The organism is Ideonella sp. BN130291, from assembly GCF_036231905.1.
Lineage (GTDB): Bacteria > Pseudomonadota > Gammaproteobacteria > Burkholderiales > Burkholderiaceae_C > CAMLIZ01.
The window spans coordinates 1-56,623 of record NZ_JAZARE010000005.1; the positions used below are offsets into that span (position 1 = coordinate 1).

Genomic DNA, 56,623 nt, shown 5'->3' on the forward strand with positions numbered 1-56,623 from the left:
CTGCGCTGCGCTTCTCGGCGACCCAAGGCGCCCCGCCGGCCACCCGAGCCCAGCCTCCTCGACCACCGGGACGTTCGTCGAAATGGAACAGCCGGTGTTCAACCATCGAGCACCCCGGTGGTGTGTCGGACGTGGGCAGGCGCCCGGCGGGGCGACTTGCGGCGCCGAGAAGCGCAGCGCCGAAGGGGGCAGTCCGCGCAGCGGACCGAGCGAGAAGGCTCTATGGGCCGCGGCGTTCAGCCGCAGAGCCGGAGTCATCGCAGCCGCCCCTTCGGCGCGAGCATCGCAGGGCACCCTCTCGCAGCGAGGGCGCCGCAGATGGAGCCCCGACGGGCGCCTGCCCACGTCCGACCCGCGCACACCCGCGCACCAGCCGCCCCCAAACGCCGCACGCCTGAGCCAAGCCAATTGAGGCCCATACAAGCATGACCACCCCCATCGTCAAGCGCCTGCAGGTCGTTCCCGTCGCCGGGCGCGACGGCATGCTGCTCAACCTTTCCGGCGCGCACGCGCCCTTCTTCACCCGCAACATCGTCATCGCGACCGACAGCGCGGGCTACACCGGCGTGGGCGAGGTGCCCGGCGGCGAAAAGATCCGCCAGACGCTGGAAGACGCACGCGAGCTGGTGGAAGGCCGGCCGATCGGCGAGCTGCAGGCGATCCTGAATGCAATGCGCAGCCGCTTCGCCGATCGCGATGCCGGCGGCCGCGGCCTGCAGACCTTCGACCTGCGCACCACCATCCATGCGGTCACCGCGGTGGAGTCGGCCTTGTTGGACCTGCAGGGCCAGCACCTCCGGGTGCCGGTGGCCGCGCTGCTCGGTGAAGGCCAGCAGCGCAGCGCGGTGCAGACGCTGGGCTACCTGTTCTACGTCGGGGACCGGCGCAAGACCGACCTGCCCTATGCCAGCGAGCCCGACGCGCAAGACGATTGGCAACGCCTGCGCCACGAAGAGGCAATGACGCCCCAAGCCATCGTGCGCCTCGCCGAAGCCGCGCACGCACGTTATGGCTTCCAGGATTTCAAGCTCAAGGGCGGCGTGCTGCGCGGCGAGGACGAAGTGCAGGCGATCCGCGCGCTCCATGAACGCTTTCCGCAAGCGCGCATCACGCTGGACCCCAACGGCGGCTGGCTGCTGAAGGATGCCGTGCGCCTGCTGCGCGACCTGCATGGCGTGCTGGCTTATGCAGAGGACCCTTGCGGTGCGGAAGACGGCTTCTCCGGCCGCGAGGTGATGGCCGAGTTCCGCCGCGCCACCGGCCTGCCCACGGCCACCAACATGGTGGCCACGGACTGGCGCCAGCTCACGCATGCGCTGTCGCTGCAGTCGGTGGACATCCCGCTCGCGGACCCGCACTTCTGGACCATGGCAGGCTCGGTGCGCGTGGCGCAGACCTGCCGCGACTGGGGCCTCACCTGGGGCTCGCACTCCAACAACCACTTCGACATCTCGCTGGCGATGTTCACCCATGTGGCGGCCGCGGCGCCGGGCGAGGTGACCGCGATCGACACCCACTGGATCTGGCAGGACGGCCAGGGCCTGACGACCGACCCGCTCCAGATCCGCGATGGGCAGATCCAGGTGCGCACCGCGCCCGGGCTGGGCATCACCCTCGACATGCAAAAGCTCGAGCAGGCGCATGCGCTGTACAAGCAGCATGGCCTGGGATCGCGCGACGACGCCGTCGCCATGCAATACCTGCTGCCCGGCTGGCGCTTCGATCCGAAGCGGCCCTGCCTGGTGCGCTGAACCCACACTCACCAAGGACCTTGCGATGTTCAAGAACCTGATCGGCGGCGAATGGGTGGACGGCCCGCGCACCAGCCGCAACATCAACCCGTCGGACACGCGTGACGTGGTGGGCGACTACGCCCAGGCCGACGCCGCCCAGGCCCGCGAAGCGATCGCCGCCGCGCACAAGGCGTCCGCCGCCTGGGCGCTGTCCACGCCGCAGCAACGTTTCGACGTGCTCGACGCTGCCGGCAGCGAGATTCTGGCGCGCAAGGCCGAGCTGGGTGACCTGCTGGCGCGCGAGGAGGGCAAGACGCTGCCCGAGGCGATTGGGGAAGTGGCCCGCGCCGGCTACATCTTCAAGTTCTTTGCTGGCGAGGCCTTGCGCATCGCCGGCGATAGCCTGCCCTCGGTGCGCCCCGGCGTGGGGGTGGAGGTCACGCGCGAGCCGGTCGGTGTGGTGGGCCTGATCACGCCCTGGAACTTCCCGATCGCCATCCCCGCCTGGAAGACCGCGCCCGCGCTGGCCTACGGCAACACCGTGGTGCTCAAGCCCGCCGACCTGGTGCCCGGCTGCGCCTGGGCGCTGGCCGACATCCTGCATCGCAACGGCCTGCCGCCGGGCGTGTTCAACCTGGTGATGGGCCGCGGCTCCGAAGTGGGCCAGGTGCTGCTCGACGATGCCCGGGTCAACGCGATCAGCTTCACCGGCTCGGTGGCCACCGGCCAGCGCGTGGCCGCCGCCTGCGTGGCCCGCATGGCGAAGTTCCAGCTCGAGATGGGTGGCAAGAACCCGATGGTGGTGCTGGACGATGCCGATCTCGACGTGGCGGTGGGCGCCGCGGTGAACAGCGGCTTCTTCTCCACCGGCCAACGCTGCACCGCCTCCTCCCGCCTGATCGTCACCGAGGGCATCCATGACCGCTTCGTCGCGGCGGTGGCCCAGCGCATAGTCACGCTGAAGGTGGACGATGCGCGCAAGGCCGGCACCGACATCGGCCCGGTGGTGGACGAACGCCAGCTCGCGCAGGACCTGGAGTACATCGGCATCGGCAAGAGCGAAGGCGCCACCCTCAAGGCGGGCGGCCAGGCGCTGGAGCGCAATGCCGATGGCGCGCCCGGCTTCTACCTGCGGCCAGCGCTGTTCACCGACACCACGCCGCAGATGCGCATCAACCGCGAGGAGATCTTCGGTCCGGTGGTCAGCGTGCTGCGTGTGAAGAACTACGACGAGGCGCTCGCCATGGCTAACGACACGCCGTTCGGCCTGTCCGCCGGCATCGCCACCACCTCGCTCAAACACGCCACCCACTTCAAGCGCCATTCGCAGGCCGGCATGGTGATGGTGAACCTGCCCACCGCGGGCGTGGACTACCACGTGCCGTTCGGCGGCCGCAAGGGCTCGAGCTACGGGCCGCGCGAGCAAGGCCGCTACGCGGCGGAGTTCTACACCACCGTGAAGACGGCCTACACCCAGGCCTGACCCACTCGCCTTGACACGAGGCCCGGCCGCCGGGCACCACACCACCAGGAGAACTTGCATGAACCGCAGTACCGTTGCGGGCGCCTTCGCGCTCGCCCTGCTCGCCTGTACCGCCGTGCAGGCCGAAGACTGGCCGGCCAAGCCGATCCGCATCGTCGTGCCCTACACGCCGGGCGGTTCCTCGGACATCATCGCGCGGGCCATCGCCACACCGCTGCAGCAGGCGCTGAAGCAGCCAGTGGTGGTGGACAACAAGCCCGGCGCGAACGGCAACACCGGCACCGACGCGGTGGCCAAGTCGCCGGCCGACGGCTACACGCTGCTGCTGTGCGACGTGGGCGCGCTCTCCATCAGCCCCTCGGTCTACGGCAAGCTGCCCTTCGATCCGTCGAAGGACCTCAAGGGCGTGGCGATGCTGGCCTACTCGCCGCACCTGCTGGTGGTGAACCCGGAGGTGCCCGCCAGCAATCTGAAGGAGCTGGTCGCGTTGTCGCAGAAGGGCAAGGTGGACTTCGCCGTCACCGCCATCGGCAGCGCACCGCACCTGGCCGCCATCGCGGTGGAAAAAGCCACCGGCGCCAAGTGGGAGTACATCCCCTACAAGGGCGGCTCGCAGGCCATCACCGACACCATCGCCGGGCAGACCCATGCGGTGATGAACGGCATGCTGGCCACCCTGCCCTTCGTGCAGTCGGGCAAGCTCAAGGTGCTGGGCGTGTCCAAGTCCACGCGGGTGCCGCTGCTGCCCAATGTGCCCACGCTCGCCGAGCAGGGCATCAAGGGCTTCGAGTCGGGCACCTGGCAAGGGGTGCTGGTGCCGGCCTCCACGCCGCCGGCGGTGTTGGCCAAGCTGTCCGCCGAACTCATCCGCATCATCCACTCGCCCGAAGTGCGCGCGCGCCTGTCGGCCCAGGGCGCCGAGGTGTCCACCATGTCGCCCAGCCAGTTCAGCACCTTCTTCGAGCGCGAGCGCAAGAACTGGGCCGGCGTGGTGGCGCAAGGCGGCGTGAAGCTCGAGTGACCGGGCCTGCGCTGCCGCAGGCGGGCAGCTGCCTGGGCGCTAACACGGCGGGCGCCTGAAGGCCGCACCACCGCCGGTGTAGCGCGGCAAGGCCGTTGCGCGGCCTCGATAATCCGCAGCGCCGAAGCCGCTTGTGCCTCGGTGCCAACGGGCCTTCGACGCGCATGCGCATCCTGCTGATTGAAGACGACACCATGATCGGCAAGGCCGTGCGCCAGGGGCTGGCCGACGCCGGCTTCACGGTCGACTGGGTGCAGGACGGGCGCGCGGCCGAGCTGGCGCTGGCGCAAGGCGTGCACCACCTGGCCATCCTGGACCTCGGGCTGCCGCGCAAGGACGGCATGGTGGTGCTGCAGGAGCTGCGTGCGCGCGGCAGCCAACTGCCGGTGATGGTGATCACCGCCCGCGACGCGGTGGGCGACCGCATCGCCGGCTTGAACGCGGGCGCCGACGACTACGTGCTCAAGCCCTTCGACCTGGACGAGCTGGTGGCCCGCGTACGCGCCTTGCTGCGTCGCCATGCCGGCAGTGCGGCCCCGGTGCACACCGTGGGCCCGCTGCGGCTGGACCCGGTGCGGCGCGAGGTCAGCCTGCGCGGCGAGCCGGTGCACCTGTCGGCGCGCGAGTTCGCGCTGCTGGAGGCGCTGATGCGCCGGCCCGGCGCGGTGCTGTCGCGCGAGGCGCTGGAGGAATCCGTGTACGGCTGGCAGGACGAGCTGGCCAGCAACGCGGTGGAGGTGCACCTGCACCACCTGCGCAAGAAGCTGGGCGCGGGCGTGATCCGCAATGTGCGCGGCGTGGGCTACCGGCTGGCGGTGGACACGCCGCCCGAAGCGCCCTGATGCGTTCCATCCGGCGCCGCCTGCTCGTCTGGGTGCTGGGCGCCCTGAGCGTGGGCGCGGCCGTGCTGCTGGCGGTGAGCTACTGGGCACTGCTGGGCGAGCTGGACGAGGTGTTCGACGAAAGCCTGAAGCAGGTGGCGCTCGCGGTGGCGGAACACCACCCGCCGGGCGCTGCCACGGCCTTGCCGCGCAGCGCGCTGCCACCCTTGCCGCATGTGTACGAGGAAGACGCCGACTTCGATTACGTCACCTTCACCTGGTCGCTCGACGGGCGCCTGCTGTATGCGTCCGATGCGTCAGTGAAGCTGCCCTTCCGGCACACCAACGGCAGCGACGAAGTGCGTGCCGATGGCGGCGAGCGCTGGCATGTGTACACCGTGGTGCGCAGCGACGGCGTGGTGCAGGCAGCACAGCGCGCCTCCCTGCGCCGTCTGCTCGCGGCCGGCACCGCCGCCTACCTGCTGGTGCCGCTGCTGCTGCTGATCGCCTTGATCGGCGTGCTGCTGGTGATCGCGCTGCGGCGCGGCCTGCAGCCGCTGGACCGGGCCGCGCAGAGCGTGGCCGAACGCAGCGCGGTGTCGCTCGCCCCGATCGGCGAGGCAGGCATGCCGCGCGAGATCCATCCGCTGGTGCGCGCCATCGACGGCCTGATGGCGCGGCTGGCCGAAGCCTTCCGCGTGCAGCGCCAGTTCGTGGCCGATGCGGCCCATGAGCTGCGCTCGCCGATCACCGCGCTGCGCCTGCAGCTGCAGCTGCTGGAGCGCACCCATGACGATGCGGCCCGGCAGGCCGCCACGCAGGAGCTGAAGGCGGGCATCGAGCGGGCCCAGCACCTGATCGAGCAGTTGCTGGCGCTGTCGCGCGTGGAACCGGAGGGCCCGCCGTCGGCCGAGGACACGGTGGACCTGGGCGAGCTGGCGCGCGGCGTGGTGGCCGCGCTGAGCATCCAGGCCGAGCACCTGGGCGTGGACCTGGGCGCCGACACGCCCGCCAGCGGCCCCACCACCCGGGGCGACCGGCAGCAGCTGCAGATCCTGCTCACCAACCTGGTGGAAAACGCGCTGCGCCATGCACCCTCCGGCACAGGCGTCGTGGATGTGCGGGCCGGCGTGCTGGCGCAGCGGCCGGCGCTGCAGGTGCTGGACAACGGCCCCGGCATCGCGGCGGCCGAGCGTGAGCGGGTGTTCGACCGCTTCTACCGCGGTGATGGGCAGCCGGCGGCCCAGCAGGGCAGCGGGCTGGGGCTGGCGATCGTCAAGGCCATCGCGCAGCGCCACCGGGCCGACGTCTCGCTGCACGACGCGCCGGCCGGCGGGCTGGACGTGCGCGTGCTGTTCTGAGCGCCCGCCCCGGCAACGGCACGGGCAGCAGCCCCAGCAACGAAGCGGGCGCCAGCGCGGGCGCGGCGCCGGCCGGACGGCGGCGCCAGGCCTGGAGCACGCCGACGCCCAGGTCCGCCAGCCACACCACGGCCCAGCACACCGCCACGCCGATCAGCACATGCGACAGGAAGTGCGCGCCGCGCACCACCTGGGCCAGCGAGGTGATGGCGGCAAACGCGAACCAGGCACCGCGCCATCCGCGCAGCGGCGCCCAGGGGGCCCGCCCCGGCCAGCGCGCGGCCGCGTAGAGCGCGCCGGTCCACATGAAGCCGGTGGACGCATGGCCGCTGGGCAGGCACTGGCCCGGGCCCGGGTCGGCCGGCACCGTGCCGAACAAGGGAAAGAACTCGTGCATGCCGCCAAAAGGCTGCAGGTCCCAGGGGCAGCTGTGCAGCGACCGGTGCTTCAGCGTGGCCACGGCCCAGGCGGCGGCCACGGCACTCACCAGCACAAAGCCCACCGGCGCGCGCAGTGGCTGCAGGCGGCCACGCCAGGCCGGCAGCCAGCTGGCCAGCCACAGCAACAGCAGCGCGGCACCTGCGGCCAGCGACAGGTGGCGTGCCCCCTCGTGCAGCAGCCCCGCGGTGAACCAGTGCTCGCGCCACGCAAAACCGGCCGGCCCGCCGAAGGCGCGCGACAGCCACAGGTCCACGCCAAGCCGGTTGCCCAAGAAGGCCAGCAGCAGCAACGCGGCCACACCGGCGGGCGCAAACCACGGCGCCCGCGCCCAAGGTCCCAACGATCTCATGTGTTGTGCTTCCCCCCAGGCAAGGCCCGGGCGGCGGATCATGAGCCGCGCACTCTTAAGCCGTACTTAAGGGCAGTACGGGGTCTGCAGAGAAGGCGCTGACCAGGGCAGTTCACGACATTGGCAACAGCGCCGACGTGCAGCGCATCGCACAGGCCGCCATCGAGCGCGTCGTCGCATCGACACCTGGATCAACAACGCCGGCGTGTCCATCTCCGGCCGCGTGCACGGCGGCGACAGCGCCAGCCGGCACTGAACCTGCAGGGCCGGCGGCTGCGGCGTCCCGGCCGGCCCTGCACTGCCGGTGAGACATGTGTCACGGACCGCGGGATTCGCCGCCTTGTGCCGGCGGCAGGCTCCGCGATCATCCCGACTCGTTTGCCACTCGAGGAAGGGAAGCGCCATGTCCATCGACCACCCCCGCCATCGTGCCGCCCACGGCGCGGCCGGCATCGCGGCCCTGGCGGCCCTTGCGGCCGCGCTCGCACTGGGCGGCTGCGCCTCCCCTGGCAGCGGCATGCCGGCCTGCGCAGACACCGGGCCGGGCGTGGCATGCACCGCCCAGGGTGCCGTGCGGGGCACGCCGGAGAACGGCACGCTGGCGTTCAAGGGCATCCCGTATGCGGCGCCGCCCGTGGGCCCGCTGCGCTGGCAGCCACCGGCCGCCCCGGCGCGCTGGGAGGGCGTGCGCGACGGCAGCCGCTTCGGCGCCATCTGCCCCCAGCTGGTGGGCAAGGACGTGGTGGGCGAGGAGGATTGCCTGACGCTCAACGTCTGGACACCCGCCACGCCGCCTTCGCAGCCGCTGCCGGTGATGGTGTTCCTCACCGGCGGGGGCAACCACTCCTTCTCCGGCCAGGGTTCGCCGGGTTTTGGCGGCGTCAACTACAACGGCCAGCTGCTCGTGCCGCAGGGCATGGTGTACGTCAGCTTCAACTACCGGCTGGGGGCGCTGGGCTTCCTGGCGCATGAGGCGCTGAGCGCCGAACGCAGCGACAAGGTCTCCGGCAACTACGGCAGCCAGGACCAGATCGCGATGCTGCGTTGGCTGCAGCGCAACATCGCCAACTTTGGCGGCGACCCGCAACGCATCACCCTGTTCGGCACCTCGGCGGGCGGCGGCAACATCTGCGGCCTGATGACGACGCCGGCTGCACGGGGGCTGTTCCAGCGCGCGGCCATGCAGTCCAGCGTGCCCACCGGCTGCGAGCTGCCCACCCTGGCCGACGCCCAGCAGGGCACCGGCCGCCGCGTGGCCCAGGCGCTGGGCTGCGACCAGGGCGACACCGCCGCCTGCCTGCGTGGCAAGGCCACCGCGGACATCGTGCGGGCGGTGCCCGGCACCTTTGGCGTGCTGCCGCGGCTGTACGGCCCCAACGTGGACGGCCAGGTCTTCCCCGAGCAGCCGCTGGCCGCCATCGCCCGCGGCGCCCACACCCACATGCCGGTGATCGTGGGCAACACCACGCAGGAGACCATGCAGTTCGTGGGCGCGGTGGGCCCGGTCACCGATGCGGCCAGCTACGAGGCGGCGATCGGCAAGGTGTTCGGCCCCGCCGCGGTGCCCCGCGTGCTGGCCACCTACCCGGCCACCGCCTATGCCACGCCGCGCGACGCGCTGGTGCAGCTGACCACCGACGCCCTTTTCACCTGCCAGAGCCGCCGGGTGGTGCGCACGCTCGCCCGCAACCAGGCCGAGCCGGTGTACCGCTACCTGTTTGCCCACACGCTGGACAACGACCCCGAGCAGAAGGCGCTGGGCGCGGTGCATACCATCGAGCATGCCTTCCTGTTCCCCTGGCAGGGCAAGTACCGCCCCACCGAAGCCGACCTGGCGGTGCAGCGCCTGATGGCCGAGCACTGGACCCGCTTCGCACGGGCCGGCAACCCGGGCGCGGCATGGCCGGTGGCCGAGCCGGGCGACAGGTTCCTGCGCATCGCGCCAGCTGCGGTGGCCCAGGCCGGCGATGCCGGCGCCCACTGCGACCTGTGGGATACCGTGCGCCTGCCGTGGCCGCACCTGTAGCGTTTGTCGGCCCGCCGGGGAAGGCGCTACAGTGGTTCTCGACACCAAAAACGCACTCGCTGTCATGCCCCATTCCACCGGTCCTTCACGCGCGCTGAGCCGGCGCGCCTTCCACGGTTCGCTGCTGGGCCTGGCCGCCCTGCCGTGGGCCGCACATGCGGCCAGCGGCAAGCCGGTGCTGCTGGGCATCGACGCTGAGTTCGGCCTGCAGAACAGCACCTCGGCCCAGGCGATCGAACTCGGTGTGCGCATCGCGGTGGACCAGATCAATTCGGCTGGCGGCGTGCTGGGCGGCCGCCCGCTGGAGATCGTCACCAAGGACCACCGCTCCATCGCCGCGCGCGGCATCCGCAACATCGAGGAATTTGCTGCCATGCCGGACCTGGTGGCCGTGATGGGTGGCCGCTTCAGCCCGGTGGTGATCGAGCAGCTGCCCATCCTCAAGCAGTCCAACATCCCGTTCCTGGCGGTGTGGTCCGCCGCCGACGTGATCGTGGACAACGGCAGCAAGCCCAACTACGCCTTCCGGCTGTCGCTGCGCGACAGCCTGGCCATGCCCTTCATGATGGAACAGGCGAGCAAGCGCGGCATCCAGCGCGTGGGGCTGCTGCTCACCAACACCGCCTGGGGCCGCAGCAACCGCGCCGCGGTGGACAAGTACAGCGCCGCGCACAAGCTGCCCAAGGTGGTGGGCACCACCTGGTACAACTGGCAGGAACGCAGCCTGATCGACAAGTACAACAAGCTGCTGGAAGCCGACGCGCAGGCCGTGCTGCTGGTGGCCAACGACGACGAGGCGGCCACGCTCGTCAAGGAAATGGCCGCGCTGCCGAAGGACAAGCGCCTGCCCGTGCTGAGCCACTGGGGCGTGACCGGCGGGCGCTTGTTCAAGGAAGCCGGTGCGGCGCTGAAGGAGGTGGACTTCAGCGTTGTCCAGACCTTCAGCTTCTTCCGCGCCCGCCCTGCCGTGCTGGAGCCCTTCATGGCCACCGCGCGCAAGCTCGGCGTGCAGCGCATCGAGGACATCGAAAGCCCGGTGGGCGTGGCGCATGCCTACGACATGACGCACATCCTCGCCAAGGCGATCCAGCTCGCCGGCACGACGGACCGTGCGGCGATCCGCGACGCGCTGGAGAAGGTGAAGCTGCACGACGGCCTGGTCAAGCGCTATGCGCCGCCCTTCACGCCAACGCGCCACGAGGCGCTGGGGCATGACGAACTGCTGATGGCCCGCTACCGCGAGGACGGGGTGATCATGCCCGTCCAAACATGACATGACGCCCACGCGCTCACGTCGTTCGCTGCCCCCATGGGCCTCGAAGAGGGCCGCCTTCGTGTCCCTGGGGGCGCGTCAGCGCCTTCGGGCGGCCGGGCGCCGCTGACATGAACGGCAGTCGCTGGCTGCCCGCCAGCCTGGCACGGCGTTTTGCGCTGGCGTCAGCCGGCCTGGCCGCGGTGGCGCTGCTGCTCACCTCCCTGGCCTCCTGGTGGCTGATCAACCAGCAGCATGACCGGGCGCTGCAGGAGCTGGCCTCGCGCGAGCAGCAGTTCCGGGCGGCCGCGGTGGGCAGCGACCTGAAGGCGCTGGCCGCGCGCATGGCGGAGATCGCCGGCAGCACCATCCTGGCCACCGGGCTGGTGGACAGCGCCGGCCGGGAAACCTACCTCGGGCCCTTCCTCAGCGGCATCCGCCAGATCAACGGCATCCCGGTGCAGGTGATGTTCACCGATTTCCAGGGCAAGGAGATCGCCAGCAACGGCGGCGCACGTTTCAGCCCCGCGCAGCGGGCCTGGCTGCGGCAGAAGCTGGACCAGGGCCGCCCCACTGCGGAGATCTTCCCCACGCCGCTGGGCGGCGAGCTGGTGGCGCTGGAGCCGATGACCTACGCGCGCACCAGCTCGCCCGAGGGTGCGGTGCTCTACAAGGTGGCCCTGCGCGACCTGAACGTGGGGCCGTCGATGCGGCTGGAATGGGGCGTGGCCAAAACCGGCACCGATGCCGACGCTGCCGAGGTGCCGGGCCCTGCCGCCTTCGAGCACCTGCACTTCCGGGTGACCGGCAACGACTGGCGCGGCGTGGGCGCGGTGAAGCTGGAGCTGCCCTACCTGCACATCATGCTGATCACGCTGTCGCTGTTCAGCCTGGTGGTGCTGGCCGGCACGCGGCTGGCGCGGCTGCTCACCGGCGACCTGCAGCGGCTGGAGGGTTTTGCCCGCCGGGTGCTGGGCAGCGGCCTGGGCAGCGAGCGCGCGTCCGAAGGCGGCAGTGCCGAGGTGGCCGGCCTGGCGCGCTCGATCAACGACATGCTGGACCGGCTGAACGAACAGCATTCCACCCTGCTGCGCGAGCGCGAGAAGCTCACCCGCCTGACCGAGGCGCTGCAGGCCGCCGACCGCAAGAAGGATGATTTCCTCGCGATGCTGGGCCATGAGCTGCGCAACCCGCTGGCACCCATCAGCGCCGGGGCGCAGCTGCTGTGCAAGATCCCCGGCACCGATCCGCGCGTGCTGCGCACCAGCGAGGTCATCGCACGCCAGGTGGCGCAGATGACCAAGATCGTGAGCGACCTGCTGGACGTGTCGCGTGTCACCCGGGGCCTGATCGCGCTGGACAAGGCCGATGTGGACGTCGGCATGATCCTCACGGCCGCGGTGGAGCAGGTGCGCCCGCTGATCGAGGCGCGGCGCCACACGCTCACCGTGTCCATGCCGCCGGACGCGGTGCATGTGCAGGCCGACGCCGCCCGCCTGGTGCAGGTGATGAGCAACCTGCTCACCAACGCCGCCAAGTACACCGAAGACGGCGGCCGCATCCAGGTGACGCTGGAGGCCAGCGCCAACGAGGTGACGGTGCGCGTGAAGGACAACGGCGTGGGCATCTCGCCGCAGCTGATGCCCGACGTGTTCGAACTCTTCACCCAGGGCTCCCGCTCGGCCGACCGCAGCCAGGGCGGCCTGGGCCTCGGGCTGGCGCTGGTGAAGCACCTGGTGGAGCTGCACGGCGGCCGGGTGGAAGCCGCCAGCGACGGCCCGGGCTGCGGCTCCACCTTCACCGTGCACCTGCCACGATCGGCCACACCGCAACCCCGCGAGCTGCTGCCCGAGCTTGAAGCCAACGCGGCCCGCGGCGGGCTGCAGATGCTGGTGGTGGACGACAACGTGGACGCGGCCGAAACCCTGGCGCAGTGGCTGTCGCTCGAGGGGCATGCCGTGCTGCTGGCGCACGACGGCCCTTCGGCGCTGGCGCTGGTGCAGCGCCATGGCGTGATGCTGGATGCCGCCATCCTGGACATCGGGCTGCCCGGCATGGACGGCTGGGAGCTCGCGCGCCGCCTGCGCCAGACCGAGCAGGCGGCTCATGCCATGCTGGTGGCGCTCACCGGCTACGGCCAGAGCGCGGACCGCGAACGCTCGGCCGCCGCCGGCATCGACCACCACCTGGTGAAGCCGGCCGATCCCGAACTGCTGCGCACGGTGCTCAAGCAGGCCGCGCGCGCGCCGGAGCAGGTGTAGGCCGAGAGCTCAGGGCCAGGACGTTTCGCGCATCGGCAGCACCATCACTTCCGGGATCACCGTTTCTTCCGGCTGCTGCAGCACGAACTTCACGGCGCGGGCCACGTTCTTCGGGTCCTGCAGCACGTTGGGGTCGATGTCGGGGAAGCGGTCGAGCAGGAAGGGCGTGCGCATGCCGCCGGCCACGATGGCCGACACCTTGATGCCCTGCGGCCGCAGCTCCGCATGCAGCGCATGCGACAGGCCGAGCAGGCCCCACTTGGTGGCGTGGTAGGCCGCCGCGTTGGGCCAGGCGCGCTTGGACGCCGTGGAGGCGATGTTCACGATGTGGCCCCCGCCGCCCTGCGCGTTCTTCGGGCCCATGGCCGCGACCGCGTGCTTGGCCATCAGGAAGGGGCCGGTGAGGTTGGTGCGCACCACGCGCTCCCACGCGTCGCCGGAAAGTTCGCTGATCGGCACGGTGATGTCGATGGCGGCGTTGTTCACCAGCACGTCGAGCCGGCCGAAACGCTCACGCACCTGGGCGATGGCGCGCTGCACCTGGGCTTCGTCGCCCACGTCCAGCGCCAGCGGCATGGCCTCCACGCCGCGCTCCACCAACGTGGAGGCGCACTGCTCGGCGCGGTCGCCCGCCAGGTCGGCGATCACCAGGCGCGCGCCCTCCTCGCCCAGGCTTTCGGCAATGGCGGCGCCCAGCCCGCGCGAGCCGCCGGTGATGATGATGGTCTTGCCCTTCAGCGCGTATTGGCCGTCGGCGGTGCTTTGCATGTGATGTCCCTCGAAGACAAGGTGGATGAAAGGTGTGAATGGCCTTCTCAGGCCGCAGCGGACTGCTGCAGCCTGGCGAAGTGTTCGGAGCGGCCGGTCCTGTACAGCGCGTACCAGGCCTCCAGCGCCTCGTCGCTGTAGATGCCCAGCGCACGGAAGATCTCGCGCGCGAACTCCAGCGGCGCCATGCCGCCGGCGGTGATCAGCCCGCCATCGTTGAAGGCGGGCTCATCCTCGTAGCGGTCGCTGCCGCCGTAGTGCGTGCCTTTCAGGTACGCCAGCGCATTGCTGGTGTGGCGGCGCTCGTCCAGCACCCCCAGGCGTGCCAGGCCGGCAGTGGCGCCGCAGATGGCGGCCACCGGCACACCCGCCTGCAGGAACTGTTCGCCCTTGCGGGCGGCGGCCAGGTGCTCGCCCTGGTCCCAGCCCGGCCCGCCGGGCAGGATGAGCATGGCGCTGTGTGCGGGCTGCAGATCTGCCAGCGCCAGGTGCGGCTGCACTTGCAGGCCGCCCATGGACTGCACCGCCGCGGTGGTGTCGCCCACGGTCCGCACGCGCCAGCGCCCGGGCTCGCGCTGGAACGCCGGGCTGTGGATGCCCGCCACCGCGAACGCAGGCTCCCAGTCGGCAAAACCGTCGAAGACGTACAGGTGCACCGTGCGCACGGGCGGCGCGGCGTGGGAGGCACGGGAGGCAGAAGAGGCGGACACGGTGGGCAAGGCGGAAGTGCTGCTTGGGCGTTGGCAGCCACCATGCCCAGGCTTCATGCCTTGTGGCGCATGTCTACAACTTATTCCTTATCAAGGATTTATTGCATACATTCCTTTCGAGGCATATATTGCAGCCATGGACTACGCCATCCAATCGCCTGCCCAGCTGTCCAGCCATCTGCGTTCGCTGCGCAAGGCCAAGGGCCTGAGCCAGCAGCAGCTCGGCGCCCTGCTGGGCGTGGGCCAGAGCCGCATCGCCCGCATCGAGAACCAGCCGGGCTCGGTGAGCGTGGACCAGTTCCTCGCCGTGCTGGGCGCCCTGCGCGTGCAGATGGTGCTGCGCGCGATGAGCGCCGCCGAGCTGCCCAACGACGACGCCTGGTGAGGCCGTGGCCGAGCTGCACGTCTGGATGAATGGCGCACGCGTGGGCGTGTGGTTCGCGCTGCGCACCGGCACACCCGCCTTCCGCTACGACGCCGACTGGGTGCGCGCACCGCAGGCGCGTGCGCTGTCGCTGTCGCTGCCGATCACCGCCCACCTGGAACACCGGGGCGCCGCGGTGGCCCACTACTTCGACAACCTGCTGCCCGACAGCCGGGACATCCGGCGCCGCCTGGGCGCGCGCTTCCGTGCCCGCTCCACCGATGCCTTCGACCTGCTGAGCGCGATCGGGCGGGATTGCGTGGGCGCGGTGCAACTGCTGCCGCCCGGGGCGCAGCCGCAGGGCTGGAACCGCGTCCACAGCGAGCCGCTCACCGCCGAGCAGGTGGCGCGCACGCTGGCCAACGTGACCAGCGACACGCCGCTCGGCCGCGACACCGACGACGATGCAGGGTTCCGCATCTCGATCGCCGGCGCACAGGAAAAGACCGCGCTGCTGAAGATCGGCAACAGCTGGCACCGGCCGCTGGGCGCCACGCCCACCACCCACATCCTCAAGCTGCCGCTCGGCCTGGTGGGCAACCTGCGCGCGGACATGAGCGACTCGGTGGAAAACGAATGGCTGTGCGCGCAGCTCATGGCCGAGTTCGGCATCCCGATGGCCGGCACGGAGATGGCGCAGTTTGGCGCGCAGAAGGTGCTGGTGGTGCAGCGCTTCGACCGCCGCTGGCAGGGCGCGGAGCCCCAAGCGGCCAGCAAGGCGCGCTTCAAGCCGCCCGCCGATGCCTGGATCGCGCGCCTGCCGCAGGAAGACTTCTGCCAGGCGCTCGGCGTGGCACCGCAGCACAAGTACGAGTCCGATGGCGGCCCCTCGATGCACGAGTGCCTGCGCGTGCTGGGCGCCAGCGCACGCGGCGAGGCGGATGGCGCCACCTTCGCGCTGGCCCAGTTCGCGTTCTGGCTGCTGGCCGCCACCGACGGCCACGCCAAGAACTTCTCGATCCGGCACCGGCGCGGCGGCGCTTTCGAGCTCACACCCTTGTACGACGTGCTCTCGGCCTGGCCCATCATCGGCAGCGGCGCCAACCAGCTGCCCTATGAAAAAGCCCGGCTGGCGATGGCACTGCGCGCCACCAACGCGCACTACCGCCTGCGCGACATGCAGGCGCGACACTGGCAGCGCCTGGCTGCCAGCTGCGGGCCGGCCACCTGGGGCCGCATGCTCGAGATGGCGCAGTCGGTGGAGGCGGTGTTCGCGCGCGTGGAAAGCCGGGTGCCGCCCGGTTTTCCGGCCCGCACCTGGGACGCCGTGCAGGCGGGCGCCGTCCGGCATGCGCAATCGTTCCTGCGCATGGCCGAAGGTTCGCAATAGCGGCGCCCCCTCGGCCCTTCTCCGGCGATCGTGCCGGGCCGGCGCTTCCTAGACTTCAGGGCCCCTCCTCCTTGAAGTCCAACCGCAGTGCCGGCGCCATGTTGTCCACCGAACTTTTTGTGCATGCCACCGGCCTGGCCGCGCTTGCCGTCAACGTGCTGAGCCTGCTGTGCCGATGTGACATGACGCTGCGCCGCCGCAGCATGTTCGCCGGCTGCCTGTGGACCCTGAACCATGTGCTGCTGGGCGCCCACTCGGCGGCCGCCCTCACCGTGGTGAGCATCAGCCGCACCGCCACCTCGGCCACCACGCTGGACGGCAGCCGTGTCGCCCGGCGCAACATCTTCCTCGTCTTCATCGGCATCACGCTCGCGGTATCAGCCGCCACCTGGGGCGGCTGGGCGAGCGCGGTGACGCTGCTGGCCGCGATCATGTCCACCTACGCGATGTTCTACATGCGCGGCGCACGGCTGCGGCTGTCCATGCTGGCCGGCTCGCTGCTGTGGATGGTGAACGCCTGGCAGTACGGCTCCTGGGAACAGATGGCGGCCAATCTGCTGACCGCCTGCGCGGCCGTGTATGGGGCGTGGACGCTGCGCGGCGTGGACGCTTCCAACGATGCGGGCAAGGCACGCGGCGGCCCGGCAGCGACCGCCCTGCAGCGCCAGGCGCCCCTGGCCGCTACTTCGCCTTCGGCCGGCCGTAGGTGGCGGTGAAGCTCGCCTTGCCGAGCGTGTTGGCGTTGATCATGTAGCCCGCCAGTGCCGCGGTGGCGTCGGCGGGAACCTCCAGCTTGTCCACCTTCAGGGCATGCACCGTGAAGACGTAGCGGTGCGGCTTGTCACCCTGCGGCGGGCACATGCCGCCCCAGGCGGCGGCTCCGTAGTCGATGCGCACCTGGCTGGCGCCCTGGGGCAGGTTGGCCCCTCCCGCGGCGCCCGCGTCCGGCTTGAGTGCGGTGACATCGGCAGGCAGGTTGATCACCGACCAGTGCCACCAGCCGGAGCCGGTGGGGGCATCGGGGTCGTACACGGTGACGGCGAAGCTCCTGGTGCCCGCAGGTGCCCCACTCCATTGCAGTGCCGGTGACTTGTTTTCGCCCGAGCAGCCGAAGCCGTTGAACTCGAACCGCTTGTCGATCCTGCCACCGGCCTGGATGTCCGGGCTGGTGAGCTGGAATCCGGCGGCATGGATGACGGTGGACAGGCTGATCAGCGCGGTGGCCAACAGGGTGTGTTTCACAAAAGCGTCCAAAGCATGTTGAGGAGCTTTCATGATGGCGCGACGGGCACTGGCCCGTTAGCCGCGGCGCATCAATGGCTGTGCGCGGCAGCGCACCGGTGCCGAGCGGCACGCCCGGGCTTCACGGCCGCAGGTGCGACGGCGCATAACCGAAGCGCTTGCGAAACGCCGCGGTGAACCGGCTGTGCGAGTCATAGCCGCACCGGGCGGCGATCTCGGACACCTGCAGGTTCGTGCCCTGCAGCAGTGCCATGGCGGATTCCAGGCGAACGTCCCGCACGCATCGGCTGGCCGACGTGCCTTCTTCGCTGAGGCGGCGTTGCAGGCTGCTGGCGCTCAGATGAAAGGCCTGCGCCAGGGTCTCCACCGTCCACGCCGCATGCGGCCGCTGGCTCACGAGGCGATGCACGCGGTCGGCCCAACCCAGCTCCTGCATCGGCGCAAACACCACGCCGCGCTCGGCCAGCAGCAACAGCACTTCGAGCGCGCGGTGTTCGCGCACTGCATCGGACACCTCCGGCTCCAGCAGCGCCGCGCTCGCGTGGCTGAAGGTGGAGACAAAGGCATCGTCGGCGTCGGCGCTGGCGCAGCCCTGGAGCGCGGGCGTGGCGGCAAACTGGCCGAAGCGGTCGTGAAACCTCTGCACCGTCTGTGGCGCAAAGGCGATCAGCCGGGCCTCGTAGTGGCCTCCGGGGACGGGCTCATTGAGCAGGTCCCACTGGGTGGCGCGCGGCAGGATGAAGGCCTGGCCGGCGGCAAACGTGATGTCCCCGCGGGGCGTGGCCAGGCGCTTGCGCCCGCACACCACCCAGCCGACCAGGTCGTCGCGCACCATGGCCGTGCGAACGAGATGCCGCACCGGCGTGCGAACGAGCTGGAAGGACGCGGCAGCGGACTGGGTCATGGTCAAGGGCGCAACCGATGCGGCGGCGCCATTGTCCCCCAGGGCCGGGGGCTGCCTTCAGCCGCGGTCGGTGGACAGCGCCTGCGCGCAGCGGTGCGGCAGCACGATGCCCTTGGCCGTGTCCTCCCGGGCCACCGCATGGATCAGCGGCGCCTGCGACGTCACGGCGCCAAAGATGGTGGCAAACGCCACGTCGGCGGCGTCGCGCCCGGTGCCGAAGCGCACAAAGCCCATGGGCACCGCGGTGCCCGAGGGATCGAAGATGTACCAGCGGTCGCCCAGGTACACCTCCACGTAGGCATGGAAGTCCGGCGGCCCGAGCGCCGGGTCGGCACCGTAGTCGGTGCCGGTCGCGAACCGGGCGGGGATGTTGACCGCGCGGCACAGGGCGATCATCAGGTGCGCGAAGTCGCGGCACACGCCCACCTGCTCGATCAGGGTGTCCACCGCCGAGGTGTTGCCGTTGGAGCTGTTGGAGGTGAAGGTGACCCGCTTCTGCACCCAGTCCTGGATGGCCTGCACGCGGCTGTGGCCCTGCCACAGGCTGCCGAATTCGTTGATCGCGAACTTGACCAGCCGGTCGGACTGGCAGTAGCGGCTGGGGTAGATGTAGCCCATCACCTCCGGCGGCAGGTCGCGCACCGGCACTTCGGCCAGGGTGGCGGGGTCGGCCATGTGATGGCGCATGTCCACCACCGCCGAATACTGCACCGTCAGCGGCCCGGGCTCGGCCCGCAGCCGCATGGTGCGGTTGCCGGTGGCCGGATCGGTATGGACACGCGGTTCGATCGGCTGGCTGATCACCAGGCGCTCGTGGGTGACCGTCTGGCAAGGGGTTTGCGCGGCGTGCAGGTTCAGCACGAAGTCGGCGCCATGTTCGCCCACCTCGTAGCTCAGGCCGACCTGCATCTCGATTCGGACCATGTTGTTCCTTAGTTCAACTTCAGGCCACCGAATGCGGAGACCTCCGCTTCGTTGGCATGGCGCGGCAGGCGGATCCGGAAGGCCGTGCCACCCTCGGCGGAGGAGTCCACCGCCACCGAGCCGCCATGGGCCGTGGCGATCTCCTTCACGATGTACAGGCCCAGGCCGAGGTTCACGCCGAAGTGGTCACCACCAGCGCCACGCACCAGCGGCTCGAACAGGCTGTCGCGCGTTTCTGCGGAGATGACCGCGCCCTTGTTCGCCACCGAGATCACAAGTTCCACCTCGTCGACGCCAACCACCGTCACTTCCACCGGCTTGTCGGGGCGGCCGTACTTGACCGCATTGCCCACCAGGTTGGACAGCGCCTGCGCAATGCGCTGCTCGTCGCAGGTGCAGGCCATGTCGCCACTGCGGGCCAGCGTGATCGCGCGCTCCGGGTACACGCTCTGCAGCTCGCCCACCACGCGCTCGCACACCTTGCCCAGGTCCAGCGGCACGGGAGCCACCCGCATGCCTTCGCCCAGGCCGCTGCGCACGAAATCCAGCAGGTCGTCGAGCAGGCTCTCGATGCGCTTGCCGGCCCGCAGAACGCGGTCCGCCGCCTCGGGCACGGGGCGCTGCAGCCGCTGGGCCAGCACCAGCGACTGGCCCGACGCCATGATGGTGGCCAGCGGCGTGCGCAGTTCATGGCTCAGCACACCGAGGAACAAGGTGCGCATGTGGGCCGCTTCGGCCGCGAAATAAAGAATGGACTCCGCCAGTGCCTGGTCCATCGCCTCGTTGAAGCGCACCAGCTCGAACACCTCGTCGCGCCCGAGCTGCGGCTTGCTCTCGAACCACAGGCGGATCACCGAGGCGCGCAGGGACCGGAATTCGGCCGTGGTCTGATTCACGTCGAAGCCGGCTGCGGCACGCAGCTCGCCGTGCAGCGCCGCGGCCGTGGGGTTGTCGCTGCTCGGGGCCGGCCCGCGCCCGTGCGACTTGGCGCGCTGGGCACGCCCCGTCTGTGGCTGCTTCATGTCCAGCGCAATCGCGGCCAGCACCTGGGCGGCGTGGTCGCGCAGCGCGGCCTTGTCCATGGAGGCCGCAGCCGGCAGCAGCGTCTGCGCAAACGCCTCGCACTCGGAGAGGATGGCCTCCTGGTGCTGCGTGATGAACTCGGAAAGTGCCACTGCGAATTCTCCGAACTCACGCCTACAGGGGCGCTGCCCATTGTAGGCGTCGATGCACGGCCGCTTCAGGGTGCGTCGGTGTCCGGCGCCTCCACCAGGCCGTTGAGCAGGCGCACCAGCTGCTCGGTGCTGGCCGGCTTGAGCAGCGCTTGTGCGAACCGCTTGTCGTGTGCCGCCTCGTCCTGAAGGTCGGCATTGCCGGTCACCGCCACCAACGGGGGCACGCGCCCACCCAAGGCATGCTGCATGCGGTCGGCAATGTCGAAGCCGCTCTGGTCGTCCACTTCCAGGTCCATCAGCACCGCATCGGGCGGGTGCTCGATCGCCTGCGACAGGCCCTCACTGCCGTCGTACGCCACGTCCACATCCCAATCGCAGGCCAGGCGCAGGAGGTCGCCGATCGAATCCGCATAGTCGCGGTTGTTGTCCAGTACAAGCACACGGTGCGGCGGGTGGACGTGCTCGGCGGGTTTCATGCGGTTTCCCTGGCAATCGCGGCTCCCGGCATGCGGCGATGCGGCATGTCAGCCGGGTTTGTCCACCGCCTGCTCCACATACAGGCGCTGCACCAGCACCACCGCCACCACCATCAGCGGCGTGCCGAACACCACCCCCAGTGGCCCGAACAAGGTGCCGAACACCACCACGCCGGCCAGCGTGAGCACCGGCGGCAGCGCCACCGCCCAGCGCTGCACCAGCGGCACCAGGATGTGGTTCTCCACCTGCTGCAGCACCACGAAGAAGGCCGCCACGTACAGCGCCTGCGTGGGGCCCTGGCCGAACGCGACCAGCACGGCCAGCAGCCCGGCCGCGATCGGCCCGATGAAGGGCACGAACTCCAGCAGGCCGGCGATCACGCCCAGCGCCAGCGCCAGCGGCATGCCGAGCAGCCCCAGGCCCACCGCCACCGCCACGCCCACGGCCACCATGGTGACGCCCTGCCCCACCAGCCAGCGCGTGAGCGCTTCGCCGGCCGCGTCCAGCGTGTCGCCCAGCAGCACGCGCCGCTGCGCCGGCAGCAGGCGCAGCAGGCCGTCGCGGTACAGGCGCACGTCCAGCGCCAGGTAGATGCCCATCAGCAGCATCAGCAGCGCCGCACCGGCCCCGCGGAAGGCGCCGGTCGCCAGGCCCGCGATACCGGCCCAGGGCAAGGGCGCTTCGCTGAGCCCGCCAATCGACTCCAGCACCCGCTGGCCGAGCGCAGAGCCCTGCAGCCAGGCCTTCAGTGCCTGCCAGGCCTTGGGGAGCGTGCCTTGCAGGGAGTGCAGTTGCTCGGCCAGCGGATCGCCCAGCCACCACAACCCGCCAGCCACCAGCAGCACCATCAGCAGCGTGACCGCCAGCACGGCCGGGCGGCGGCCCAGGCCGGTGCGCCGCGTCAGCGGGCTGGCCAGCGCGCACAAGGTGGCGGCCACCAGCACCGCGCCAAAGAACAGCAGCAGGGGTTCGCGCAGCTCCCACAGCAGCGCGATCAGCAGGACGCCGGCAATCAGCCGCCACCAGGGGCGGGTGGTGGCCGCCGGGGAGGACATGGGCATGAGCGAAAGCAGGAAGCCGTGTTGCCGGCCCTCCTGCAAGCGCAATACCCGCCTCCCGCTGGCGGCCAGGCTTCAGGCGTTCACGCTCGCCATGCTGGCGGCCGGATAGCGGGTGCCCGCCACCTCGCGCTGGGCCAGCACGCGGTCGATCCGCTCGAGTTCCTGCGGGCCCAGGGCGAGCGTGGCGGCCGCCGCGTTTTCGTCCAGCCGCGCGATGCGCCGGGTGCCCGGGATGGGCACCAGCGACGGGTTGCGGTGCAGCAGCCAGGCCAGCGCCAGCTGGGCCGGCGTGCAGCCACGCTCTGCCGCGATGCGCTGGACCTCGGCCACCAGGGCCAGGTTGGTGGGCAGGCTCTCGGCCTGGAAGCGCGGGTTGCTGCGGCGCCAGTCATCGGGCGCCAGGTCCTCCGCACTCTGGATGGCGCCGGTGAGAAAGCCGCGCCCCAGCGGGCTGTAGGCCACGAAGCCGATGCCCAGCGCCTCGCAGGTCGGCAGCACCTCGGCCTCCACGTCGCGGGTCCAGAGGGAATACTCGCTCTGCAGCGCGCTGATCGGATGCACCGCATGGGCGCGCCGGATGGTGGCGGCGGAGGCTTCCGACAAACCCAGGAAGCGCACCTTGCCGGCCTTGACCAGCTCCGCCATCGCGCCCACCGTGTCCTCGATCGGCACGCTGCGGTCCACCCGGTGCTGGTAGTACAGGTCGATGTGGTCCACGCCCAGGCGCTGCAGGCTGGCGTCGCAGGCGCTGCGCACATACTCCGGCCGGCCGTTGATGCCGAGGAAGGCCCCATCAGGCCCGCGCACATTGCCGAACTTGGTGGCGAGCACCACCTCACGCCGGCGTGTGCGCAGCAGCTGCGACAGCAGGCGCTCGTTGGCTCCGTTGATGCCGTACATGTCGGCCGTGTCCAGGAAATTCACGCCGATGTCCAGCGCGTGGTTCAGCACCGCCAGCGACACCGCGTCGTCGGCCGGGCCGTAGAAATCGGACATGCCCATGCAGCCCAGGCCGATGGCAGACACGTTCAGGCCCTGGCGGCCGAGTTCGCGGCGGGGAATCGGGTTGTTCATGAAAAGCCCCTTGAGGTGAGGAATGACACGAGCTGCAGCGTAGGGCGCGGGGCCGGCGCGGCGTTAGCCGATTGCTGGCCCATCCTTGCCCGATCCTCCGAAGCACCCGCCCTCGCGCGCGCACGAGGCGCACGCCCGCCGCACAATCGGCGCACCATGTCCGACCTTGATTTCCCAACGCCTGCTCGCGAGGCGCAAACCGATCCGCGCCAGGCCGAGCTGATCGACCTGGTTGCCCGATTCACGCCCGGCGACGGCTTGCACAGCACGCCGATCGCGCCCTTGCAGCTCATCCGCGCCAGTGCCCCGGCCTATCGGCTGCCCGCCGTGTATGACCCCGGCCTGTGCGTGGTGGTGCAGGGCCGCAAGCAGGCCCTCATGGGCAGCCAGGTGTTCACCTACGACCCGCTGCACTGCCTGGTGATCTCGGTCACCGTGCCCACGGTGGGCCAGATCCTGGAGGCCACGCCGGACAGGCCCTACCTGTGCGTGCGTCTGAACATCGACGCCCGGGAAGTGGGCGCGCTGATGCTGGAGGCGCCCGCCGCCGGCGAACCGCCCCCGCCCACGGTGGCCCAGCCGGGGCTGCAGGTGTGGCGGGTGACCGCGCCGCTGCTGGACGCGGTGCTGCGGCTGCTGCGCCTGCTGCTCACGCCGCAGGACGCGCCGGTGCTGGCGCCACTGGCGGTGCGCGAGATCTACTACCGGGTGCTCACCGGCGGCCTGGGCCAGCGCCTGCGCGACCTGGCGGTGGCCGACAGCCACAGCCAGCGCATCGCCCGCGCGATCGACCTGCTCAAGCGCCGCTACGCCGAGCCGGTGCGCGTGGAAGAGGTGGCGCAGGCGGTGCACATGAGCCCGTCCACACTGCACCACCACTTCAAGCAGGTGACCGCGATGTCGCCGCTGCAGTTCCAGAAGCACCTGCGCCTGCACCAGGCACGCCGGCTGATGCTCACCGAAGGGCTGGACGCGGCCGCCGCCGGCCACCAGGTGGGCTACGAGAGCCCATCGCAGTTCAGCCGCGAGTACCGGCGCCTGTTCGGCGCGCCGCCCCGGGCCGAGATCCAGGCGGTGCGGCAGGCCGGCGCCTGAACCGGCCGCAGCGCACGTTCCCTGCGTTCGGGCGGCTTACCGGCACGGCCGGCGCCGCACACAATCGGGCATGACCTCCACGCCCTCCCCGCTCGGCAGCGCCAACGACGACGCCGACACGCCGCCGCCCACGCTGCACAACCATGTCGACCTGCGCAGCACCTCGCTGGCGCTGATCGCGGTGCTGGCCACGCTGGTGGTGCTGCGCTGGGCCAGCGACGTGTTCATCCCGGTGCTGATCGGCGTGATGCTCAGTTATGCGCTGTCGCCCATCGTGGACCAGCTGGCGCGCTGGCGCGTGCCGCGGGCGCTGAGCGCCACGCTGCTGATCGCCGCCCTGGTGGGCAGCATCGGGTTCACCGCCTATTCGCTGGCCGACGACGCCAATGCGCTGATCGAGTCGCTGCCCACGGCGGCGCAGAAGCTGCGGCAATCCATGCGCTCGCATGCGCGCAACGCCAACCCGATCGACAAGATGCAGAAGGCGGCCACCCAGATCGAGCAGGCCGCCGAGGAAACCGGCGGCGCGGCGCCCAGCACCCGCGGCGTGACCAAGGTGGTGATCGAGAAGCCGCGCTTCAACATCCGGGACTACCTGTGGACCGGCACGCTCGGCCTGGTGGCCCTGCTGGGCCAGGCCACGGTGGTGCTGTTCCTCACGCTCTTCATCCTGGCCTCGGGCGACACCTTCCGCCGCAAGCTGGTCAAGCTGGCCGGGCCCACGTTCGCCCAGAAGAAGATCACCGTGCAGGCGCTGGACGAGATCACCCTGCAGATCGAGCGCTACCTGCTGGTGCAGGTGGCCACCAGCGTGCTCGTGGGCCTGGCCACCTGGCTGGCGTTCGTGGCCCTGGGGGTGAACCATGCCGCGGTGTGGGGCGTGGTGGCCGGCGTGCTGAACCTCGTGCCCTACATCGGCGCGGTGGCGGTCACCGGCGGGGCGGCGCTGGTGGGCTTCCTGCAGTTCGGCACGGCGGAAATGGCGTTCGCCATCGCCGGCGTGTCGCTGGTGATCCAGAGCCTGGAGGGCTACCTGCTCACGCCCTGGCTCACCAGCCGCGCCAGCCGCATGAGCCCGGTGGTGGTGTTCGTCGGGGTGCTGGGCTGGGGCTGGCTGTGGGGCGCCTGGGGGCTGATCCTCGGCGTGCCGATCCTGATGGCGGTGAAGTCGGTGTGCGACCGGGTCGACGACCTGAAGCCGATCGGCGAGCTGCTCGGCGATTGAACCGCCCCTTGTTCACACCGCGGCCGCGCTGAGCATCGGCCGCTCCAGCTCGCGCCAGCCGTCCTCGGCGCCGATGATCGCGTCGGCCACCTCGAAGTAGCGCGCCAGGAAGTCGGTGTCGCGCAGGGCGGCCACCAGCTCGTAGTAGGCGGGCAGCTCGCTCGTCTCCCAGGCCGCCACGCCGGCGCAGCGGCCGTGGAAGGCCTCGCTGTCGTAGTAGCGCAGCCGCACGTCCGGGAACCCCTCGAACACGAACATCAGGGTCTCGTCCAGCACGGCGTGGCGCTCCGGCGCACTCAATGCCTGCCACTGCGGCGTGGCCTTGAGCAGCATGAACACGGTGTAGCGGCGTTGCATGGCGATGTCCCCGAAACGATGGCTGGTTGACGGCGTGGCCTGGTGTACCGACACTATGCGAGCTTTTGCTCACATTGGCTACTCGCATTCCGTTCACCCCGATGAAGACCGCACTTTCCCCCCGAAAACTGCCGCGCCAGTCGCGTTCCCAGGCCACGGTGGACGCCATCCTGGACGCCACCGCTCAGGTTCTGGTCGAACGTGGGTATGCCGACACCAGCACCAACGCCGTCGCCCAGCGCGCCGGCGTGAGCGTGGGCTCGCTGTACCAGTACTTTCCCAACAAGGACGCGCTCATCGCCGCCCTTCACGATCGCCACGCCCGGCAGATGCAGGCGGTGATCGAGCGGGCGCTCGCGCGCCATGCCGACGGCAGCCTGCTCGAGGCCCTGACCGGGGTGATCGAGTCGGCGATGGAAGCCCACCGGGTGGACGCCGACCTGCACCAGGTGCTGGAGCGGCAGTTCCTCGGCCGCGCCGCGGAACTGCATGACCACGACGAGGTGGAGGCGCAGCTGGAGGAGCAGCTGCGCCGGCTGCTGCAGCAGCACCGCGAGGAGCTGGCCGTGGCGGACCTGAAGCTGGCCACCTTCACCGTGATGCATGCGGTGCACGCGGTGGTGCACGCGGCCGTGCGCCAGCGCCCTGGCGGCGTCTCGCTGAAGGCGCTGACACGGGAAACGGTGGCGCTGGCGCACGCCTACCTCACCGCGCCGCGCCGCGAACCAGCGCCGGCCTGAATCAGCGCGAGTCGCGGAAGGCCGACATCCCGGCCAGGCGGCGTATCTCGTTGACCAGCTGCAGCGGCCGCAAGGGCTTGGCGCAATGGGCGTCGAAGCCGGCCGCGAGCGCCTGCGCCTGGTCCTGGTCGCGCGCAAAGGACGTGAGCGCGATCGCGGGCAGGCGGCGGGCGCCCGCGAGCTCCAGGCGCCGTACTTCGCGGATGAGGTCGTAGCCGTCCTGCCCCGGCATGCCGATGTCGCTGATCAGCACATCGGGCTCGGCATGGTCCAGCGCGGCCAACGCGGCATCCACGTCATGCACCGCCTTGACGCTGGCACCGCGGTCGCCCAGCACCATCGCCAGCATGGCGGCGGCTTCGGCATCATCGTCCACCACCAGCAGGCTCAGGCCATCGAGCGCGCCGTCCGGCTCCCGGGCCTTGGACGGTTCGGCCTCGGGCGCCTCGGCGGCATCGGCCTTGGCCTCGGTCGGCAGCAGCACCTCGAACACCGCGCCGCGCCCCGGCCCTGCGCTGGACGCCGAGACCGAGCCGCCATGCGCTTCCACCAGGTGCTTGACGATGGACAGGCCCAGCCCCAGGCCGCCGCGGTACTTGTTGCCGGCCGCGTCGCTCTGGCTGAACCGGTCGAAGACCAACGCAACGAACTCCGGCGCGATGCCCTGTCCCTGGTCGGCCACCGTCAAGCGCACGCCGCCGGCCTCTTCCTTCAGCGCCACCCGGATCTGCCCGCCTTCGGGAGAGAACTTGATCGCATTGCTCACCAGGTTCCAGATCACCTGCTGCAGGCGGGCGCTGTCCACCTTGATCGGGCGGTAGGCCGGGGCCAGCTCCAGCACGAGCTGGTTGTGGCGCTCATCCATCGCCGGGCGCAGCGCGTTCACCGCCGAGGCGACGACCTCCGCCGGGTCCACCAACGCCAGCGACAGCGGCATCTTGCCCAGATTCAGGCGCGACATGTCGAGGATGTCGGAGATCATGCGCGCCTGCATCTGGCCGTTGCGCTCGATCGCGTCCAGCCCGCGCATCACCTCCTCCCCGGCACCGCGCTTCTGCAGCACATGGGTCCAGCCCATGATGGCGTTCAGCGGCGTGCGCAGCTCATGCGACAGCACGGCGATGAGGTCGTCCTTCATGCGGTTCATGCGTTCGGCGGCGCTGCGGGCCACGCGTTCGCGGTCCAGCAGCTGCTGGCGCTGCTGCTCCAGCAGTGTCCGGGCCGACACGTCGTTGGCCATGCCCATGCTGAGGCCGGGTTCGATCTGGGGCGAGACGGTCCACTCCACGTGCACCGTGCGGCCCTCGCCGTTCAGCATCGGGAACTCCTCGGTGCAGGTGCCCGGGCCCACATGGCGGGCACAACGGTCCACGCGCTCGGCCCATTCCGGCGCGGCAAAGCCGCTCAGCGGCCGGCCCACGACCTGCTCTGCCGTGCGGCCCAGCAGCTTCAGCATCGCCGGGTTGGCATCGACCAGCCGGCCCTCGGGGTCGAGCAGGCACAGGCCGCTGGGCGCTTGTGCATAGATGGCACGGAACTTCGCCTCGCTGCGGCGCATCGCGTCTTCGGCGACGCGTGTGCGCACCAGCGCTTGCACCGTGGCCACCAGCACCGACGGCTCGACCGGGTGGGTGAGGTAGGCGTCCGCACCTGAATCCAGGCCACGCACCTTGTCGCTGTCGGTGACGTAGGCCGCCGTGAGGTGCAGCACCGGCAGGCGGGCCGTCTGCGGGCGCGAGCGCAGCAGGCGGCAGAGTTCGAAGCCGTCGATGTCCGGCAGGTGGATGTCCAGCACCATCGCGGAGACCCCCTCGCCGGCCGCCTCCAGGCCCTCGATGCCGGTGCCCGCCTCGCGCGTGCGAAAGCCGGCGCTGCGCAGCAGGCGCGAGGTGGCATAGCGGCTCGCGGGATCGTCGTCGACGATCAGCAGTTCGTGCTGCGACCGGTCGATCGGCCGGAAGTCAGTGTCCGTCGGATCCATGTGTTTCACCTCGTGCTGCGGGCGCCGTGCTCAGCTCATGAACCGGCAGCGTGACCGAAAACGTGGAACCCTTGCCCAGCTCGCTCTGCAGCCCCACCGTGCCGCCCAGGAGCGCGGCCAGCCGCTTGCTCAGCGACAGGCCCAGGCCCGTGCCGCGCAGACGTTTCTGGATGGGAGAGTCCAGCTGGGCGAAGTCCTGGAAGATCGCGTGGTGGAACTCCGGCGCAATGCCGATGCCGGTGTCCGACACCGCGAAGGTCATGGTGCCGTTGCCGTTGTCCCTGGCGGACACCCGCACCTCGCCCTTGGCGGTGAACTTCAGCGCGTTGGAGATGAAGTTGCGCAGGATCTGCGATAGCTTCTTGTCGTCGGTGTACAGCGGCAGCTCGCCCTGCGGCTCCTCGAACAGCAACACCACGTCCGGGTTGTTCAGCACCGGCCGGAACATGCCGCGCAGCGCGGAGAACAAGTCCACCAGCTCGAACCAGGCGGGGGAGATCTCCACGCGCCCTGCCTCCACCTTGGCCAGGTCGAGCAGGTCGTCCACCATCTCCGCAAATTCGGCGGTGGTGGACTGGATGAACTTCACCTGCTTTTCCTGCTCCTCGCTCAAGGGCCCGTCCACACGGTCCAGCAGCAGGCGCGCCAGGCTACGGATGGCCGCGATCGGCGTGCGGAACTCATGGCTCATGTAGGCCAGGAACCGGCTCTTGAGCTCGGTGGCGTGCTGCAGCTGCTGGGCCTGGGTGTCCAGCTCCGCATACAGCGCCAGCACGCCGCGGTTGGTTTCCTCCAGCTCCTGCTGCAGCGCGGTGAGCTCTGCGGCCTTGCGCGCCAGCTCGGCCTGCAGTTCCTCGACGGACACGGACGGCATGCTCATCGCCTGCGCACCACGACCACCGTGGCGTCGTCGCGCCCCCGCACATGGTGGCGCACCAGCCAGCCCGCGATGGCCAGCGGGTGGCATTGCAGCAGGCCTGGCGCGCTGCTCACGTCCCAGCGCGTCACCAGGCCGTCGCTGTGCAGCACCAGCGCCGCCGCAGCGGGCCAGGCGTAGTGCATGTCCTGCAGGCGCCGGATCTGCAAGCCCACGGTGCCGTGCTGCGACATGAGGGAGCGATCACCCACGCCGGAGATGATGCGCCCCGCAATGTTGCCGGCGCCGCTGAAGACCAGCGTGCCGGCACTCGCGTCCAGGCGGGCCATCGCCATGGCCGCACCGCGGGTGCTGCGCATGGCGCCGTGGGCCAGCGTGAGGGTGTCGGACGGCGACCGGCCGTTGGCACCGCGGAACACGGCCAGCGCGGCATCGGACGCCTCCGCCGCCTGCGGGCCGTGGCCCAGCCCGTCGACCACCACCACGCCCGCGCGGTCGCCGTCGGTGGCCAGGGCCCAGCCGTCGCCGCTCACCGTTTCACCCGGCGCGGGCAGGCACACCGCGCCCACTTCGAACGCCGGCGGCGCGCCGCCGGGCGCGCCGGCGGGCGTGCGCCGCATCACACGGGCCACGATGACACTGCCCTGCCCCGGCTGGGAAAAGACCGAGAACTCGTCGGCCAGCCGCTGCACCGCGCCCAGGCCGGTGCCCGGCGTGCCGCCGGTGGTGTAGCCGTCGCGCAGGCACTGGCCCACGTCCGCCATGCCCGGGCCCTCATCCAGGGACAGCACGTCGACACCCTGCTGCCCGCCCAGCGAGTGGCAACCGAGCAGGATGCGGCCCTGACTGGCATGGCGGGCAAGGTTGGTACCGAGCTCCGTGACCACCAGCGCAAGCCGTCCCGCGTCGACCTCGTTCAGCGCCACCTCTGCGGCCAGGCGGGCCGCGGCACGGCGGGCCTCGCCCACCTGGCTGGGCTCGCGAACCGGAATGTCCAGGTGCGGTTGCACGTCGATGCCGTCACTTCCAGCGGGTGATGGTGACGCAGGTGCCCTCGCCCACCACCGAGCGGATGTCGAAGTCGTTCACCAGGCGCTTGCTGCCCGACAGGCCCATGCCCATGCCGGATCCGGAGGTCCAGCCGTCCGTCAGCGCCAGCTCCAGGTCGGGGATGCCCGGCCCGCGGTCCTCGAAGGCCAGGCGCAGGCCGGTGCGCAGCCCCTGGGTGACGATGTCCCAGTGCATCGCCCCGCCGCCGCCATACACCACCGTGTTGCGCGAGAGCTCGCTGGCCGCGGTGACCATCTTGGTCTGGTCCACCAGGGAGAGCTTGATCTGCTGGCAGAGCTTTCTGACCAGCTGCCGGCACATCACGATGTCCGGCTCGCCGATGAGCAGCATCGAGCCCTTAGGCGCCTCCGTCAAAACCCTGCTCCTCGGCGGCCGCGCGCAACAGCTGCATGCCTCTTTCGACGTTCAGTGCCGTGCGCACGCCTTCGAGCGAGAGGCCCAGTTCGACGAGGGTGATCGCCACCGCCGGCTGCATGCCGACCACCACGGTGGTTGCGTCCAGCACCCGCGAGATGCCCGAAATGCTCGCCAGCATGCGCCCGATGAAGGAGTCCACGATCTCCAGCGCCGAGATGTCGATCAGCACGCCGTGGGCGCCGGTGGCCTCGATGCGCGAGGCCAGGTCGTCCTGCAGTGCCAGCGCGGTCTGGTCCTGCAGGTCCACCTGGATGGTGACCAGCAGGCACTTGCCCATCTGGAGGATTGGAATGCGTTGCATGGACGGGCTCAGCCCTTGGTCTTCGTGACGGTGTAGCCCACCCGCTTCATCGCCAGTGCCAGCGCGTCCGCCAGGGACGCCTTGGTCGAGATGCCCTGCAGGTCGATGCCCAGGTGCACGATGGTCTGCGCGATCTGCGGCCGCACGCCGCTGATGATGCAGTCGGCTCCCATGAGGCGGATGGCCGTCACGGTCTTCAGCAGGTGCTGTGCCACCAGGGTGTCCACCGTGGGCACGCCGGTGATGTCGATGATGGCGAGCTCGGAGCCGGTGTCCACGATGCGCTGCAGCAGCGACTCCATCACCAGCTGGGTGCGGCTGCTGTCCAGGGTGCCGATCATCGGCACCGCCAGCACGCCGTCCCACAGCTTGACCACGGGGGTGGACAGCTCCAGCAGCTCCTCCTGCTGGCGCCTGATCACCTCCTCGCGCGAGCGCTGGTAGGTGTCCATGGTGAACTGCGCCATCCGGTCGACCAGGGTCGACACTCGCCACACCGCAGCAAGCACATGCTGGGGCTCGGTGTGCGGGCTTTGTTGCAGGCCCGAAAACAGCGGCTTCTTCAGCGCCAGCACGAAGTGGCTGGTCTCGCCGGCCAGCGAGCCGCGGGCCGCACGTGCGCGCGACAGCGTCTCCAGCGTGTTGCGCACCGGTTCCCAACCAATGTCGTCGAACCGCTTCGCGTCGGCGCCGGCGCGCAGGCCGGCCACAAACGCATCCAGCAGGGCGGCCGCATCGGCCGCGGCTGAAGCACCCACCGCCGCGCCCGCGGAGGGGCTGGATGCCGCCACTTCCGCCAGCCACTCACGCAGCACCTCGTCGCGGTGGAGCACCAGCAGCTGTTCGATGGGGTCGTTGTCTTGTTTCATGGGCTGGACCTGACTTGAAGGGTTCACCGCGTAGACCGCTTCGAAAAGACCCCGGCCCGTCTTGGAGAGCGGGATAGTAACCCCCGCCTTTGGACCAGCGACTCCGGGATGACACCCGGCTCACCCCCCACGTTGAGAAGACGCAATCGCGCCAGAGAAGACGTAAAGCAGACAGCTTTTTCGCCGCCGCGCCGCGCAAACACCCGGGCCCCCTGCTTGCCTTGCTAGCTGTGTCGTCAACGCAGAGAAGCGCCATGGAACTCCCCGCTGGCCGGACCGGGGTACAGACCATCCCGGTGATCGAAGAAGAGCTGCAGGTCACCCGTGAGCGGGTGGACACCGGCGCGGTGCGGGTGCGCATCGAAAGCCACGATGCAGTCGAGCCCTTGCGCACCGAGACCTGGACCGAGTCGGTCGAGGTCGAACGGGTCGCCATCGGGCGCACGGTGGACGCGCGCCTCGCGCCCTGGCAGGAGGGCGACGTGATGGTGGTGCCGGTCTACGAGGAGCGCTGGGTGGTCCAGCGGGTGCTGGTGCTGGCCGAACAGGTGCGCATCCGCAAGCGCGGCGAGCGCTCGGTCGAAGAACAGCAAATCCACCTGCGCAAGGAGCGCGCCGTGGTGGAGCGCCGCACCGGCGATGGCGCCTGGGCTGCAGACGACGACAGCATGCAGCGGCAAGCCGCCGCTGCCCCTTTCCCCCGACCCAAGGAGTCGTGACATGAAGCAGACAGTGGTAGGCGTTTTCGACCGGTATGCGGCGGCCCAGCATGCGGCCCATCTTCTGGAAGACCGGGGCATAGACCCCGATTGCATCCACGTGACCGGTGCGGACGACGACGATGACATCGCCAGCACCCGCGCCTCGAGCGCCGAGCGCCAGGGTGAAGGCACCGGCGTGCTCAGCAGCGTGAAGCACTTCTTCGCCGAGCTGTTCGGCGACGACGACAACGAGGCGGTCAGCACCTATTCGGAAGCCGTGCGCCGCGGTGGCGCGGTGGTCAAGGTGGACGTGGAGGAAGAACCCAAGCTCGAGGTGGCACGCGAGACGCTGGAAGGCGCTGGCGCGGTCAACATCGACGAGCGCGCCGCCGAGTGGCGCCAGTCGGGCTGGTCCGCCCTGGCCGACAGCGACAGCCGCAGCACCGAGAGCATGCAAAGCCTCTCGCGCCCCACCGGCACGACGCAGATGCGCGACGAAGGCGAGCAGGTCATTCCGGTATTGAAGGAAGAGCTGCAGGTCGGCAAGCGCACGGTGCAGGCCGGCGGGGTGCGGGTGTTTGCCCGCACGGTGGAAGAGCCGGTGCAGGAATCGCTGGAACTGCGTGAGGAGCGCGCCCACGTCGAGCGCCGTCCGGCGGACCGGCCTGCGAGCGCCGCCGACCTGGACGCGCTGCAGGACCGCAGCATCGAGGTGCGCGAATCCGTGGAGCGCCCGGTGGTGCAGAAGACCGCCCGCGTGGTGGAGGAAGTGGTCGTCGGCAAGGACGTGCGGCAGACCACGGCGTCCATCGACGAGACGGTGCGCCGTACCGAGGTGGAAGTGCAGCCGCTGGGGGGCGACGAGCTGCGTTCGGCGGGCGCCATGCAGGGCGAGGACTACCGCAGCGACTTCGAATCCCGCTACGCGGGCCAGGGCGCCTACGAGCAGTTCGAGCCGGCCTACCGATACGGCGCCACCCTGCGCAGCGACCAGCGTTATGCCGGCCGGTCCTGGGACGAGGTCGAGCGGCACGCCGAGCGCGACTGGGCCACGGCCCACCCGGACAGCCCCTGGGAGCGTATCAAGGGCGCCGTGCGGCACGCCTGGGAACGCGTGAAGGACTGAACGCCAGCCCGAAGGCGGTCTCCCTCCCGGGAGGCCGCCTATCCGGGCGTCCCTCGCAGGCAACTCACATGGCCGCAGACAAGAACAACGACCCTGAAGCCGACGACGAGCGCCACGACGCGCCGGCGCAAAGCCTGGCCTGGCGCTGCAGCGACTGCGGCTTCTTCCGGGTCAAGCGCGACGACGAAGACACCCCGCCCCTGTGCCTGGCCTGTGCCGGCAGCGACATCGAGGAAGTGCGGCCGCTCACCGGCCATGGCCGACCCGCGGCACTCACCGCGGCCGGCCGCGTGGTGCTGGGCGAACGCCGGCGCTTTCCACGCTTCTGAGCCTCAGCAGTCGGTGGTTCGCGTGGCCGCGGCACAACGGCCACGGGGCGGAAAGCGGCCTATTGCGCGGTGTCATGGGGGCCAATCTGAAAAAACCCCCGGTCCGGGGGTGCCGGTGGGTGGGCGCGTAGCGCATGCTCCGCCGCTGCGGGCTCCCGCCCAAATCCATAGATCGCCGGCGCAGAAACTGGCGAAACCACCCTAGAGAGGTTCCGATGAAATTGCTTTCCCTGAGTGTTCTGGCTTCCGCCCTGGTCGCCGCCCTGCCGGCCCACGCCGCCCTCACCGCCACCGGCGTCGCCTGCGACGGCCACGGCACCAGCATGACCAGCCTGGCCGGTTATGTGGACTGCTCCGGCTCCTGGCGCGGCAACAACGTGAACCAGGCTGACGACGTGGCGGCCCAAGTCATGAGCGACTGGGGCGCTGGCAGCCTCACCATGGTGGACGTGACCGGCGGCAACCACGGCAGCACCGGCACCCTGAACTTCGCCGCCCAGACCGGCATGTTCGTGCTGGCGCTGAAGGCCGGCACTGCCTTCAGCCTGTACGAGTTCGACGGCTCCCAAGTGGCCGGTGGCATCTCCTCGATCAGCTACGACACGCTGGGCGTGGGCTTCTTCAGCGGCCGGGACAACAAGAACATCCACTTCGGCCAGCGGCTGTCCCATGCGGACATCTACTACGCCACCCCGGTGCCGGAACCCGAGACCTATGCGCTGATGCTTGCCGGCCTGGGCGTGGTCGGTTTCCTGTCCCGCCGCCGCAAAGCCGCCTGATACGCTGCGCTGGCTCAAGAGGCTCCTTCGGGAGCCTTTTTTCGTTTACAGGCGCTGACACATTCGGGCCGGCGCGCGCAGGGGTTGGGATAAATTTCCCAATGTGAACTCCAGCGCTGCCGCCCGTCGGGCCCTCGACCTCGCCATAGCGCAGCTGCTGCGCCCGCTCTTCCGGCTGTTGCTGCGCCATGCGGTGTCCTTCCGCGCCTTTGAAGACCTCGCAAAGCGCACCTATGTGGAAGTGGCCTGGAAGGAGTTCGGCATTCCGGGCAAGAAGCCCTCCACCTCACGCGTGGCGGTGCTCAGCGGGTTGACCCGCAAGGAAGTGCAGCGCCTGCTCGACGGCGACACCCTGGCGGCCGACGACGACCTGGCCGACCGCTACAACCGCGCCGCCCGCGTGCTCACCGGCTGGGTGCGCGACACCGACTTCCACGATGCGACCGGCGCGCCGCGCGTGCTGGCGCCCGACGGCGACGCGAGCTTTGCCACGCTGGTCAGGCGCTACAGCGGCGACATGCCGGCGCGCGCGGTGCTGGACGAGCTGCTGCGTGTGGGCGCGGTGTGCACCACCGGCGACGGCCGGCTCCAGCTGCTCACGCACGCCTACGTGCCGGCGCACAGCCCGGCCGACAAGCTGGCCATCCTGGGCAGCGATGTTGCCGACCTGGTCACCACCATCGAACACAACCTGCAGCACGGCAGCGCGGCCCCGCGCTTCCAGCGCAAGGTGATGTACGACGCGATTCCCATTTCGGCCGTGGCCGACTTCCAGAAGCTCAGCGCCGCGCAGTCGCAGGCCCTGCTCGAGCAGCTGGACAGCTGGCTGGCGCAACACGATCTCGATGCCCATCCACAAGCCGGCAGTCCGCAGCGCGTGCGTGTGGGCGTGGGCGTTTATTACTTCGAGGAAGACCTCGGTCCGTACGTCGTTGAAGGAGAGAAACCATGAAGACCCACCCACGCGCCGTGACGGCGCTCGCGCTCGCCGCAGCCCTGCTGGCGGGCTGCGGCGGCGGCGGCATCGGCGGCACCGGCAGCCCGGCTTCCGGCACCATGCGCGTGTCTGTCACCGATGCGCCCGCCTGCGGCTATGACGCGGTGAACATCTCGGTGCAGAAGGTGCGTGTGCACACCAGCACCGCGGCCGCCGATACCGACAGCGGCTGGTCGGAAGTGGCCTTGAGCACACCGGCACGCATCGACCTGCTCACCCTGACCAACGGCGCGTTGCGCGAACTCGGCCAGACCGAGCTGCCCGCGGGCCGCTACACCCAGGTGCGGCTGGTGCTCGCGGAAAACAGCGCCGGCACGCCGCTGGCCAACTCGGTGGTGCCTACCGGCGGCACGGAAGTGCCACTCACCACGCCTAGCGGCTCGCAGTCGGGCATCAAGGTCAACATGGACCTGGAAGTGCCCGAAGGCAAGGTGGCCGACCTGGTGCTGGACTTCGACGCCTGCAAGTCGGTGGTCAAGCGCGGCAACTCCGGCCAGTACAACCTCAAGCCCGTGGTGACGGCGGTGCCGGTGGTCAGCGACGCCGGCCTGCGGGTGGTCGGCTATGTGAATCCCGCGGTCGCCACGCCGAGCAGCACCCATGTGTCGGTGCAGGTCAACGGTGTGCCGGTCAAGTCCACCGTGCCCGACCCGACCGGCAAGTTCACGCTGTACCCGGTGCCGGCCGGCACCTATGACCTGGTGGTGGCCGCGAGCGGGCGCGTCACCGCGGTGATGACCGGCGTGCCGGTGAGCGCGGCCGCGCCAACGAACGTGAACAGTGCCACCTTGGCCATCGCGCCCCCGGCGGCCACCTTGCGCACGGTCACCGGCAGCGTGACGCCCGCGACCGCGAACCTGGCCGCGCGCCAGGTGCTGACGGGCGGCACCCCCGTGCAATCGGCCTGGGCCGGGGTGGATGCGAGCTCCGGCGCCTTCAGCTTCACGCTGCCGATCGAGCCGCCGGTGAAAGCTGCCTATGTGGCCAACCCGGTGAGCCTGGCGTTCACCGCCGACACGCCGGTGGGGGGCAAGTACACCCTGGTGGCCGAGTCGGCCGGTGTCACCAAGACCCAGGCGATCGACGTGTCGGGCGCAGTCGCACCGGTGAGCTTCAGCTTCCCCTGAAGCACGCGGCCCCGGCGCGGCGCATCGCGCCGCCCGGGCCGGCTCAGCGCCCGGGCGCCGAACCGCCAGCAAACAGCTGGCGCGCGTCCACCGCCTGTTGCCACCGGTGCTTGGCCACCGCCCGCAGGCAACCGGCGATGGCGGTGGCAAAGGCTTCGTCGTAGTACGCATGGGCGCCGCTCACGCCGACCACGATGCCGTCCAGGCACACCGCACCCCACAGCATGGAGTCGCCCTCGCGCAACTTGTAGGGCTGAAGGGCCTGCAGCCGGTGGCCGTCCATGCCCTGCTCCCAGCTCGCCTTGGCCTTGGCGCGGGCGAAGGCGGCGTAGTCGGCGTCCCACTTGGCGCGGTCGCCCACCGCATGCTCCAGCAGGATGGCCTCCTCGAACGGCACATCACCCGGCCGCAGCGCCGGGTCCATCACCACGATGTAGAGGAAACCGCTGCCCACCACCTCGGGCTGGGTCATCTGCGGCTCGATCATCGGCAGGGCCATCTGCAGAGCGGTGCGCGCAGCATCGGCATTGGCGAAATGGCTGCTGGGTGAAACACGGGTCATGGAAGTCCTCGAGGGTTGAAAAAAAATGGGGTCAGGCGGCCTCCGCCGACGGCGTACTGCCGCCCGGCCGGCCGGACAGGGTGATCAAGGTGGACACCAGCTCCTGCGGGTCCACCGGCTTGGCCAGATGCACCTGGAAACCCGCCATCAGGGCGCGCATGCGGTCGCCCGGGAGGGCCAGGCCGGTGAGCGCGATCGCCGGCACCCGGTCGTCCAGTGCCACGCCGCGCTGCTGCTCGATCTGGCGGATGCGGCGCACCACCTGGTGGCCGTCCTCGTCGCCCAGCGCGATGTCGCAGATGATCACTTCGGGCCACTGGTCGCTGGGGTGCTGCTCCAGCCAGGCGATGGCCTGCGTGCCGGTCGGAAAGGCCTTGACCTCGGCGCCTTCGGCATCCAGCAGGCCTTCCAGCGCCTCGCGGGCGTCGGCGCGGTCGTCGATGCTCATCACGCGCAGGCCCGCCAGCGGCTGGTCGCCCAGGGCCGCGATGTCCAGGTCCACCTCGGGGCTCGGCGTGGGCGTGGGGCGGTTGTCCACGCCCACCGCACGCAGCGGCATCTCGATCACATAGCGCATGCCGTGCAGGGAGCCCGGCGGCTCGATGTGGAATTCGCCGCCCTGGCGTTCGATGGTGGAGCGCAGCTCCAGCGGATCCAGCGGCGTGTCGGTGCCGTGCGGCTGGGTGGCCGGCGGCTCGGGCGCGGGCACCGCGGGCACCAGCTTGAGCCGGCGCTGCGATGCCTTGCGCGACGGCGGCGCCGCAGTGGGTGTCACCGGCGAGGGCAGGTCGTGGCGGCCGTCGGTGATGCACAGCCGCGCATTGGCCTCGCGCCGTTCGAGCTTGAGCTCGATGCGGCCATGGATCGGCGTGGCCTGCACCGCCTGCATGATCAGCTCACGCAGCGCCTGCGCCAGCGTGCTGGGGTCGCCGGTGACCCGGGCGTTGTCCAGGTCCACGTCGGTGTAGAGCTTGACGCCGCGCGCTTCGATCGCCTCGCGCAGCCCGTCGATCGCATTGGCCATCAGCACCGCCAGGTTCACCGGCTGGCGGGCCAGGCGGCGCTCCAGCCGTTCCACCTGCGCCTGCTGGCGCTGCAGGTTCCACAGCTGCGCATACAGGCCGTCGCGCTCCAGCAGCTCCTCATGGCGGCCGCGTTCCACGATGCGGCCCTTGTCCATCACGATGATCTGGTCGGCATTGACGATGGTGGACAGCCGGTGCGCAATGATCAGCGTGGTGCGGCCCTGCGCGATGCGGTCCAGCTCGCTCTGGATGGCACGTTCGGCGCGTGTGTCCAGCGCCGAGGTGGCTTCGTCGAAGATCATGATCGGCGGGTTCTTCAGGAAGGCACGCGCGATCGCGATGCGCTGCTTCTCGCCACCCGAGAGCTTGAGGCCGCGCTCGCCCACCACCGTGTCGTAACCCTGCGGCAGCGACAGGATGAACTCATGCACCTGGGCCGCCTTGGCCGCCTCGATCACGTCGGACATGCCAGCGGCCGTGCGGCCGTAACCGATGTTGTAGGCGATGGTGTCGTTGAACAGCACCGTGTCCTGCGGCACCACGCCGATGGCTTCGCGCAGGGTGGCCAGCTTCACCGAGCGCAGGTCCTGCCCGTCGATCAGCACCCGGCCGGCGCCCACGTCGTACAGGCGCAGCAGCAGCCGCGCGAGCGTGCTCTTGCCCGAGCCGCTGCCGCCCACCACCGCCACCGTCTTGCCGGCCGGGATCTCGAAGCCCACCTGCTGCAGGATCTGGCGGCCGGCCTCGTAGGAAAAGTCCACCTGCTCGAACACCACCTCGCCCTTCTTCACCTGCAGCGGCGTGCTGTCCGGCTGGTCCTGGATGTCGGCCTTCTGCTCCAGCAGGGCGAACAGCTTCTCGGTGTTGACCATCGCGTCGCGCGCCTCGCGGAACACGAAGCCCAGCGCATTGAGCGGAAGGCAGATCTGGATGATGTAGCTGTTGACCAGCACCAGGTCGCCCACCGTCATGGTGCCCTGCATGGTCTGCTGCGCGGCCAGCAGCATGACCACCGCCACGCCCACCGCGATGATGGCGCTCTGCCCGATGTGCAGCACCGACAGCGCCTTCTGGTTCTGCACGCTGCCCTCCATCCACTGCGTGAGCACGCCGCCGTAACGCTGGCGCTCGAAGTCCTCGCGGGCGTAGACCTTCACCGTCTCGTAGTTGAGCAGGCTGTCCACCATGCGGCCATTGGCGGTGGAGTCCAGCTCGTTCACCTTGCGCTGGCGCAGCTCGCGCTTGTTGGTGAGGAAGAAGGTGAAGGCACCGTAGACGAAGAAGGTCGTCATGATGACCAGCGTGAACCACAGGCTGTAGCCGCTGATCATCACCACCAGCACCGCGCCGAACTCCACCAGCGTGGGCACGATGGTGAACAGCCCCGCGCCCAGCAGGAAGCCGATGCCGCCGGTGCCACGCTCCACGTCGCGGATCAGCGTGCCGGTGTTGCGCTGCACGTGGAACCGGGGGCTGAGCGACATCAGGTGGGCAAAGGTGCGCTCGGCAAAGCCGATCACGGTGCGCCGCGTCACCCGCGCAAACACCATGTCGCGCAGCTCGTTGAACAAGGTGCCCGAAAACCGCAGCAGCGCGTAGCCCAGCAAGAGGAACACCGGCAGCACCAGCACCGTGGGCGTGCCTTCGGGCATGGGGCCGGCGCTGCCGCCCAGGGCACCGGTGAGCTCGTTGGGTCGGCTGAACTGGTCGACGATGGCCTTGAGCACCAGCGGCACGAACACCGCGGACACCTTGGCCAGGACCATCAGCCCCAGGGCGACCAGCGTGCGCTGGCGGTAGCGCCACACCGCCTCCCACAACCCGCTGAAGACCCGGCGCCGGGCGCTGATGTTGTTGTCGATTGCCATCCACGCGTCGGCCGCAAGCCGCGTGCCCGTCAACATGCCCAGGCCAACCCCGGGGCGCCCCGGGTGCCGGAAAGAAGTGCCGGAAGAAGTGCCGCGCGCGCTGCCATCGTGACCCGCCGATGCGCTGCCGCACGCCATGTGGGCACGCGAACTGCTCCTGCGTTCTCGGCCCATCTGCCCCTCCTCCATCCGCCATGACCCTGTCGCCGGACAAGCTGTGCTCCCGTGAAGCAGCCGCCGAATGCGCGCAGCTGCTGCCGCGCCCGCTGGTCTTCGTGCACGGCCTGTTCGACCTGGTGGACCGCAGCGTGGTCACCTACCTGTCTGCGGCGCGCCAGCTGGGTGCCACCTTGGTGGTGGGCCTGCGCAGCGATGCATCGGCCGCAGGCTTGGCCGATGCCGAGGCGCCGCGGCATGCGGCACTGGACCGGGCCTGGGTGCTGGACGCCCTGGAGCCGGTGACCATGATCGTGCTGTTCGACGAGGCCAGCCCTGCGGCGCTGATGCGGGAGTTGCGGCCCGACGTGCATGTGCTGCCGGACGACGAAGTGCCCTCGCTGGAGGAGGCGCAGCTGGTGCAGAGCTGGGGCGGCCGTGTGGCGGCCCTGCCGTGCGCGCCCGCACTGCCCGCCGCCCTGCGCCAGCCGCCGCGCGGGCGGGGCCAGGGCCCGGGATATCCGCGCATCGCCTGATTGGCGCGTCCGCGGCCCCGGGGTCTGCCCGGGTCTTTGGCGCGTGGGGCCTTCAAGGCCTTTGAATCGTTACACGCGCCGGCGCCTTCTTTTGCTTGTGCTGCTGCGGTCGGCCTCCTTTGCGCACCCCTGTTTGCGCAGTTTGAACGCGCTTGAAGCGCAGCAGGCTCGCGGCACATCTTTTGCCCAAACGGGGAACCACTTCCCCCGAGGACAGAAGCCATGAGAATCGCGCTCATCAGCGAACACGCATCGCCGCTTGCCGCACTGGGCGGCGTCGATGCCGGCGGCCAGAACATCTATGTCGCGCACGTGGCCCAGTGCCTGGTGGAGGAAGGGCACACCGTCGATGTCTTCACGCGGCGCGACGATGAAAAGCAGGCGCCGGTGGTCTATGTGAAGCCGGGGCTGCGCGTGCTGCACATCCCCGCCGGGCCGGCGAGCTTCGTGCCCAAGGAGCAGCTGCTGCAGTACATGCCCGAGTTTGCGGAGGCCTGCATCCGGCTGTGCAACGCGGGCCTGCACTATGACGTGGTGCATGCCAACTTCTTCATGTCGGGGTGGGTGGCGCTGGAGCTGAAGCGGCGGCTGGGCACGCCGTTCGTGATGACCTTCCACGCGCTCGGCCTGGTGCGGCGCGAGCACCAGCGCGAGGCCGATGCATTCCCGCCCGAGCGTGTGCAGATCGAGAAGCAGCTGGTGCAGGAGGCCGACGCCATCATCGCCGAGTGCCCGCAGGACCAGCAGGACCTGATGCGGCTGTACGGCGCCGACGCACGCAAGATGATCATGGTGCCCTGCGGCTTCGACCCGGGTGAGTTCGCGCCCATGAGCCGCTACGAGGCGCGCCAGCAGCTCGGCCTGGACCCTGACGAGTTCATCGTGCTGCAGCTGGGCCGCATGGTGCCGCGCAAGGGCGTGGAGAACGTGGTGCGTGCGATGGCCCTGCTGCCGCGCGAGATCTATCCGCGCCTGCTGGTGGTGGGCGGGGAGTCGGACAAGCCCGACCGCCGTGCCACGCCGGAGATCGGCCGCCTGCAGGACATCGCGCGCAGGCTGGAGGTGGACGACATCGTCACCTTCACCGGCCGCAAGCAGCGCCATGAACTGCGCGCCTACTACTGCGCGGCCAACGTGTTCGTCACCACGCCGTGGTACGAGCCGTTTGGCATCACGCCGCTGGAGGCCATGGCCTGCGGCACGCCGGTGATCGGCAGCGCGGTGGGCGGCATCCAGTATTCCGTGGTGGACGGGCTCACCGGCTACCTGGTGCCGCCCAACGATCCCCAGGCGTTGGCCAAGCACCTCACCTACCTGCAGGCACATCCGGCCCTGTCGCGTGCGCTGGGGCTCGCCGGTGTGCGGCGTGCACAGTCCATGTTCACCTGGGACCAGGTGGCCACCCAGTTGTCCGCCACCTATCGCCGGCTGCTGCCCACGATGGCCGACACCGCCGTGCCGGCGCGCGGCGCGCGCCGCAGCCGCCTGCAGCTGGTGCGCCCGCGTGCCGACGATGCGGCCGCCAACGCCGCAGCCGCGGCACCGTTGATGGTTGCCAAATGAAGGAAGCCGGCTCGCGGCGTGCCGTCTTTCTCGACAAGGACGGCACCCTCGTCGAAGACCTGCCCTACAACGTCGACCCCGCCCGCCTGCGCTTCACGCCCCATGCGGTGGAGGCCTTGCGCCTGCTGCAGTCGCACGGCTACCTGCTCATCGTGGCGACGAACCAGCCCGGCATCGCGCTCGGCCACTTCGACCGTGCGGCACTGGCCCGGCTTCAGGCCGGGCTGACCCGCATGCTGGCCGACGAAGGCATCACGCTGCACGGCTTCCACGCCTGCCCGCATGCGGCATCGCCCGACCCCAAGCGGCCCCACTGCCTGTGCCGCAAGCCGGCGCCCGGCCTGCTGCGCCAGGGCGCCCTGGCCCATGGCGCGGACCTGGCCCGCTCCTGGATGGTGGGCGACATCCTCAATGACGTGGAGGCCGGGCGCCGCGCCGGATGCCGCACCGTGCTGCTGGACGTGGGCAATGAAACCGAGTGGCTGATGTCGCCGCTGCGCGAGCCGCACCACCGCTGCCGCGACCTGCTGGAGGCCGCCCACACCATCGTGCAGGCCGACCAGCACCAGCCCACGCCCAACGACAGCGACCATGCCGCCACCACCGCAGCCTGATCCCGCATGGGCCCGTGCGCGCCGCGTGCTTGCGGTGCGGCTGGACAACCTGGGCGACGTGCTGATGACCACGCCCGCGCTGGCCGCCATCCGCCACAGCCTGCCGCAGGCCCACATCACGCTGCTCGCTTCGCCTTCGGGCGCGATGCTGCAGCCGCACCTGCCGCTGGTGGATGAGGTGATCACACACCGGGCCTCGTGGATGAAACACGAGCGCCCTGCCACCGCGCTGGAGGAAATGAGCCTGGTGCACCGCCTCGCCGAGAGCGGCTTCGATGCCGCGGTGATCTTCACCGTGTGCACACAAAGCCCGCTGCCCGCCGCCATGCTGTGCCGGCTGGCCGGCATTCCGCTGCGGGCCGCCTATTGCCGCGAGAACCCGTATTCGGTGCTCACCCACTGGCTGCCCGAGCCGGACCTCGATGTGGCCACTGCCCGCCATGAGGTCCAGCGCCAGCTCGATCTGTGCGCCTCGCTCGGCTGGCAGACACCGGACCCTCGACTGCGCTTTGCGCTGAACGAGGGCGACCACGCTAGCCTGGCCGCCAAGCTCAGGCTCGCCGGCCTCGCGCCGGGCGGGCGCTGGATCGTGGTGCACCCGGGTGCCACTGCGGCGTCGCGCCGCTATCCGGCCGAGCGCTTTGGCGAGGCCGCCGAGGCGATCGCGCAGGACAGCGGTTGCGGGGTCGTGTACACCGGCGGCGTCGCCGAGCAGGCGGTCATCGCGCAGGCGCAGGCCGCGATGCGCCGGCCTTCGATATCCCTCGCGGGCGCGTTGAGCCTGGGCGAGCTGGGCGCACTGGTCGCCGGAGCCCAGGCGCTGGTGTCCAACAACAGCGGCCCTGTGCACCTGGCCGCCGCATTGGGCACGCCGGTGGTGGACTTGTACGCACTGACGAATCCGCAGCACACGCCCTGGGCGGTGCCCTCGCGTGTGCTCAACCACGATGTGCCCTGCCGCAACTGCCTCAAGAGCGTGTGCCCGCAAGGCCACCACGACTGCCTGGCCCAAGTGCCGGCGCAAGCCGTCGCCGAAGCCGCGCTGCAATTGATGAGCGCGCCGCGCGCAACGGTTTCACCTTTGGAGAGCTAACGATGATCACCCTCGGCATCAACGCCGCGTTCCATGACAGCGCCGCCGCCATCGTGGTGGACGGCAAGCTGGTAGCCGCGGCGGAAGAAGAGCGCTTCACCCACATCAAGCATGGCAAGCGGCCGGTGCCCTTCACCGCCTGGGAGCTGCCCTTCCACGCGATCGAATACTGCCTGCGCGAAGCCGGCGTCAACCTGGTCGATGTGGATCACGTGGCCTACAGCTACGACCCCTCGCGTTTCATCCGTGAGCGCATCAAGGGTGACCGCTTCAGCCTGCCTCTGCAACCCTCGGCGCATGACAAGGGCGAGTGGGAGAACGTGTGGGATCCGCTGTTCGCCAGCTACATCGTCAACGCGCCGCGCCAGCTCGCCAGCGGCGCGCCACACCACCTGAAACACCGCTTCGCCGGCGCGCGCCACGACGGCCCGTACAAATTCCACTTCATCGACCACCATGTGGCGCACCAGGCCAGCGCCTACCTGGCCGCGCCCTTCGAGCACTGCGCGGTGATGACGCTGGACGGCCGCGGCGAGGAAGCCACCACCACCTACGGCCGCTATGTGGGTGGACGCTACCAGCCGATCGGCGAGGTGCTGATGCCGCATTCGCTGGGCATGCTGTACGAGCGCATCACCAGCCACCTCGGCTTCCTGCATTCGAGCGACGAATACAAGGTGATGGCGCTGGCAGCGATGGGCAAGCCGGTGCACCTGGAGACCTTCCGCAGGCTGGTGACCGTGGGCAGCGAGGGCAGCTACCGCGTGGAAACCTTCGACCCGGTGGCGCTGTTCGGGCCCGCACGCGAACGCGGTGGCCCGCTGGAGCAGCAGCACTTCGACCTCACCGCCTCGCTGCAGGCCATCCTGGAAGAAACCGTGCTCAAGCTGGCGCAGTGGCTGCGCCAGGCCAGCGGCGAAACGCAGCTGGCCATGGCCGGCGGCGTGGCGCTGAACTGCGTGATGAACGCCACCCTGCGCGACTCGAAGATCTTCGACGAGGTGTGGGTGCAGCCGGCTGCAGGCGACGCCGGCACCGCGCTGGGCGCGGCGCTGTACGTGGACGATGAGCAGCGTGGCCACCCGCCGCGCAGCTGGGCGATGTCGCATGCCTACTGGGGCCCCGGCTTCAGCGACGACGAGATCGAGCAGCTGCTGAAGTGGGCCAAGCTGCCCTACCGGCGCCTGAACGACGTGGCGCAGGACACGGCCGAGCTGCTGCTGCAGGACAAGATCATCGGCTGGTTCCAGGGCCGCATGGAGTTCGGCCCGCGTGCGCTGGGCGCCCGCTCCATCCTGGCCTCGCCGTTGAGCCCGGCCATGCAGCAGCGACTGAACGAGCTGAAGGACCGGGAGGATTTCCGGCCCGTAGCGCCGGTGTGCCCCATCGACGACCTGCCGCAATGGTTCACCCCCGCCGAGGCCAACCGAGGCGAAGCGGCCTTCATGCTCTTCATTTACGACGTGCTGCCCGAGCAGGCGAAGAAGATCCCCGCGGTCTGCCACGCGGACCACACCGCGCGGGTGCAGACGGTGCGGCGCGAGACCAACCCGCGCTACTACGACCTGCTCAAGGCCTTTGGCGCCAAGACGGGCGTGCCGGTGCTGGTGAACACATCGTTCAACGTGCGCGGCGAGCCGATGGTGTGCACGCCCAAGGATGCGATCAATGCGTTCTTCAGCACGCCGCTGGATGCGCTGGTGATCGGCAACTTCCTCGTCATGAAATGACCCACCCCCGAGCGCCTTTGGCGCTCCCCCTCAAGGGGGCGCCGCCAGCGGCCCGGCAAAGCCGGTTCCGCGGCGTCCGCTGGAATGAAGGAGGACCATGAACGATCGCGCATTTGATGTGTCGGTGGTGATTCCCACGTACAAGCGGCCCGACCTGCTGCAGCGCTGCCTGGAGCCGCTGCTGAAGCAGACACTGCCGGCCGACCGCTACGAGATCATCGTGGTGGACGATGGGCAGACGGAGGACACGCGTGCGCTGGTGGAGAACCTGGCCGCGGCCACGCAGGGCCGGCCCTTGCTGCGCTACCTGCGGCCCGAAGGCACGCGCGGCCCGGCGGCGGCGCGCAACCGCGGCTGGCGTGCGGCGCAAGGCGAGGTGGTCGCGTTCACCGACGACGACACCATTCCCGACGTGAACTGGCTGCACTACGGCTGGCTCGCCATGTCCAACGGCCAGGCCGCCGTGCGCGGCGCGGTGCATGTGCCGATCGAGGGCCCGCTCACCGACCATGGCCGCATGACCCAGGGCCTGGAGAAGGCCGAGTTCGTCACCGCCAACTGCTTCGTGCGGCGCAGTGCGCTGCAGGCAGTGGATGGCTTCGACGAGCGCTTCCTGCGCGCCTGGCGGGAGGATTCGGACCTGCACTTCAAGCTGATCGAGGCCTATGGCGAGGTGCCCAAGGCCTCGCTGGCCGTGGTGCAGCATCCGGTGCGCGAGGCGCCTTTCGGCATCAGCATCAAGCAGCAGGCGAACATGATGTTCGACGCGCTGCTGTTCAAGAAACATCCCGAGCTGTACCGCGCCAAGGTGGGCCGTGTGCACGCACCGCCGAGCTACTACCTGGTGGTGATCGGCACGCTGCTCGCGCCCCTGCTGGCACTGGCCGGCGCGGGCACGCTCGCGCTCACGCTGCTGGCGCTGGCGGTGGGCCTGGTGTTGTGGCTCACCTTCAAGCGGCTGCGCGGCACCTCGCGCAGCCGCGAGCACATCACCGAGATGCTGGTCACCTCGGCGGCCATTCCCTTCCTGTCGCTGTACTGGCGCATCAAGGGCGCGCTGCGGTTCCGCGTGCCGTTCTTCTGAGGCTCCGCATGGCGCGCGCGCTCGGCACCGGCAACGCGCATCGCATCGCGGTGTTCCGCGCACTCGTGCTGGGGGACCTGCTGTGCGCCACGCCAAGCCTGCGCGTGTTGCGCACCGCGTGGCCGCAGGCGCAGATCACGCTGATCGGCCTGCCGTGGGCACAGGAGCTGGTGCAGCGGCTGCCGTCGGTGGACCGGCTGCTGCCGTTTCCCGGCTACCCCGGGCTGCCGGAAGGGCCGGTGGACATCAGCGCATGGCCGCGCTTCCTGGCGGGTGTGCAGGCGGAACGTTTTGACCTCGCCTTGCAGATGCATGGCAGCGGCGGCATCACCAATCCGCTGGTGTGCACCTTCGGCGCCGCGCACACCGGCGGCTTCTACCGCCCCGGCGAGTTCTGCCCCGACCCCGCCTTGTTCACACCCTGGCCGGACCACGCCCAGGAGGTGCACCGCTGCCTCGCCTTGACCGACGCACTGGGCCTGCCACGCCAGGGCGAGCAGCTCGACTTTCCCCTACAGCCCGAGGACGACCAGCGCCTGCGGCAGCTGTGGCCCGGCTGCAGCGCGCCCTACGTGGTGCTGCATGCGGGGGCTCAGCTGCCGTCGCGGCGCTGGCCGATCGAGCGCTTCGCGCGTGTGGCCGAGGCGCTGGCGGGCACCGGCCTGCAGGTGGTGCTGACCGGCACCGCCAGCGAGGCGCCCCTGGCCCAGGCGCTGCGCCAGGGCTGCCGCCAGCCGCTGGTGGACCTGCTGGGCCGCACCGACCTGTGGACGCTGGGCGCGCTGGTACGCGGCGCCCGGCTGCTGGTGGCCAACGACACCGGCGTGTCGCATGTGGCCGCGGCCCTGGGCACGCCCAGCGTGATCGTGAGCATGGGCTCGGACGTGCGCCGCTGGGCACCGCTGGACACCGATCGCCACCGCGTGCTCTGGCAGGACCTGCCCTGCAGGCCCTGCGGCCACCGCACCTGCCCCACCGCCCATGAATGCGCCACCGCGATCGCGTCCGACGACGTGATCGCGGCAGCGCTGGATCTCCTGCAACTCCACCACACTCCCCTGCAACCATGGCAAACGCCGGCAAACCCCTGCGCATCCTCACCTGGCATGTGCACGGCAACTACCTCTACTACCTGACCCAGGTTCCGCACGACTTCTACCTGGTGGTGGACGACGATCGCTCCACCCACCACAGCGGCCGCAGCGGCACCCTGCCCTGGGGGCCCAACGTGCACGAAGCGCACGTGGACCGCATCCGGGAGATGGCGTTCGACTGCATCCTGTTCCAGTCGCGCCAGGCCTTCGAGGGAGAGCAGTTCCGGCTGCTGTCCCCCGCCCAGCAGCGCCTGCCCCGCATCTACCTGGAGCACGACCCGCCACAGGAGCACCCCACCAACACCCGCCACTGGGTGAACGACCGCAACGTGCTGCTGGTGCATTGCACGCCCTTCAATGCGCTGATGTGGGATTCGGGCGATTCGCCCACCCGCGTGATCGAACACGGCGTGAAGCTGCTGGAGCCGGCGCGCTACAGCGGCGAAACCGAGCGCGGCGTGGTGGTGGTCAACAACATCGGCAAGCGCGGCCGCCGCCTGGGCGCGGACCTCTACGCCGAGGTGGCCCGAGAGGTGCCGCTCACGCTGGTGGGCATGGGCGCCGAACAGGTGGGCGGCCATGGCGAAGTGGGCAACGCACAACTGCCCGGGTTCATGGCAAAACACCGCTTCTTCTTCAACCCGATCCGCTACACCAGCCTGGGGCTGTCCATCATCGAGGCCATGATGGTCGGGCTGCCGATCGTGGGCCTGGCCACCACGGAATTGGTCACGGTGATCCGCAACGGCGACAACGGCTTCATCGACACCCGGCCCGAGCGCCTGGTGGAGGCCATGCAACAGCTGCTGAAGGACCCGGCATTGGCACGCGAGCTGGGCGACGCCGCGCGCCGCACTGCCGAAGAGCGCTTCAACATGCCACGTTTCGTGGCCGACTGGCTGGACGCAGTGAACTACGTCACGTCGTGAACGTGACACCGTGCCGCCGGCGGCCGATGCACGCGCCGCGGCTCAAGCGGCAGGCGCCCCAGCCGATATCCCGGCGATGCGACCGCAGCACGCCGCCACCCGACCTTTGCCGCCGGCTTCCCTGCTGCCGCGCTGGGGCTGGCTGACGCTGCTGCTCGTCCTGCTGGTGGGCAGCGGCCTGTCGCTGGCCGCCTGGCGCTACAGCCTGTCCACGGAGCAGGACGCCAACCGCATCCGCTTCGAGCGCCGGGTGGACGAAACCGTGGGTGAGCTGCGCCAGCGCCTGGAAGAAAGCGTTCGCCTGCTGCGCAGTACCGCCGCGCTGTTCGCCGCCTCCAGCGAGGTGGGCCGTGGCGACTGGAAGGCCTTTGCCGACGCACAGGACCTGGATGCTGCCTTTCCCGGCCTGCTCGGCCTGGGCCACGCCGCGCTCGTGCAGCCCGGCGACGTGGAACGCCTGGAGCTGTCCATGCGCATGGAAGGCTTCTGGGACTACGCGGTGTGGCCTCCCGGGCCGCGGCCGGTGTACGCACCGGTGCTCTACCGCGAGCCGCTGACGCCCCGCAACCAGCGCGCGCTGGGCTTCGACATGCTGAGCGACCCGGTGCGCCGCGAGGCGATGGAGCGCGCCCGCGACAGCGGCGAGCCCGCCCTGTCCGCCGGCACCCTGCTGCTGCACGAAACCGACAGGACGCGGTATGCCAGCGCGGTGCTGTTCCTGCCGGTCTACAGCAAGCTCAAGCCCCTGGGCACGCTGGCGCAGCGCCGCGAGGCGATCACCGGCTGGGTGTACGCGCCCATCCATGTGTCGCAGCTGATGGGCGCGCTGGTGCAGCGCCGGGCCGACGACATGCTGGTGCAGCTGCTGGACGGCGTGCCCGGCACGCCAGCGGCCAATCCCGTGTTCGAGGCGCACCGCGACACCGCCAACAGCATCCCCCGCTTCCAGCCCAGCCATGCGGCCGAGCGGCAACTGGCGTTTGCCGGCCGCCAATGGACGGTGCGCCTGGCCGCGCTGCCCACCTTCGACGCCAGCCAGCCGACCAGCCGGGCGCAGCTCATTCTGGCCGGCGGACTGGCGATCACGCTGCTGATGACCCTGCTGGTGGGCGCGCTGCTCAACATGCGCGGCCGCGCCGTGGCGCTGGCCGAAGGCCTGAGCGGCGCCTACCGCGCCAGCGAGGCGCGGGTGCGCACGGTGCTGGACAACGCGGCCGAGGGCATCGTCACCGTGGACCGCGACGGCCGGCTGCGCACCGCCAACCCCACCGCGCGTGCGCTGCTGGGCCTGCCCCCCGGCGAGCCGCAGGGCCTGCGGCTGCCCGAGCTGCTGCCGATCGACATGGCGGACCTGCAGCGCCATTTCATCAGCGGCCCGGAGGGCGAGACCGTGCCGCGGCAATGGCGCCGTGAGGCCACCTTGAGCCAGCCCGGCGGGCAGGGCGAGCTGAGCCTGCTGGTGGCCGCCAGCGAAGTGCGGCTGGACGATGGCGAGCCCTGCTTTGTGCTGTTGCTGTCCGATGTCACCGAGCTGAAGCAGGCGCGCGAGCAGGCCGACGCGGCCGGCGCACTCAATGAAACCATCCTCGCCTGCGCGCCCTTCTGCGTGATCGCCACCGACCGCCACGGCCTGATCCGCAGCGTCAACGCCGCCGGCGAACGCATGCTCGGTTACGGCCAAGGGGAGCTGATCGGCCGCTCGGCCATGGTGCTGCACCTGCCGGAGGAGCTCGCCTCGCATGCCGCGCGCCTGTCGGCGGAACTGGGCCAGCAGGTGGAGCCCGCCCGCGCGCTCGGCATGCGGGCGGTGCTGGGTCAGACCGACGAGCTGGAGTGCACCTATGTGCGAAAGGACGGCTCCCACCTGCCGGTGATGGCCGCGGTGTCGCCGCTGCTGGATGCCGAAGGCCGCCGGCACGGCTTCCTCGCGATTGCCTACGACATCACCGAGCGCAAGCGCAGCGAGACCTACATCCGCCACATGGCGCACCATGACGAGCTGACCGGCCTGCCCAACCGCACCCTGCTGCAGGAGCGCGCCCTGCTGGCGCTGGAGAGCCCGCAGCCGCAGCGGCGCACCATGGGCGTGCTGCTGCTCGACCTGGACCGCTTCAAGCAGATCAACGATTCGCTCGGCCACCAGGCCGGCGACGTGGTGCTGTGCTCGGTGGCCGCGCGCCTGAAGCACTGCCTGCGCTCCAGCGACACGGTGGCGCGCATGGGCGGCGACGAGTTCGTGATCCTGCTGCCGCACATCGATTCGCCGCAACAGGCCGAGCGGGTCGCGGCCAAGGTGCTGCAGGCCATGGTGGAGCCGATCCAGGCGGGCCAGCACCGCCTGACCGTGACGCCCAGCATCGGCATCGCCTGTTCGCCCGACGATGGCGAGGACCTGGCCACCCTGCTGCGCAACGCCGACGTGGCCATGTACCAGAGCAAGAGCAGCGGGCGCAACGGCTACACGCTGTACACGGCGCAGATGCACACCGCCTCGGCCAAGCGGCTGGAGCTCGAAGGCGACCTGCGCCTGGCCCTTGAGCGCAACGAGCTGGCCCTGCACTACCAGCCGCTGGTCTCGCTGGAAGACGGTGCCGTGGTGGGCGTGGAGGCCCTGCTGCGCTGGACCCATCCGGTGCGCGGCCCCGTGTCGCCAGTGGACTTCATCCCGATCGCCGAGGACACGGGCCTCATCGTCTCCATCGGCGAATGGGTGCTGCGCACCGCCTGCCGCGACATGAAGCTGCTGCTGCAGCGCACCGGCCAGCGCCTGAAGGTGGCCGTGAACCTGAGCCCGCGCCAGCTGCGCGCGCCCAACCTGTGTGCCGTGATCGGCGACGCGCTGGCCCGCTCCGGCTGGGCCGCCCAGGACCTGGAGCTGGAGATCACCGAATCGATGGTGATCGACAACCCCGATGCCTCCATCGAGGCGATGCAGCAGCTGCGCGCCATGGGCCTGGGGCTGGCGATCGACGACTTCGGCACCGGCTATTCCAGCCTCAGCTACCTCACCCGCTTCCCGGTGGCCAAGCTCAAGCTGGACCGCAGCTTCGTGCGTGGCCTGCCGGACAACCATCGCGACGCGGCCATCGCCACCTCGGTGGTGGCCATGGGCCATGGCCTGAAGCTGCAGGTGCTGGCCGAAGGCATAGAAACCGAGGCGCAGATGCAGTTCCTTCGCGGCCTGGGCTGCGAGATGGGCCAGGGCTGGCTGTTCGCCAAGGCCATGCCGCTGGACGCGCTGGCGGCCCACATCCAGGCCCGGCGCCCGCAGCCGCTGCTCGCCACGGCCGCCGGCTAGAGCCTGCCCCCCACGCGGTTCACGCGGGTTTGTGGGGAGCACGCGGGCGCGCGCTTGCTCCATAGTGGGTGCCTCTCCACACCGGCCCCGGTGATGCCAGACGCCCTGCCCGCCGAGCTGTTCCAGGACGCAAGCCAGCGCACGGCGCGCGGGCTCGCCGCCGAAGGGCTGCTGCTGGAGCAGCAGGCCATCTTCGACAACGCCGGCGTAGGCATCCTCTTCACCCGCGGCCAGCATGTCCTGCATTGCAACAAGGAGGCATCGCAGCTGTTCGGCTGGCCGCACGGCGACATGGCCAACCAGCGCGGCCGCGCCTTCTTCGCCAGCGATGCCGACTACGAGGCGCTCAATGCCACGGCCGCGCCCACGCTGGCCAACGGCGAGCGCTTCGAGGCCGAGGTCTGGCTGGCGCGCCGGGGCGAAGGGACCTTCCTCGCGCACCTCGCGGCCCGGGCGGTGAATCCGCAGGACACGGCCGCCGGCACCATCTGGATCGTGACCGACGTGACCGCGCTGCGGGCCCAGGAGGCGGCGGCACGCGAGCTGCTGCGCCACCACACCGCGATCTTCGAGAACGCATCGGCCGGCATCCTGTTCTCCCGCAACCGCGTGTGCGAGACCTGCAACCCGGCGCTGGCCACGATGTTCGGTTATGCCAGCCCGGCCGAGCTCGTGGGCGTTCCGACGGCGCAGCTGTTCACCTCCCCCGAGGACTATGCGCGCCTGGGCGACCAGGCCGCGCCGCTGTTCCTGCGCGGGCAACGTGTGGAGCTGGACTGGGAGATGCGGCGCCGCGACGGCAGCCGCCTCTGGGTGCACCTGCTGGGTGCCGCCATCGGGCCGGGCGACCTGGCACAAGGCACCATCTGGATCACCGAGGACATCACCCAGCGCCGGCAGGCGGAACAGGTGCTGCGCCAGACCTTGCTGGAGCAGGAGGCCATCCTGGAGAACGCCTCGGCCGGCATCGTGTTCCTGAAGGACCGGCGCATCCTGCGCTGCAACCGGCGTTTTGGCGAACTGCTGGGCCGCGACCCGGCCCAGCTGGTGGGGCAATCCACCCGGCTGCTCTACCCGAGTGACGAGGCCTTCGAGCGCGCGGCGGGTCCGTATTCGCTGCTGGACCGCGGCAGCACGCATGCACGCGAGGAGCAGCTGGTGCGTAGCGACGGCAGCCTGTTCTGGTGCCGTCTCACCGGGCGCTGGGTGGACCGCGAGCATCCGGAGCGTGAATCCGTGTGGCTGCTGGAGGACGTGACCGAGCAGCGCCTGGCGCGCGACATCCTCGAGCAGCGGGTGCAGCAGCGCACCATGGAGCTGGCCGAAGCCAACCAGCAATTGCGCGCCGAGGTGCTGGAGCGCATGGAGGTCGAGGAGCGGGTGCGCCACCTGGCCAACCATGACGCGCTGACCAATCTGCCCAACCGCCGGCTGCTGCTGGACCGCCTGGGTCAGGCGCTGGCGCTGGCACGCCGCGCCGGCGAACAGGTGGCGGTGATGTTCCTCGATCTGGACCGCTTCAAGACCATCAACGATTCCCTCGGCCACCAGGTGGGCGACGAGCTGCTGCGCGGCGTGGCCACCCGCCTGGCCGGCCTGGTGCGCGACGGCGACACGGTGGCGCGCCTGGGCGGCGACGAGTTCGTGATGGTGCTGCCGCGGGTGGGCTCGGAGACGCAGGTGGCGCTGGTGGCCGCCAAGCTGATGGAGGCGCTGGCGCTGCCCTTCCAGCTGCATGGGCGCGAGCTGCACGTCACCCCCAGCATCGGCATCGCGCTGTACCCGGGCGACGGCGAAACGGCCGAAACCCTGCTGCGCAACGCCGACTCGGCGATGTACCACGCCAAGGAAGCCGGGCGCGACACCTACCAGTTCTTCGCCGCGCCGATGAACGTGAGCGCGGCGCTGCGCCTGGAGCTGGAGAACGACCTGCACCATGCACTGGAGCGGGGCGAGCTGGTGCTGCACTACCAGCCGCGGGTGGACCTGCTGAGCGGCCGTGCGCTGGGGCTGGAGGCGCTGATCCGCTGGCAGCATCCGCGCCGCGGCCTGCTGCATCCCAATGCCTTCGTGCCGCTGGCGGAAGAGACCGGCCTGATCACGCGCGTGGGCGAATGGGTGCTGCACGAGGCCTGTGCACAGATCGTGCAGTGGCAGTCCCTCGGCCTGCCCAGCGTGCCGGTGGCCATCAACCTGTCGCCGCGCCAGTTCCGCCAGCGCCACATCGCCCAGCGCATCGGCGACATCGTGTCCGAGGCGGGCGTGTCGCCCCAGCTGCTGGAGCTGGAAATCACCGAGAGCACACTGATGCAGCACACCGAGCAGACCCTGGGCACGCTGGACCGGCTGCACCGCATGGGCCTGGCGCTGTCCATCGACGACTTCGGCATCGGCTATTCCAGCCTCAGCTACCTCAAGCGCTTTCCGGTGGACCAGCTCAAGATCGACCAGTCCTTCATCCGCGACCTGGACGAGGACCCCACCAACGCCGCGATCGTGTCGGCCGTGGTCACCCTGGCCGCCAACCTGGGCTTGAGCGTGGTGGCCGAGGGCGTGGAAACGCCGCAGCAGCTGGCCGTGGTGCGCCGCTGCGGCTGCACCCAGGCGCAGGGTTTCCTCTTCAGCCGCGCGGTGCCCGCCGACCGGGTGCCCGCGCTGCTCAAGGAGGGCTGGCCCGCCGGCGTTCCGGCCTGAGGGCCCCGCCCGACAAGCCGGGGTTAATGCGCTGTACGGCGGCCGTTAAGGCTGTAAGCTGGCGCGATGCACATCCTGCTCGCTGAAGACGACACCCTGCTGTCCGATGCCCTGGTCACCCAGCTGGGCGAGGCCGGCTTCCAGGTGGAGCACGCGCCCAACGGCCCGGTGGCCGAATACCTGCTGCTCAAGCAACCCTTCGACGCCGCCATCATCGACGTCGGCCTGCCCATGCTGGACGGCCTGTCGGTGCTCAAGCACGTGCGCCAGGCCAAGCCCGAGCTGCCGATGCTGGTGCTGACCGCGCTGGACTGCCTGGAAGACCGCGTGGCGGGCCTGAACGCCGGCGCCGACGACTACCTCACCAAGCCCTTCGACTTCCCCGAGCTGGAAGCCCGCATGCGCGCGCTGCTGCGCCGCAGCCGCCCCTCCGCGCCGGTGGACCGCGAGATGGGCAAGCTGCAGTTCGAGCGCGATGCACGCCGCGCCAGCGTGGACGGCGTCATGCTGGACCTGTCGCCACGCGAATGGCTGCTGCTGGACCTGCTGCTGATGCAGCGCAACCGCGTCGTCACCAAGGACCAGATCCTGCGCGCCTGGTCCACCGACAAGGGCGAGCCCGCCAAAGGCGACGCCGGCAGTGGCAGCGGTACGGTGGAGGTGTACATCCACCGCCTGCGTCGCAAGCTCGAAGGCTCGGGCCTGGGCATCCGCACGGTGCGCGGCCTGGGCTACCTGCTGGAAGCGGAGCCGGCCCGCTAACGGGCGCTCAAGCGCGATGCCTGCCGACCTGCTGCGCCGCGCCGCGCTGCGATTCGCCGCGCGCGGCTCGTTGCACCGCCAGCTGCTGCTGTGGCTGCTGCTGCCGCAGCTGGTGCTGTGGGCGGCGGCCGCCTTCGTCACCTACAACGTCGCCGCGCGGTATGCCAACCGGGCGATCGATGCCAGCCTGTCGCAGGCCACACGCTCGCTGGCACGCCAGGTCAAGCCGGTGGGCAATGGCCTGCTCATCGACTTTCCGCGCGCCGCGCAGGACATCATCGAAGCCGATCCGGACGACCGGGTTTACTACATGGTGAGCACCCCGCCGGGCCAGTTCATCCTCGGCAGCCGCAAGCTGCCGCAGCCGCCGCCGATCGACAAGCCGCGCCTGGACGATCCTTATTTCTACGACGGCACGATGGAGGGCCTGCCGATCCGCATCGCCGCGCTCTACGTCGCCTGGGGCGAGCCCAAGGAGCCGCAGCTGATGCTGGTGCAGATCGCGCGCAGCCGCGCCAGCCGCGACGAGCTGGCGCGCGCCATCCTGCAGGACACCGTGCTGCCGCTGTCGGCGCTGATCGTGCTGATGACCATGATCGTGTGGGCCGGCGTGCGCGCCGGCCTGGCGCCGCTCACCCGCCTGCGCGGCCTGGTGGAAGGCCGGGCCGCAAACGACCTCACCGCCATCGAGCTGGCGGCCGCGCCGGCCGAGGTGCGGGCGCTGGCCCAGGCGATCAACGACCTGCTGGGCGCGGTGCAGCAGAGCGTGGCCGCGCAGCGACGCTT

51 protein-coding genes (1 of these 51 cut by a window edge) are annotated in these 56,623 nt (G+C 70.3%); 32 read left to right on the plus strand and 19 right to left on the minus strand.

Annotated elements, in window-relative coordinates:
- The first annotated feature begins 425 nt into the window (after positions 1–425).
- From gudD to VPH43_RS11575, 5 genes are all read left to right on the plus strand, one after another.
- The gene (gudD, locus tag VPH43_RS11555) at positions 426–1,751 is read left to right on the plus strand and encodes a glucarate dehydratase (protein WP_328577857.1); all 1,326 of its coding nucleotides are present in this window, start codon (positions 426–428) and stop codon (positions 1,749–1,751) included.
- Positions 1,752–1,776: 25 nt separating this feature from the next.
- Entirely contained in the window at positions 1,777–3,216 is a 1,440-nt protein-coding gene (locus tag VPH43_RS11560) for an aldehyde dehydrogenase family protein (RefSeq protein ID WP_328577858.1), read from the plus strand.
- A 58-nt stretch (positions 3,217–3,274) separates the two neighbouring features.
- The gene (locus tag VPH43_RS11565; protein ID WP_328577859.1) at positions 3,275–4,237 is read left to right on the plus strand and encodes a Bug family tripartite tricarboxylate transporter substrate binding protein; all 963 of its coding nucleotides are present in this window, start codon (positions 3,275–3,277) and stop codon (positions 4,235–4,237) included.
- A gap of 164 nt (positions 4,238–4,401) precedes the next feature.
- Positions 4,402–5,079, plus strand: coding sequence for a response regulator transcription factor (locus VPH43_RS11570; RefSeq protein WP_328577860.1), 678 nt, complete (start codon positions 4,402–4,404; stop codon positions 5,077–5,079).
- Positions 5,079–6,419, plus strand: a complete 1,341-nt coding sequence (locus tag VPH43_RS11575) for an ATP-binding protein (RefSeq protein ID WP_328577861.1) — start codon at positions 5,079–5,081, stop codon at positions 6,417–6,419. The genes VPH43_RS11570 and VPH43_RS11575 overlap by 1 nt, the downstream gene beginning before the upstream one ends.
- On the opposite strand, the gene VPH43_RS11580 is transcribed toward VPH43_RS11575, so the two are convergent.
- Positions 6,334–7,209, minus strand: a complete 876-nt coding sequence (locus tag VPH43_RS11580) for a phosphatase PAP2 family protein (RefSeq protein WP_328577862.1) — start codon at positions 7,207–7,209, stop codon at positions 6,334–6,336. The genes VPH43_RS11575 and VPH43_RS11580 overlap by 86 nt on opposite strands.
- 403 nt (positions 7,210–7,612) lie before the next feature.
- Between VPH43_RS11580 and VPH43_RS11585 the strand changes: the two genes are divergently transcribed.
- From VPH43_RS11585 to VPH43_RS11595, 3 genes are all read left to right on the plus strand, one after another.
- Positions 7,613–9,235 carry a carboxylesterase/lipase family protein gene (locus tag VPH43_RS11585; protein WP_328577863.1) on the plus strand — a complete coding sequence of 541 codons (1,623 nt, stop codon included), beginning with the start codon at positions 7,613–7,615 and terminating at the stop codon, positions 9,233–9,235.
- A 64-nt stretch (positions 9,236–9,299) separates the two neighbouring features.
- Positions 9,300–10,508 (plus strand): ABC transporter substrate-binding protein, encoded by a 1,209-nt coding sequence (locus VPH43_RS11590; RefSeq protein ID WP_328577864.1) that lies wholly within the window; start codon positions 9,300–9,302, stop codon positions 10,506–10,508.
- A 110-nt stretch (positions 10,509–10,618) separates the two neighbouring features.
- Positions 10,619–12,748, plus strand: a complete 2,130-nt coding sequence (locus VPH43_RS11595; protein ID WP_328577865.1) for a hybrid sensor histidine kinase/response regulator — start codon at positions 10,619–10,621, stop codon at positions 12,746–12,748.
- Positions 12,749–12,757: 9 nt separating this feature from the next.
- Here VPH43_RS11595 and VPH43_RS11600 read toward each other — a convergent pair whose 3' ends face one another.
- Together VPH43_RS11600 and VPH43_RS11605 are read right to left on the minus strand one after the other, a co-directional pair.
- Positions 12,758–13,516, minus strand: coding sequence for an SDR family oxidoreductase (locus VPH43_RS11600; RefSeq protein WP_328577866.1), 759 nt, complete (start codon positions 13,514–13,516; stop codon positions 12,758–12,760).
- Positions 13,517–13,563: 47 nt separating this feature from the next.
- A complete protein-coding gene (locus tag VPH43_RS11605) occupies positions 13,564–14,226 on the minus strand; it encodes a type 1 glutamine amidotransferase family protein (RefSeq protein WP_328578246.1) in 663 nt (220 codons plus the stop codon).
- Between the two features lie 136 nt (positions 14,227–14,362).
- On the opposite strand from VPH43_RS11605, the gene VPH43_RS11610 reads away from it, so the two are divergent.
- The 3 genes from VPH43_RS11610 (at position 14,363) to VPH43_RS11620 (ending at position 16,696) form a co-directional block, all read left to right on the plus strand.
- A complete protein-coding gene (locus VPH43_RS11610) occupies positions 14,363–14,611 on the plus strand; it encodes a helix-turn-helix domain-containing protein (RefSeq protein ID WP_328577867.1) in 249 nt (82 codons plus the stop codon).
- Between the two features lie 4 nt (positions 14,612–14,615).
- Positions 14,616–15,980 (plus strand): type II toxin-antitoxin system HipA family toxin, encoded by a 1,365-nt coding sequence (locus tag VPH43_RS11615; RefSeq protein ID WP_328577868.1) that lies wholly within the window; start codon positions 14,616–14,618, stop codon positions 15,978–15,980.
- Positions 15,981–16,078: 98 nt separating this feature from the next.
- Positions 16,079–16,696, plus strand: a complete 618-nt coding sequence (locus tag VPH43_RS11620; RefSeq protein ID WP_328577869.1) for a YgjV family protein — start codon at positions 16,079–16,081, stop codon at positions 16,694–16,696.
- Here the strand turns inward: VPH43_RS11620 and VPH43_RS11625 are convergent.
- The 7 genes from VPH43_RS11625 to VPH43_RS11655 form a co-directional block, all read right to left on the minus strand.
- Positions 16,662–17,255, minus strand: coding sequence for a YbhB/YbcL family Raf kinase inhibitor-like protein (locus VPH43_RS11625; protein ID WP_442909269.1), 594 nt, complete (start codon positions 17,253–17,255; stop codon positions 16,662–16,664). The two genes, VPH43_RS11620 and VPH43_RS11625, sit on opposite strands and share 35 nt — an antisense overlap.
- Positions 17,256–17,343: 88 nt before the next feature.
- Positions 17,344–18,126 (minus strand): helix-turn-helix transcriptional regulator, encoded by a 783-nt coding sequence (locus VPH43_RS11630; RefSeq protein WP_328577871.1) that lies wholly within the window; start codon positions 18,124–18,126, stop codon positions 17,344–17,346.
- Between the two features lie 57 nt (positions 18,127–18,183).
- Positions 18,184–19,050: a transglutaminase-like domain-containing protein gene (locus VPH43_RS11635; protein WP_328577872.1), complete on the minus strand. Its 867-nt coding sequence runs from the start codon at positions 19,048–19,050 to the stop codon at positions 18,184–18,186.
- A gap of 8 nt (positions 19,051–19,058) precedes the next feature.
- Positions 19,059–20,225, minus strand: a complete 1,167-nt coding sequence (locus VPH43_RS11640) for a sensor histidine kinase (RefSeq protein WP_328577873.1) — start codon at positions 20,223–20,225, stop codon at positions 19,059–19,061.
- Positions 20,226–20,290: 65 nt separating this feature from the next.
- The gene (locus VPH43_RS11645) at positions 20,291–20,701 is read right to left on the minus strand and encodes a response regulator (RefSeq protein ID WP_328577874.1); all 411 of its coding nucleotides are present in this window, start codon (positions 20,699–20,701) and stop codon (positions 20,291–20,293) included.
- Between the two features lie 48 nt (positions 20,702–20,749).
- On the minus strand, positions 20,750–21,763 hold the full coding sequence (locus tag VPH43_RS11650; RefSeq protein ID WP_328577875.1) for an AI-2E family transporter: 1,014 nt from the start codon (positions 21,761–21,763) through the stop codon (positions 20,750–20,752).
- Between the two features lie 72 nt (positions 21,764–21,835).
- Complete coding sequence (locus VPH43_RS11655) at positions 21,836–22,837, minus strand: aldo/keto reductase (RefSeq protein ID WP_328577876.1); 1,002 nt, start codon at positions 22,835–22,837, stop codon at positions 21,836–21,838.
- A 156-nt stretch (positions 22,838–22,993) separates the two neighbouring features.
- Here VPH43_RS11655 and VPH43_RS11660 point away from each other — a divergent pair, with 156 nt between their 5' ends.
- Complete coding sequence (locus VPH43_RS11660) at positions 22,994–23,932, plus strand: AraC family transcriptional regulator (RefSeq protein WP_328577877.1); 939 nt, start codon at positions 22,994–22,996, stop codon at positions 23,930–23,932.
- 70 nt (positions 23,933–24,002) lie between these two features.
- Positions 24,003–25,157, plus strand: a complete 1,155-nt coding sequence (locus VPH43_RS11665; RefSeq protein ID WP_328577878.1) for an AI-2E family transporter — start codon at positions 24,003–24,005, stop codon at positions 25,155–25,157.
- Positions 25,158–25,169: 12 nt separating this feature from the next.
- Here VPH43_RS11665 and VPH43_RS11670 read toward each other — a convergent pair whose 3' ends face one another.
- A complete protein-coding gene (locus VPH43_RS11670) occupies positions 25,170–25,514 on the minus strand; it encodes a darcynin family protein (protein WP_328577879.1) in 345 nt (114 codons plus the stop codon).
- 101 nt (positions 25,515–25,615) lie between these two features.
- On the opposite strand from VPH43_RS11670, the gene VPH43_RS11675 reads away from it, so the two are divergent.
- Positions 25,616–26,254 carry a TetR/AcrR family transcriptional regulator gene (locus VPH43_RS11675; protein WP_328577880.1) on the plus strand — a complete coding sequence of 213 codons (639 nt, stop codon included), beginning with the start codon at positions 25,616–25,618 and terminating at the stop codon, positions 26,252–26,254.
- A 1-nt stretch (position 26,255) separates the two neighbouring features.
- Here VPH43_RS11675 and VPH43_RS11680 read toward each other — a convergent pair whose 3' ends face one another.
- From VPH43_RS11680 to VPH43_RS11705, 6 genes are read right to left on the minus strand one after another with little or no spacing between them, the layout of a single operon-like run.
- Positions 26,256–28,235, minus strand: coding sequence for a hybrid sensor histidine kinase/response regulator (locus tag VPH43_RS11680; RefSeq protein WP_328577881.1), 1,980 nt, complete (start codon positions 28,233–28,235; stop codon positions 26,256–26,258).
- Positions 28,216–29,115 (minus strand): sensor histidine kinase, encoded by a 900-nt coding sequence (locus VPH43_RS11685; protein WP_328577882.1) that lies wholly within the window; start codon positions 29,113–29,115, stop codon positions 28,216–28,218. The genes VPH43_RS11680 and VPH43_RS11685 overlap by 20 nt, the downstream gene beginning before the upstream one ends.
- Positions 29,112–30,122 (minus strand): ATP-binding protein, encoded by a 1,011-nt coding sequence (locus tag VPH43_RS11690; RefSeq protein ID WP_328577883.1) that lies wholly within the window; start codon positions 30,120–30,122, stop codon positions 29,112–29,114. Before VPH43_RS11690 ends, VPH43_RS11685 begins: the two co-directional genes overlap by 4 nt.
- 10 nt (positions 30,123–30,132) lie before the next feature.
- Positions 30,133–30,513 (minus strand): anti-sigma regulatory factor, encoded by a 381-nt coding sequence (locus tag VPH43_RS11695; protein ID WP_442909285.1) that lies wholly within the window; start codon positions 30,511–30,513, stop codon positions 30,133–30,135.
- A 7-nt stretch (positions 30,514–30,520) separates the two neighbouring features.
- The gene (locus tag VPH43_RS11700) at positions 30,521–30,901 is read right to left on the minus strand and encodes an STAS domain-containing protein (protein WP_328577884.1); all 381 of its coding nucleotides are present in this window, start codon (positions 30,899–30,901) and stop codon (positions 30,521–30,523) included.
- An 8-nt stretch (positions 30,902–30,909) separates the two neighbouring features.
- Complete coding sequence (locus VPH43_RS11705; RefSeq protein ID WP_328577885.1) at positions 30,910–31,770, minus strand: STAS domain-containing protein; 861 nt, start codon at positions 31,768–31,770, stop codon at positions 30,910–30,912.
- Positions 31,771–32,024: 254 nt separating this feature from the next.
- On the opposite strand from VPH43_RS11705, the gene VPH43_RS11710 reads away from it, so the two are divergent.
- From VPH43_RS11710 to VPH43_RS11735, 6 genes are all read left to right on the plus strand, one after another.
- Positions 32,025–32,489, plus strand: coding sequence for a YsnF/AvaK domain-containing protein (locus tag VPH43_RS11710; protein WP_328577886.1), 465 nt, complete (start codon positions 32,025–32,027; stop codon positions 32,487–32,489).
- Between the two features lies 1 nt (position 32,490).
- Entirely contained in the window at positions 32,491–33,597 is a 1,107-nt protein-coding gene (locus VPH43_RS11715; protein WP_328577887.1) for a YsnF/AvaK domain-containing protein, read from the plus strand.
- Positions 33,598–33,665: 68 nt separating this feature from the next.
- On the plus strand, positions 33,666–33,926 hold the full coding sequence (locus VPH43_RS11720) for a hypothetical protein (protein WP_328577888.1): 261 nt from the start codon (positions 33,666–33,668) through the stop codon (positions 33,924–33,926).
- Positions 33,927–34,141: 215 nt separating this feature from the next.
- The gene (locus tag VPH43_RS11725) at positions 34,142–34,705 is read left to right on the plus strand and encodes a PEP-CTERM sorting domain-containing protein (RefSeq protein ID WP_328577889.1); all 564 of its coding nucleotides are present in this window, start codon (positions 34,142–34,144) and stop codon (positions 34,703–34,705) included.
- A 103-nt stretch (positions 34,706–34,808) separates the two neighbouring features.
- Positions 34,809–35,657: a DUF6502 family protein gene (locus VPH43_RS11730; protein WP_328577890.1), complete on the plus strand. Its 849-nt coding sequence runs from the start codon at positions 34,809–34,811 to the stop codon at positions 35,655–35,657.
- Entirely contained in the window at positions 35,654–36,829 is a 1,176-nt protein-coding gene (locus tag VPH43_RS11735; RefSeq protein ID WP_328577891.1) for a DUF4382 domain-containing protein, read from the plus strand. The genes VPH43_RS11730 and VPH43_RS11735 overlap by 4 nt, the downstream gene beginning before the upstream one ends.
- 43 nt (positions 36,830–36,872) lie before the next feature.
- Here VPH43_RS11735 and VPH43_RS11740 read toward each other — a convergent pair whose 3' ends face one another.
- Together VPH43_RS11740 and VPH43_RS11745 are read right to left on the minus strand one after the other, a co-directional pair.
- Positions 36,873–37,391 carry a hypothetical protein gene (locus VPH43_RS11740; protein ID WP_328577892.1) on the minus strand — a complete coding sequence of 173 codons (519 nt, stop codon included), beginning with the start codon at positions 37,389–37,391 and terminating at the stop codon, positions 36,873–36,875.
- Between the two features lie 31 nt (positions 37,392–37,422).
- The gene (locus tag VPH43_RS11745) at positions 37,423–40,284 is read right to left on the minus strand and encodes an ABC transporter transmembrane domain-containing protein (protein ID WP_328577893.1); all 2,862 of its coding nucleotides are present in this window, start codon (positions 40,282–40,284) and stop codon (positions 37,423–37,425) included.
- Positions 40,285–40,478: 194 nt separating this feature from the next.
- On the opposite strand from VPH43_RS11745, the gene VPH43_RS11750 reads away from it, so the two are divergent.
- From VPH43_RS11750 to VPH43_RS11805, 12 genes are all read left to right on the plus strand, one after another.
- Complete coding sequence (locus VPH43_RS11750; RefSeq protein ID WP_328577894.1) at positions 40,479–40,976, plus strand: D-glycero-beta-D-manno-heptose 1-phosphate adenylyltransferase; 498 nt, start codon at positions 40,479–40,481, stop codon at positions 40,974–40,976.
- A gap of 222 nt (positions 40,977–41,198) precedes the next feature.
- Complete coding sequence (locus VPH43_RS11755; RefSeq protein ID WP_328577895.1) at positions 41,199–42,539, plus strand: glycosyltransferase family 4 protein; 1,341 nt, start codon at positions 41,199–41,201, stop codon at positions 42,537–42,539.
- Entirely contained in the window at positions 42,536–43,153 is a 618-nt protein-coding gene (locus VPH43_RS11760; RefSeq protein ID WP_328577896.1) for a D-glycero-alpha-D-manno-heptose-1,7-bisphosphate 7-phosphatase, read from the plus strand. Before VPH43_RS11755 ends, VPH43_RS11760 begins: the two co-directional genes overlap by 4 nt.
- Positions 43,131–44,246 (plus strand): lipopolysaccharide heptosyltransferase II, encoded by a 1,116-nt coding sequence (gene waaF, locus VPH43_RS11765; RefSeq protein WP_328577897.1) that lies wholly within the window; start codon positions 43,131–43,133, stop codon positions 44,244–44,246. The genes VPH43_RS11760 and waaF overlap by 23 nt, the downstream gene beginning before the upstream one ends.
- A gap of 2 nt (positions 44,247–44,248) precedes the next feature.
- On the plus strand, positions 44,249–45,976 hold the full coding sequence (locus VPH43_RS11770) for a carbamoyltransferase family protein (RefSeq protein WP_328577898.1): 1,728 nt from the start codon (positions 44,249–44,251) through the stop codon (positions 45,974–45,976).
- A gap of 97 nt (positions 45,977–46,073) precedes the next feature.
- Complete coding sequence (locus VPH43_RS11775) at positions 46,074–47,060, plus strand: glycosyltransferase family 2 protein (RefSeq protein ID WP_328577899.1); 987 nt, start codon at positions 46,074–46,076, stop codon at positions 47,058–47,060.
- Between the two features lie 8 nt (positions 47,061–47,068).
- Positions 47,069–48,196, plus strand: coding sequence for a glycosyltransferase family 9 protein (locus VPH43_RS11780; RefSeq protein ID WP_328577900.1), 1,128 nt, complete (start codon positions 47,069–47,071; stop codon positions 48,194–48,196).
- Positions 48,127–49,083, plus strand: a complete 957-nt coding sequence (locus tag VPH43_RS11785) for a glycosyltransferase family 4 protein (RefSeq protein ID WP_328577901.1) — start codon at positions 48,127–48,129, stop codon at positions 49,081–49,083. Before VPH43_RS11780 ends, VPH43_RS11785 begins: the two co-directional genes overlap by 70 nt.
- 106 nt (positions 49,084–49,189) lie before the next feature.
- The gene (locus VPH43_RS11790; RefSeq protein WP_328577902.1) at positions 49,190–52,381 is read left to right on the plus strand and encodes a bifunctional diguanylate cyclase/phosphodiesterase; all 3,192 of its coding nucleotides are present in this window, start codon (positions 49,190–49,192) and stop codon (positions 52,379–52,381) included.
- A gap of 93 nt (positions 52,382–52,474) precedes the next feature.
- Positions 52,475–55,075 (plus strand): sensor domain-containing protein, encoded by a 2,601-nt coding sequence (locus tag VPH43_RS11795; RefSeq protein WP_328577903.1) that lies wholly within the window; start codon positions 52,475–52,477, stop codon positions 55,073–55,075.
- A 66-nt stretch (positions 55,076–55,141) separates the two neighbouring features.
- A complete protein-coding gene (locus tag VPH43_RS11800; protein WP_328577904.1) occupies positions 55,142–55,837 on the plus strand; it encodes a response regulator transcription factor in 696 nt (231 codons plus the stop codon).
- Positions 55,838–55,853: 16 nt separating this feature from the next.
- Positions 55,854–56,623 carry the 5' portion of a sensor histidine kinase gene (locus VPH43_RS11805; protein WP_328577905.1) on the plus strand. 661 nt of this gene lie beyond the right edge of the window, so the window shows 770 of its 1,431 coding nt (coding positions 1–770); its start codon is at positions 55,854–55,856; its stop codon lies beyond the right edge, outside the window.

Bases quoted from the DNA above. Each gene is read 5' to 3' on its own strand.
- VPH43_RS11565 (WP_328577859.1), top strand. From the start codon at position 3,275: ATGAACCGCAGTACCGTTGCGGGCGCCTTCGCGCTCGCCCTGCTCGCC.
- VPH43_RS11625 (WP_442909269.1), bottom strand. From the start codon at position 17,255: ATGAAAGCTCCTCAACATGCTTTGGACGCTTTTGTGAAACACACCCTG.
- VPH43_RS11675 (WP_328577880.1), top strand. From the start codon at position 25,616: ATGAAGACCGCACTTTCCCCCCGAAAACTGCCGCGCCAGTCGCGTTCC.
- VPH43_RS11655 (WP_328577876.1), bottom strand. From the start codon at position 22,837: ATGAACAACCCGATTCCCCGCCGCGAACTCGGCCGCCAGGGCCTGAAC.
- VPH43_RS11645 (WP_328577874.1), bottom strand. From the start codon at position 20,701: ATGAAACCCGCCGAGCACGTCCACCCGCCGCACCGTGTGCTTGTACTG.
- VPH43_RS11780 (WP_328577900.1), top strand. From the start codon at position 47,069: ATGGCGCGCGCGCTCGGCACCGGCAACGCGCATCGCATCGCGGTGTTC.
- VPH43_RS11720 (WP_328577888.1), top strand. From the start codon at position 33,666: ATGGCCGCAGACAAGAACAACGACCCTGAAGCCGACGACGAGCGCCAC.
- VPH43_RS11770 (WP_328577898.1), top strand. From the start codon at position 44,249: ATGATCACCCTCGGCATCAACGCCGCGTTCCATGACAGCGCCGCCGCC.
- VPH43_RS11750 (WP_328577894.1), top strand. From the start codon at position 40,479: ATGACCCTGTCGCCGGACAAGCTGTGCTCCCGTGAAGCAGCCGCCGAA.
- VPH43_RS11800 (WP_328577904.1), top strand. From the start codon at position 55,142: ATGCACATCCTGCTCGCTGAAGACGACACCCTGCTGTCCGATGCCCTG.
- VPH43_RS11740 (WP_328577892.1), bottom strand. From the start codon at position 37,391: ATGACCCGTGTTTCACCCAGCAGCCATTTCGCCAATGCCGATGCTGCG.
- VPH43_RS11620 (WP_328577869.1), top strand. From the start codon at position 16,079: ATGTTGTCCACCGAACTTTTTGTGCATGCCACCGGCCTGGCCGCGCTT.
- VPH43_RS11785 (WP_328577901.1), top strand. From the start codon at position 48,127: ATGGCAAACGCCGGCAAACCCCTGCGCATCCTCACCTGGCATGTGCAC.
- VPH43_RS11600 (WP_328577866.1), bottom strand. From the start codon at position 13,516: ATGCAAAGCACCGCCGACGGCCAATACGCGCTGAAGGGCAAGACCATC.
- VPH43_RS11670 (WP_328577879.1), bottom strand. From the start codon at position 25,514: ATGCAACGCCGCTACACCGTGTTCATGCTGCTCAAGGCCACGCCGCAG.
- VPH43_RS11665 (WP_328577878.1), top strand. From the start codon at position 24,003: ATGACCTCCACGCCCTCCCCGCTCGGCAGCGCCAACGACGACGCCGAC.
- VPH43_RS11745 (WP_328577893.1), bottom strand. From the start codon at position 40,284: ATGGCAATCGACAACAACATCAGCGCCCGGCGCCGGGTCTTCAGCGGG.
- VPH43_RS11595 (WP_328577865.1), top strand. From the start codon at position 10,619: ATGAACGGCAGTCGCTGGCTGCCCGCCAGCCTGGCACGGCGTTTTGCG.
- VPH43_RS11795 (WP_328577903.1), top strand. From the start codon at position 52,475: ATGCCAGACGCCCTGCCCGCCGAGCTGTTCCAGGACGCAAGCCAGCGC.
- VPH43_RS11710 (WP_328577886.1), top strand. From the start codon at position 32,025: ATGGAACTCCCCGCTGGCCGGACCGGGGTACAGACCATCCCGGTGATC.
- VPH43_RS11685 (WP_328577882.1), bottom strand. From the start codon at position 29,115: ATGAGCATGCCGTCCGTGTCCGTCGAGGAACTGCAGGCCGAGCTGGCG.
- VPH43_RS11695 (WP_442909285.1), bottom strand. From the start codon at position 30,513: ATGCTGCTCATCGGCGAGCCGGACATCGTGATGTGCCGGCAGCTGGTC.
- VPH43_RS11570 (WP_328577860.1), top strand. From the start codon at position 4,402: ATGCGCATCCTGCTGATTGAAGACGACACCATGATCGGCAAGGCCGTG.
- VPH43_RS11585 (WP_328577863.1), top strand. From the start codon at position 7,613: ATGTCCATCGACCACCCCCGCCATCGTGCCGCCCACGGCGCGGCCGGC.
- VPH43_RS11715 (WP_328577887.1), top strand. From the start codon at position 32,491: ATGAAGCAGACAGTGGTAGGCGTTTTCGACCGGTATGCGGCGGCCCAG.
- VPH43_RS11705 (WP_328577885.1), bottom strand. From the start codon at position 31,770: ATGAAACAAGACAACGACCCCATCGAACAGCTGCTGGTGCTCCACCGC.
- VPH43_RS11755 (WP_328577895.1), top strand. From the start codon at position 41,199: ATGAGAATCGCGCTCATCAGCGAACACGCATCGCCGCTTGCCGCACTG.
- VPH43_RS11735 (WP_328577891.1), top strand. From the start codon at position 35,654: ATGAAGACCCACCCACGCGCCGTGACGGCGCTCGCGCTCGCCGCAGCC.
- VPH43_RS11610 (WP_328577867.1), top strand. From the start codon at position 14,363: ATGGACTACGCCATCCAATCGCCTGCCCAGCTGTCCAGCCATCTGCGT.
- VPH43_RS11760 (WP_328577896.1), top strand. From the start codon at position 42,536: ATGAAGGAAGCCGGCTCGCGGCGTGCCGTCTTTCTCGACAAGGACGGC.
- VPH43_RS11635 (WP_328577872.1), bottom strand. From the start codon at position 19,050: ATGGTCCGAATCGAGATGCAGGTCGGCCTGAGCTACGAGGTGGGCGAA.
- VPH43_RS11700 (WP_328577884.1), bottom strand. From the start codon at position 30,901: ATGCAACGCATTCCAATCCTCCAGATGGGCAAGTGCCTGCTGGTCACC.
- gudD (WP_328577857.1), top strand. From the start codon at position 426: ATGACCACCCCCATCGTCAAGCGCCTGCAGGTCGTTCCCGTCGCCGGG.
- waaF (WP_328577897.1), top strand. From the start codon at position 43,131: ATGCCGCCACCACCGCAGCCTGATCCCGCATGGGCCCGTGCGCGCCGC.
- VPH43_RS11590 (WP_328577864.1), top strand. From the start codon at position 9,300: ATGCCCCATTCCACCGGTCCTTCACGCGCGCTGAGCCGGCGCGCCTTC.
- VPH43_RS11680 (WP_328577881.1), bottom strand. From the start codon at position 28,235: ATGGATCCGACGGACACTGACTTCCGGCCGATCGACCGGTCGCAGCAC.
- VPH43_RS11580 (WP_328577862.1), bottom strand. From the start codon at position 7,209: ATGAGATCGTTGGGACCTTGGGCGCGGGCGCCGTGGTTTGCGCCCGCC.
- VPH43_RS11575 (WP_328577861.1), top strand. From the start codon at position 5,079: ATGCGTTCCATCCGGCGCCGCCTGCTCGTCTGGGTGCTGGGCGCCCTG.
- VPH43_RS11630 (WP_328577871.1), bottom strand. From the start codon at position 18,126: ATGACCCAGTCCGCTGCCGCGTCCTTCCAGCTCGTTCGCACGCCGGTG.
- VPH43_RS11725 (WP_328577889.1), top strand. From the start codon at position 34,142: ATGAAATTGCTTTCCCTGAGTGTTCTGGCTTCCGCCCTGGTCGCCGCC.
- VPH43_RS11650 (WP_328577875.1), bottom strand. From the start codon at position 21,763: ATGCCCATGTCCTCCCCGGCGGCCACCACCCGCCCCTGGTGGCGGCTG.
- VPH43_RS11560 (WP_328577858.1), top strand. From the start codon at position 1,777: ATGTTCAAGAACCTGATCGGCGGCGAATGGGTGGACGGCCCGCGCACC.
- VPH43_RS11775 (WP_328577899.1), top strand. From the start codon at position 46,074: ATGAACGATCGCGCATTTGATGTGTCGGTGGTGATTCCCACGTACAAG.
- VPH43_RS11660 (WP_328577877.1), top strand. From the start codon at position 22,994: ATGTCCGACCTTGATTTCCCAACGCCTGCTCGCGAGGCGCAAACCGAT.